The organism is Microbacterium kunmingense (genome assembly GCF_023155745.1).
Taxonomy (GTDB): domain Bacteria; phylum Actinomycetota; class Actinomycetes; order Actinomycetales; family Microbacteriaceae; genus Microbacterium; species Microbacterium kunmingense.
The window spans coordinates 172631-227410 of sequence record NZ_JAKNUS010000005.1; the positions used below are offsets into that span (position 1 = coordinate 172631).

60 protein-coding genes (2 of these 60 only partly in view) are annotated in these 54780 nt (G+C 71.3%); 32 read left to right on the forward strand and 28 right to left on the reverse strand.

What is annotated here, in order from left to right; genetic code table 11:
* Positions 1 to 31 carry the final stretch of an LON peptidase substrate-binding domain-containing protein gene (locus tag MA875_RS09235; protein WP_248241973.1) on the forward strand. 602 nt of this gene lie to the left of the window's left edge, so the window shows 31 of its 633 coding nt (coding positions 603-633); its start codon lies beyond the left edge, outside the window; its stop codon occupies positions 29 to 31.
* 26 nt (positions 32 to 57) lie between these two features.
* A complete protein-coding gene (locus MA875_RS09240; protein WP_248242124.1) occupies positions 58 to 1101 on the forward strand; it encodes an LLM class flavin-dependent oxidoreductase in 1044 nt (347 codons plus the stop codon).
* A gap of 16 nt (positions 1102 to 1117) precedes the next feature.
* On the opposite strand, the gene MA875_RS09245 is transcribed toward MA875_RS09240, so the two are convergent.
* Positions 1118 to 2197, reverse strand: coding sequence for a DNA glycosylase AlkZ-like family protein (locus MA875_RS09245; protein ID WP_248241974.1), 1080 nt, complete (start codon positions 2195 to 2197; stop codon positions 1118 to 1120).
* A 157-nt stretch (positions 2198 to 2354) separates the two neighbouring features.
* Between MA875_RS09245 and MA875_RS09250 the strand changes: the two genes are divergently transcribed.
* The 3 genes from MA875_RS09250 to MA875_RS09260 all read left to right on the forward strand — a co-directional run bounded on the left by MA875_RS09250 (position 2355) and on the right by MA875_RS09260 (position 6178).
* The gene (locus MA875_RS09250; RefSeq protein WP_248241976.1) at positions 2355 to 2555 is read left to right on the forward strand and encodes a hypothetical protein; all 201 of its coding nucleotides are present in this window, start codon (positions 2355 to 2357) and stop codon (positions 2553 to 2555) included.
* Between the two features lie 88 nt (positions 2556 to 2643).
* Entirely contained in the window at positions 2644 to 5598 is a 2955-nt protein-coding gene (locus tag MA875_RS09255; RefSeq protein ID WP_248241977.1) for a helix-turn-helix transcriptional regulator, read from the forward strand.
* Positions 5599 to 5677: 79 nt separating this feature from the next.
* A complete protein-coding gene (locus MA875_RS09260) occupies positions 5678 to 6178 on the forward strand; it encodes a hypothetical protein (protein WP_248241978.1) in 501 nt (166 codons plus the stop codon).
* Here the strand turns inward: MA875_RS09260 and MA875_RS09265 are convergent.
* Positions 6150 to 6902, reverse strand: a complete 753-nt coding sequence (locus tag MA875_RS09265) for an NUDIX hydrolase (RefSeq protein ID WP_372492558.1) — start codon at positions 6900 to 6902, stop codon at positions 6150 to 6152. The genes MA875_RS09260 and MA875_RS09265 overlap by 29 nt on opposite strands.
* A 199-nt stretch (positions 6903 to 7101) precedes the next feature.
* On the opposite strand from MA875_RS09265, the gene MA875_RS09270 reads away from it, so the two are divergent.
* Positions 7102 to 8103 (forward strand): aggregation-promoting factor C-terminal-like domain-containing protein, encoded by a 1002-nt coding sequence (locus MA875_RS09270; RefSeq protein WP_248241986.1) that lies wholly within the window; start codon positions 7102 to 7104, stop codon positions 8101 to 8103.
* A 19-nt stretch (positions 8104 to 8122) separates the two neighbouring features.
* On the opposite strand, the gene MA875_RS09275 is transcribed toward MA875_RS09270, so the two are convergent.
* Entirely contained in the window at positions 8123 to 8431 is a 309-nt protein-coding gene (locus MA875_RS09275) for a hypothetical protein (protein WP_248241988.1), read from the reverse strand.
* A gap of 53 nt (positions 8432 to 8484) precedes the next feature.
* A complete protein-coding gene (locus tag MA875_RS09280) occupies positions 8485 to 9300 on the reverse strand; it encodes a cation-transporting ATPase (protein ID WP_248241990.1) in 816 nt (271 codons plus the stop codon).
* Positions 9301 to 9524: 224 nt separating this feature from the next.
* On the opposite strand from MA875_RS09280, the gene MA875_RS09285 reads away from it, so the two are divergent.
* From MA875_RS09285 to MA875_RS09295, 3 genes are read left to right on the forward strand one after another with little or no spacing between them, the layout of a single operon-like run.
* Complete coding sequence (locus MA875_RS09285) at positions 9525 to 11315, forward strand: TIGR03767 family metallophosphoesterase (RefSeq protein ID WP_248241992.1); 1791 nt, start codon at positions 9525 to 9527, stop codon at positions 11313 to 11315.
* Complete coding sequence (locus MA875_RS09290; RefSeq protein WP_248241993.1) at positions 11312 to 11665, forward strand: hypothetical protein; 354 nt, start codon at positions 11312 to 11314, stop codon at positions 11663 to 11665. The genes MA875_RS09285 and MA875_RS09290 overlap by 4 nt, the downstream gene beginning before the upstream one ends.
* Complete coding sequence (locus MA875_RS09295; RefSeq protein ID WP_248241994.1) at positions 11662 to 12228, forward strand: hypothetical protein; 567 nt, start codon at positions 11662 to 11664, stop codon at positions 12226 to 12228. The genes MA875_RS09290 and MA875_RS09295 overlap by 4 nt, the downstream gene beginning before the upstream one ends.
* 3 nt (positions 12229 to 12231) lie before the next feature.
* Here the strand turns inward: MA875_RS09295 and MA875_RS09300 are convergent, their stop codons facing one another.
* The 4 genes from MA875_RS09300 to MA875_RS09315 form a co-directional block, all read right to left on the reverse strand.
* Complete coding sequence (locus MA875_RS09300; RefSeq protein WP_248241995.1) at positions 12232 to 13938, reverse strand: ABC1 kinase family protein; 1707 nt, start codon at positions 13936 to 13938, stop codon at positions 12232 to 12234.
* 37 nt (positions 13939 to 13975) lie between these two features.
* Entirely contained in the window at positions 13976 to 14563 is a 588-nt protein-coding gene (locus tag MA875_RS09305; RefSeq protein WP_248241998.1) for a PadR family transcriptional regulator, read from the reverse strand.
* Positions 14564 to 14687: 124 nt separating this feature from the next.
* A complete protein-coding gene (locus MA875_RS09310; RefSeq protein ID WP_248242000.1) occupies positions 14688 to 15803 on the reverse strand; it encodes an NADH:flavin oxidoreductase/NADH oxidase in 1116 nt (371 codons plus the stop codon).
* Between the two features lie 135 nt (positions 15804 to 15938).
* On the reverse strand, positions 15939 to 16454 hold the full coding sequence (locus MA875_RS09315; protein ID WP_248242001.1) for a glycine cleavage system transcriptional repressor: 516 nt from the start codon (positions 16452 to 16454) through the stop codon (positions 15939 to 15941).
* Between the two features lie 55 nt (positions 16455 to 16509).
* Between MA875_RS09315 and MA875_RS09320 the strand changes: the two genes are divergently transcribed.
* Both MA875_RS09320 and MA875_RS09325 read left to right on the forward strand, forming a co-directional pair.
* Positions 16510 to 16884: a hypothetical protein gene (locus MA875_RS09320; protein WP_248242003.1), complete on the forward strand. Its 375-nt coding sequence runs from the start codon at positions 16510 to 16512 to the stop codon at positions 16882 to 16884.
* A gap of 22 nt (positions 16885 to 16906) precedes the next feature.
* The gene (locus MA875_RS09325) at positions 16907 to 17308 is read left to right on the forward strand and encodes a glucose-6-phosphate dehydrogenase (RefSeq protein ID WP_248242005.1); all 402 of its coding nucleotides are present in this window, start codon (positions 16907 to 16909) and stop codon (positions 17306 to 17308) included.
* On the opposite strand, the gene MA875_RS09330 is transcribed toward MA875_RS09325, so the two are convergent.
* Positions 17309 to 17623: a cyclase family protein gene (locus tag MA875_RS09330; protein WP_308221514.1), complete on the reverse strand. Its 315-nt coding sequence runs from the start codon at positions 17621 to 17623 to the stop codon at positions 17309 to 17311. It lies immediately after the preceding gene.
* A gap of 143 nt (positions 17624 to 17766) precedes the next feature.
* On the opposite strand from MA875_RS09330, the gene MA875_RS09335 reads away from it, so the two are divergent.
* Positions 17767 to 18024 carry a cupin domain-containing protein gene (locus MA875_RS09335; protein ID WP_248242007.1) on the forward strand — a complete coding sequence of 86 codons (258 nt, stop codon included), beginning with the start codon at positions 17767 to 17769 and terminating at the stop codon, positions 18022 to 18024.
* A gap of 15 nt (positions 18025 to 18039) precedes the next feature.
* On the opposite strand, the gene MA875_RS09340 is transcribed toward MA875_RS09335, so the two are convergent.
* Both MA875_RS09340 and MA875_RS09345 read right to left on the reverse strand, forming a co-directional pair.
* On the reverse strand, positions 18040 to 19233 hold the full coding sequence (locus MA875_RS09340; RefSeq protein WP_248242127.1) for an NAD(P)/FAD-dependent oxidoreductase: 1194 nt from the start codon (positions 19231 to 19233) through the stop codon (positions 18040 to 18042).
* Positions 19234 to 19244: 11 nt separating this feature from the next.
* Positions 19245 to 19739 carry a pyridoxamine 5'-phosphate oxidase family protein gene (locus tag MA875_RS09345; protein ID WP_248242008.1) on the reverse strand — a complete coding sequence of 165 codons (495 nt, stop codon included), beginning with the start codon at positions 19737 to 19739 and terminating at the stop codon, positions 19245 to 19247.
* Between the two features lie 189 nt (positions 19740 to 19928).
* Between MA875_RS09345 and msrB the strand changes: the two genes are divergently transcribed.
* From msrB to MA875_RS09370, 5 genes are all read left to right on the forward strand, one after another.
* Complete coding sequence (gene msrB / locus MA875_RS09350; RefSeq protein WP_248242010.1) at positions 19929 to 20396, forward strand: peptide-methionine (R)-S-oxide reductase MsrB; 468 nt, start codon at positions 19929 to 19931, stop codon at positions 20394 to 20396.
* Entirely contained in the window at positions 20393 to 20953 is a 561-nt protein-coding gene (msrA, locus tag MA875_RS09355; RefSeq protein ID WP_248242011.1) for a peptide-methionine (S)-S-oxide reductase MsrA, read from the forward strand. Before msrB ends, msrA begins: the two co-directional genes overlap by 4 nt.
* Before the next feature lie 91 nt (positions 20954 to 21044).
* On the forward strand, positions 21045 to 21257 hold the full coding sequence (locus MA875_RS09360; RefSeq protein ID WP_248242013.1) for a hypervirulence associated TUDOR domain-containing protein: 213 nt from the start codon (positions 21045 to 21047) through the stop codon (positions 21255 to 21257).
* A gap of 139 nt (positions 21258 to 21396) precedes the next feature.
* Positions 21397 to 21600, forward strand: coding sequence for a cold-shock protein (locus MA875_RS09365; protein WP_248242014.1), 204 nt, complete (start codon positions 21397 to 21399; stop codon positions 21598 to 21600).
* Between the two features lie 179 nt (positions 21601 to 21779).
* Positions 21780 to 22886: a fatty acid desaturase family protein gene (locus MA875_RS09370; protein ID WP_308221515.1), complete on the forward strand. Its 1107-nt coding sequence runs from the start codon at positions 21780 to 21782 to the stop codon at positions 22884 to 22886.
* A 46-nt stretch (positions 22887 to 22932) separates the two neighbouring features.
* Here the strand turns inward: MA875_RS09370 and MA875_RS09375 are convergent, their stop codons facing one another.
* Complete coding sequence (locus MA875_RS09375) at positions 22933 to 23448, reverse strand: GNAT family N-acetyltransferase (protein ID WP_248242019.1); 516 nt, start codon at positions 23446 to 23448, stop codon at positions 22933 to 22935.
* Between the two features lie 86 nt (positions 23449 to 23534).
* Positions 23535 to 24107: a P-loop NTPase family protein gene (locus MA875_RS09380; protein ID WP_248242021.1), complete on the reverse strand. Its 573-nt coding sequence runs from the start codon at positions 24105 to 24107 to the stop codon at positions 23535 to 23537.
* Positions 24108 to 24138: 31 nt separating this feature from the next.
* Between MA875_RS09380 and MA875_RS09385 the strand changes: the two genes are divergently transcribed.
* The gene (locus tag MA875_RS09385; RefSeq protein ID WP_248242023.1) at positions 24139 to 24504 is read left to right on the forward strand and encodes a DUF2834 domain-containing protein; all 366 of its coding nucleotides are present in this window, start codon (positions 24139 to 24141) and stop codon (positions 24502 to 24504) included.
* A gap of 39 nt (positions 24505 to 24543) precedes the next feature.
* On the opposite strand, the gene MA875_RS09390 is transcribed toward MA875_RS09385, so the two are convergent.
* Positions 24544 to 25983: a cryptochrome/photolyase family protein gene (locus MA875_RS09390; protein ID WP_248242025.1), complete on the reverse strand. Its 1440-nt coding sequence runs from the start codon at positions 25981 to 25983 to the stop codon at positions 24544 to 24546.
* Between the two features lie 72 nt (positions 25984 to 26055).
* Here MA875_RS09390 and MA875_RS09395 point away from each other — a divergent pair, with 72 nt between their 5' ends.
* Positions 26056 to 27315 carry an NAD(P)/FAD-dependent oxidoreductase gene (locus MA875_RS09395; protein WP_248242027.1) on the forward strand — a complete coding sequence of 420 codons (1260 nt, stop codon included), beginning with the start codon at positions 26056 to 26058 and terminating at the stop codon, positions 27313 to 27315.
* A gap of 9 nt (positions 27316 to 27324) precedes the next feature.
* On the opposite strand, the gene MA875_RS09400 is transcribed toward MA875_RS09395, so the two are convergent.
* Genes MA875_RS09400 through gnd form a run of 3 tightly spaced genes read right to left on the reverse strand, consistent with a single transcriptional unit; the run spans position 27325 to position 29840 of the window.
* The gene (locus MA875_RS09400) at positions 27325 to 28002 is read right to left on the reverse strand and encodes a DUF1345 domain-containing protein (RefSeq protein WP_248242028.1); all 678 of its coding nucleotides are present in this window, start codon (positions 28000 to 28002) and stop codon (positions 27325 to 27327) included.
* Between the two features lies 1 nt (position 28003).
* Positions 28004 to 28774: a hypothetical protein gene (locus MA875_RS09405; RefSeq protein WP_248242029.1), complete on the reverse strand. Its 771-nt coding sequence runs from the start codon at positions 28772 to 28774 to the stop codon at positions 28004 to 28006.
* 13 nt (positions 28775 to 28787) lie between these two features.
* On the reverse strand, positions 28788 to 29840 hold the full coding sequence (gnd, locus tag MA875_RS09410; RefSeq protein ID WP_248242030.1) for a phosphogluconate dehydrogenase (NAD(+)-dependent, decarboxylating): 1053 nt from the start codon (positions 29838 to 29840) through the stop codon (positions 28788 to 28790).
* A gap of 280 nt (positions 29841 to 30120) precedes the next feature.
* On the opposite strand from gnd, the gene MA875_RS09415 reads away from it, so the two are divergent.
* Together MA875_RS09415 and MA875_RS09420 are read left to right on the forward strand one after the other, a co-directional pair.
* Complete coding sequence (locus MA875_RS09415; RefSeq protein WP_282448899.1) at positions 30121 to 30558, forward strand: Dps family protein; 438 nt, start codon at positions 30121 to 30123, stop codon at positions 30556 to 30558.
* 143 nt (positions 30559 to 30701) lie between these two features.
* The gene (locus MA875_RS09420) at positions 30702 to 31883 is read left to right on the forward strand and encodes a DUF4190 domain-containing protein (RefSeq protein ID WP_248242032.1); all 1182 of its coding nucleotides are present in this window, start codon (positions 30702 to 30704) and stop codon (positions 31881 to 31883) included.
* A 15-nt stretch (positions 31884 to 31898) separates the two neighbouring features.
* Here the strand turns inward: MA875_RS09420 and MA875_RS09425 are convergent, their stop codons facing one another.
* Together MA875_RS09425 and MA875_RS09430 are read right to left on the reverse strand one after the other, a co-directional pair.
* Positions 31899 to 32468: a hypothetical protein gene (locus MA875_RS09425; protein ID WP_248242033.1), complete on the reverse strand. Its 570-nt coding sequence runs from the start codon at positions 32466 to 32468 to the stop codon at positions 31899 to 31901.
* A gap of 29 nt (positions 32469 to 32497) precedes the next feature.
* A complete protein-coding gene (locus MA875_RS09430; protein WP_248242034.1) occupies positions 32498 to 33637 on the reverse strand; it encodes a zinc-dependent alcohol dehydrogenase in 1140 nt (379 codons plus the stop codon).
* 193 nt (positions 33638 to 33830) lie between these two features.
* Here MA875_RS09430 and MA875_RS09435 point away from each other — a divergent pair, with 193 nt between their 5' ends.
* The gene (locus tag MA875_RS09435; RefSeq protein WP_248242035.1) at positions 33831 to 34712 is read left to right on the forward strand and encodes a manganese catalase; all 882 of its coding nucleotides are present in this window, start codon (positions 33831 to 33833) and stop codon (positions 34710 to 34712) included.
* 10 nt (positions 34713 to 34722) lie between these two features.
* Here MA875_RS09435 and fdhD read toward each other — a convergent pair whose 3' ends face one another.
* Together fdhD and moaA are read right to left on the reverse strand one after the other, a co-directional pair.
* Positions 34723 to 35586, reverse strand: a complete 864-nt coding sequence (fdhD, locus tag MA875_RS09440; protein ID WP_248242036.1) for a formate dehydrogenase accessory sulfurtransferase FdhD — start codon at positions 35584 to 35586, stop codon at positions 34723 to 34725.
* Between the two features lies 1 nt (position 35587).
* Positions 35588 to 36658 (reverse strand): GTP 3',8-cyclase MoaA, encoded by a 1071-nt coding sequence (moaA, locus tag MA875_RS09445; RefSeq protein ID WP_248242037.1) that lies wholly within the window; start codon positions 36656 to 36658, stop codon positions 35588 to 35590.
* A gap of 151 nt (positions 36659 to 36809) precedes the next feature.
* Here moaA and MA875_RS09450 point away from each other — a divergent pair, with 151 nt between their 5' ends.
* On the forward strand, positions 36810 to 37787 hold the full coding sequence (locus MA875_RS09450; RefSeq protein ID WP_248242038.1) for a putative endonuclease domain-containing protein: 978 nt from the start codon (positions 36810 to 36812) through the stop codon (positions 37785 to 37787).
* A gap of 471 nt (positions 37788 to 38258) precedes the next feature.
* Here the strand turns inward: MA875_RS09450 and MA875_RS09455 are convergent, their stop codons facing one another.
* Positions 38259 to 39758, reverse strand: a complete 1500-nt coding sequence (locus MA875_RS09455; protein ID WP_248242039.1) for an L-serine ammonia-lyase, iron-sulfur-dependent, subunit alpha — start codon at positions 39756 to 39758, stop codon at positions 38259 to 38261.
* A 135-nt stretch (positions 39759 to 39893) separates the two neighbouring features.
* Here MA875_RS09455 and MA875_RS09460 point away from each other — a divergent pair, with 135 nt between their 5' ends.
* From MA875_RS09460 to cydC, 4 genes are read left to right on the forward strand one after another with little or no spacing between them, the layout of a single operon-like run.
* Positions 39894 to 41312, forward strand: a complete 1419-nt coding sequence (locus MA875_RS09460; RefSeq protein ID WP_248242040.1) for a cytochrome ubiquinol oxidase subunit I — start codon at positions 39894 to 39896, stop codon at positions 41310 to 41312.
* A 14-nt stretch (positions 41313 to 41326) separates the two neighbouring features.
* Positions 41327 to 42361, forward strand: a complete 1035-nt coding sequence (gene cydB / locus MA875_RS09465) for a cytochrome d ubiquinol oxidase subunit II (protein WP_248242041.1) — start codon at positions 41327 to 41329, stop codon at positions 42359 to 42361.
* A gap of 9 nt (positions 42362 to 42370) precedes the next feature.
* Positions 42371 to 44089 carry a thiol reductant ABC exporter subunit CydD gene (gene cydD, locus MA875_RS09470; protein WP_248242042.1) on the forward strand — a complete coding sequence of 573 codons (1719 nt, stop codon included), beginning with the start codon at positions 42371 to 42373 and terminating at the stop codon, positions 44087 to 44089.
* Positions 44076 to 45773 (forward strand): thiol reductant ABC exporter subunit CydC, encoded by a 1698-nt coding sequence (cydC, locus tag MA875_RS09475; protein WP_248242043.1) that lies wholly within the window; start codon positions 44076 to 44078, stop codon positions 45771 to 45773. Before cydD ends, cydC begins: the two co-directional genes overlap by 14 nt.
* Here cydC and MA875_RS09480 read toward each other — a convergent pair.
* From MA875_RS09480 to MA875_RS09505, 6 genes are read right to left on the reverse strand one after another with little or no spacing between them, the layout of a single operon-like run.
* The gene (locus MA875_RS09480) at positions 45762 to 47327 is read right to left on the reverse strand and encodes an SDR family oxidoreductase (RefSeq protein ID WP_248242044.1); all 1566 of its coding nucleotides are present in this window, start codon (positions 47325 to 47327) and stop codon (positions 45762 to 45764) included. The two genes, cydC and MA875_RS09480, sit on opposite strands and share 12 nt — an antisense overlap.
* A 35-nt stretch (positions 47328 to 47362) precedes the next feature.
* Entirely contained in the window at positions 47363 to 47962 is a 600-nt protein-coding gene (locus tag MA875_RS09485) for a GNAT family N-acetyltransferase (protein ID WP_248242045.1), read from the reverse strand.
* 45 nt (positions 47963 to 48007) lie between these two features.
* Positions 48008 to 49093: an ABC transporter ATP-binding protein gene (locus MA875_RS09490; RefSeq protein WP_248242046.1), complete on the reverse strand. Its 1086-nt coding sequence runs from the start codon at positions 49091 to 49093 to the stop codon at positions 48008 to 48010.
* Entirely contained in the window at positions 49090 to 49890 is an 801-nt protein-coding gene (locus tag MA875_RS09495; protein ID WP_248242128.1) for an ABC transporter permease, read from the reverse strand. Before MA875_RS09495 ends, MA875_RS09490 begins: the two co-directional genes overlap by 4 nt.
* A 23-nt stretch (positions 49891 to 49913) precedes the next feature.
* Positions 49914 to 50741 (reverse strand): molybdate ABC transporter substrate-binding protein, encoded by an 828-nt coding sequence (gene modA, locus MA875_RS09500; protein ID WP_248242047.1) that lies wholly within the window; start codon positions 50739 to 50741, stop codon positions 49914 to 49916.
* A 17-nt stretch (positions 50742 to 50758) separates the two neighbouring features.
* Positions 50759 to 51148 carry a TOBE domain-containing protein gene (locus MA875_RS09505; RefSeq protein WP_248242048.1) on the reverse strand — a complete coding sequence of 130 codons (390 nt, stop codon included), beginning with the start codon at positions 51146 to 51148 and terminating at the stop codon, positions 50759 to 50761.
* 68 nt (positions 51149 to 51216) lie between these two features.
* Here MA875_RS09505 and MA875_RS09510 point away from each other — a divergent pair, with 68 nt between their 5' ends.
* The 5 genes in view from MA875_RS09510 to MA875_RS09530 are tightly spaced (each overlapping or abutting the next) and all read left to right on the forward strand, a layout consistent with a single transcriptional unit that may run on beyond the window.
* The gene (locus MA875_RS09510) at positions 51217 to 52326 is read left to right on the forward strand and encodes a HesA/MoeB/ThiF family protein (RefSeq protein ID WP_248242049.1); all 1110 of its coding nucleotides are present in this window, start codon (positions 51217 to 51219) and stop codon (positions 52324 to 52326) included.
* Positions 52323 to 53573 carry a molybdopterin molybdotransferase MoeA gene (locus MA875_RS09515; protein WP_248242050.1) on the forward strand — a complete coding sequence of 417 codons (1251 nt, stop codon included), beginning with the start codon at positions 52323 to 52325 and terminating at the stop codon, positions 53571 to 53573. Before MA875_RS09510 ends, MA875_RS09515 begins: the two co-directional genes overlap by 4 nt.
* Positions 53570 to 54043, forward strand: a complete 474-nt coding sequence (moaC, locus tag MA875_RS09520; RefSeq protein WP_248242051.1) for a cyclic pyranopterin monophosphate synthase MoaC — start codon at positions 53570 to 53572, stop codon at positions 54041 to 54043. Before MA875_RS09515 ends, moaC begins: the two co-directional genes overlap by 4 nt.
* Entirely contained in the window at positions 54022 to 54693 is a 672-nt protein-coding gene (gene mobA / locus MA875_RS09525) for a molybdenum cofactor guanylyltransferase (protein ID WP_248242052.1), read from the forward strand. Before moaC ends, mobA begins: the two co-directional genes overlap by 22 nt.
* A protein-coding gene (locus MA875_RS09530; protein WP_248242053.1) for a DUF6457 domain-containing protein crosses the window boundary here: on the forward strand, positions 54686 to 54780 show its start. The gene runs 193 nt beyond the window's last position; the window shows 95 of its 288 coding nt (coding positions 1-95); its start codon is at positions 54686 to 54688; the stop codon falls past the right edge of the window. Before mobA ends, MA875_RS09530 begins: the two co-directional genes overlap by 8 nt.

A 54780-nucleotide genomic window follows, 5' to 3' on the forward strand; every position in this document is an offset into this window, starting at 1 on the left:
CGCGGCATCCGATCCATTCTCGGGAATGTGAATCGGCCCGAGCGGGTTGTGCTCGGCATGAAGAGTTTCGGCACGCTGTCCTTCGGTCACTACGGCCCGCTCGGCGGAGGCCGTCAGCTCACCGCCGGGGACTCGATGCTCCAGGCGATCGACCTCGCCCAGGGCATGGACGACCTCGGGGTGAACGGCATCGCCTTCCGCGTCCACCACTTCGCCCGCCAGCAGTCCTCGCCCATGCCGCTGCTCGCCGCGATCGCGGCACGGACCCGCCACATCCAGATGGGCACCGGGGTCATCGACATGCGCTACGAGAACCCCCTGTACCTCGCCGAGGAGGCCGCGTCGGTCGACCTCATCTCCGGCGGGCGCCTGGCGCTCGGCGTGAGCCGGGGTTCACCCGAGACCGTCGTGCGCGGCTACGAGGCGTTCGGGTACACCGGCGCGAAGGACCCGCGGGGTGCCGATCTCGCGCGCGAGCACTTCGCGACCTTCCTGCACGCGATCGATGGCCACGGCATCGCCGAGCGCGACCCCTCGAGCCCCTTCGGCGGCGGAACCGGACTGCAGCGGATCGAGCCCCACTCCCCCGGCCTGCGCTCGCGGATCTGGTGGGGTGCGGGCAACCGCGAAACCGCCGAGTGGGCCGGCCGCACGGGCGTGAACCTCATGTCGTCGACCCTCCTCACCGAGGACCGCGGTCTGCCCTTCGACGTGCTCCAGGCCGAGCAGATCGACGCGTTCCGCGCCGCCTGGCGAGAGGCCGGTCACCCCGGGGAACCGCGGGTGTCGGTGAGCCGCTCGATCTTCCCGATCACCACCGCCGAGGACGAGATGTTCTTCGGCGGTCGGCAGGACGGCGACGGCGTCGGCTACATCGACGGCTTCCGCTCGACCTTCGGCAAGACCTACGCCGCCGCCCCCGACGTGCTCGTGGAACAGCTGAAGGAGGACGCCGCGGTGATGAGTGCCGACACGCTGATGCTGACGATCCCGAGCCAGCTCGGCGTCGCATTCAACCTGCGACTCGTGGAGTCCTTCGCCCGGCACGTGGCACCCCACCTCGGATGGGTGCCGTCCACGCAGAGTCTCGTGGCGAGCTGATCGCCGGCGTCGACTCCTACGCCAGCCCCGAGACGCGCACCCCGAGCCACCCGGCGAGGTCTGTGATCTCAGCGCGCACCATGTCGGTCTCCTCGGCGTCGAACGCCACGAACTCGTGGACCGCGTTCACACGCAGCACCTCGTTGTCGCGATCGACCTCGGCGTCCACCATCCCGACGAAGCGGTCTCCCATCAGCACCGGGTGGGCGAAGAAGCCGTAGCGGCGCTCCGCTTTGGGTTTGAACTGCTCGAGGACGTAGTCGAAGTCGAACGCCTCCGCCAGGCGTGGGCGGTCGAACAGGATGCTGTCGTACGGATTGAGCAGGGCCACCCGGCCGTCGACCTCTCGGTCGGCGGCCTCGAGGGCTTCCGGGTCGACCCGCCATCTCCAGGTCGATCCTTCGACCTCCGCCGCCACACCGGCCTTCCCCACGCGCGACCACCCCGACCCCTCCCGCGCGATTCCCGCGGCCCTGAGCCGACGGGTCTGCAGCTCGTGCGCGGCGGTCTCGTCGTCGACCTCGGGCAGATCGGCCGGGTACACCCGCTCGGCGAGATCCCACACCCGGGTGCGGCCTTCGCGCCGGGTCACCGCCACCTCGCCGCGCCGCGCCAGAAGGTCGAGCATCAGCGGCACCTGGTTCGATCCCGACCATCCATCCGGGCGCTGGGCCACGGCAGCGGTATCGGGGATGTCGCGAGAGGTCAGCGGTCCCTCCGCGCGAAGACGTGAGAGGACATCGGCGCGAAACGCGGCATTCGCCGCGAGCCAGTGTCGACTGCTCTCCCGCTCCGGATGGCGACGCATCGCGGGACGGAAGAGGGGCAGCATGCTCATCGGGTGGAACGCGCCCTGGAACTCGAACAGCAGCCGGTCGACCTCCACCGCCTTCTTCAGCTGTCCGCTCTCATACGACCAACCGATCCGCGACCACAGCACGGTGTGCTCGCACGGCGCGATCACCGAGGTGGGGTCGATCTTGATGTACCCGAGCTGCTCGGCCACCTCCACGACGTCCCCGGGTCGATCGGCGTCCAGCAGCTGCGCGCGCACGATGATGCGCCGGGCCTGGTCTCGGGTGAGTCGGTGCGCCACGCGTCGAGTATCCCCTGGTGCCCCGGCCCGTTGTCGAGGAGTGCGGCGTCTTAGCCGGCCGGATCGGACCGCGTGCAGGAATAGGGCGATCGCCCGATACACCGTCCCCGCCTCAGAGAGCAGAGTCGACGCGGAGTCGATGACAGGAGGATGTTCGATGGATGCGATGACATACGCCGCGAGCCGGATGGCCGCGCAGCGGGCGGAAAACCTGGCGTCCGACCTGCGTCTGCGACAGGCGCAGGCCCGGCAGCTCGAGGCGAGGAAGGCGGATGCCGCGGCGCGCGGCGTCCGCGAAGCGAATCGGAGGCCCGCGGCCACCGCCGACTGCTTCGTACTGGCAGGACCCGCGACATGAGGGCGTTCTGCCTCGGCTGCGGAACGCGGACGGCGCGGACGCCCCGCAGCCCCTCGAATCTGCCGAAGGCCAGTGTCACCATATGACCATGCCCGCGCCCGCTTCGAGCCCTCGCATGGTCGGTCGTGCCGCGGAATGGGAGATTCTCGGGGAAGCACTCGAGGCCTCTCGCAACGGCACACCGCGTTCCGTCGTCGTGCGCGGCGAGGCGGGCATCGGGAAGACCCGCCTAGTGCAGGAGCTCCTGAACGAGGCTCTGGCAGCGACAGACGCGCAGCTGCCGACGGTGGTCGCCGTCGGTCAATGCGTCGACCTCGGCCCGATCGGGGCACCGTTCGGACCGGTGCGCCGCGTGCTGCGTGATCTGCACGCCGCGATCGGCACCGAGCCGCTGCGCGAGGCGGCCGGATCACCCGCGGCCGCGGCCACCCTCGCGGCGTTCGTGCCGGGCATCGAGACCGAGATGTCGGCACCGCCTGTGCCGACGAGCCACTTCGCCGAGGCGATAGAAGCGGTTCTCGAGAACCTCTCGATGTCGCGGCACCTCGTGATCGTGATCGAGGACCTCCAGTGGGCGGACGCGGCGACGCTCACCCTCCTGAAGACACTCGCCGGTACCCTGCGGGGCCGCCACCTCACGATCGTGGCGACCTACAGATCGGACGACATCGACCGATTCCACCCCCTGCGTCCCGTCCTCGCCGAACTGGACCGCACGCGCGCGATCGTCCGCATCGAGTTGCGGCCCCTGACCGCGGACGAGGTGGCCGAGCAGGTGGCGTCGCTCGCCGCGGACCTGGACGACACGGCACTGACCGCTCTGGTCGAACGCAGCGGCGGGATCCCGTTCCTGGTCGAGGAACTCGTCGACCTCGGCGGCGCGGAGCTGCCCGACACGCTCCGCGAGCTCGTCCTCGCGCGCTACACGCGGCTCAGTGACACCGCGCAGGAGATCGCGCGGGTCATGTCCGCCGGCGGCATGCACACCGAGCACGCCGTCCTCGCCGCGGTGGCGGGCCGAGACGACAGCGTCGTCGACCAGGCCATCCGGGAGGCGATCGCGTCCCACCTCATCCTCGCCGAGGGCGACGGATACACCTTCCGGCACGCGCTGACCCAGGAGGCGGTCCACGACGAGATGCTCCCCAGCGAGCGCGTGCGGATCCACCGGCGGTACGCCGAACACCTCGCGACCCACCGCGCGGAGGCTCCCGAGGCGCTGTCGGCGATCGCCGAACACTGGCTGATCGCCCGTGAACTGACACCCGCATTCGACGCCACCGTTCGCGCACTGCAGCACTCTCGCGCCACCTTCGCCCCGGCGACCTCGGTCAAGCTCGCGGAAAGGCTCACGGAGCTGTGGTCCCAGGTCCCGGATGCGGCAACGCGATCGGGGACGACCCTGGCTGAGCTTCATCTCGATGCCGCTCAGGCGTGGCACGACCTCGGCGATCCGGAGCGCGCGCTCCGGGCCGCCCAGGAGGGTCTCGCGGCCGATCCGCAGGATCCGCTCGTGCACGCCGCGCTCATTCGCCAGAAGATCGTGCAGGAGTTCAACACCGATCGGAATCCCGATCACGAGGAGCTCCTCGGCGCCATCGCCCTGCTCGAGGGGATCGACACCGACGCATCCCGCGTCCTGCAGTCCCGCATTCTGTCCAACCTCGCTCTGAGCTACCCGGACGGGCGAGCGGAGGCGTACCTGCGCAGGGCCGTGACCCTGGCGGAGGGAGCCGGCGACGAGGTGGCACTGGCCATCGCCCTGGTCAACGAGTCCTGGCGACAGTCCGACGCCATGGGTGACGAGGTCGCCGCTCTCGCCCCGCTCGAGCGGGCTCTCGGGCTGCAGGTCAATCCCGCCGTGCGGGTATACGTCGGTGCTGCGTACGTCGACCTGCTCGCTCGCCTGGGACGATACGACGAGGCGACGGCGGTGGGAGAAGCCCACTTCGCCGACGCGGTGCGCGGCGGGATCGAACGGGGATCGGGCGGATCGGTGGCCGTGCAGATCGCGCACGCTCACTTCTGCGCGGGCAGGCCCGAGGAAGCGAAGCGGTACGCCCAGCGCGCCCGTCGGCTGCTGGACCGTCCGTCCCGCGCGGCGGTGATCCGTCTGCTGGCCACCCATCACGCCTGGAACGATCAGCCCGCCGAACGCGACGCTCTGCTGCTCGAGAAACGCGCCACCATGGACGCCTCCCGGCACGCCCACCCCGAGAAGCACGATTGGTGGGAGCAGGAGACGGTCGACGCGGTGCTGATGTCCTCCGCCGGGCTGCGGGTGACCGTGGGCGCGGAGAGCGGCGCGGCGTGGGAGCAGCGGATCGCACGACTCCGGGCCGTCGTGGGAGAGGGCAAGGCGGCTGCCGCCCGACGGTTCACAGCCATCACGGCGGCGATGATGATCCGCGCCCTGTCGGGTAGCGACGTCGGCGAGCGCGCCGCCGAGGATCTCTCCCTTCTTCGCGACGGCCTCGCGGGGGCGGCGCAGCAATGGCCGAGAACGGGTCTCACTCCGAAGATCCTCGACTTCATCGACGCCCTGTCAGCCGACACCGACGGTCGGAGCGCCGTGGATCGCGCCCGCCGCTGGCGCGGCATCGTGGATGCCGAGGGAGAGGGCGTTCTGCCCGTACGTCACCAGCTCGTCGCCCGGTTGAGCCTCGCCGCCGCTCTCATCGACGCCGGGGAGCGGACAGCGGCCGCGGCCGAGCTCGATCGGATCATCTCGCAGGGACCACCGGCGGGTCTTGCCCGCGTGGCGTTCTGGGCTCACGATCTGGTCGAACGCGCGGGAATCCATCCGGCCGCCGGCGCCACCCCCCTCGCTCCCGTGTCCCTGGGCCTGACCCCCCGCGAACGTCAGGTCCTGGCCCTTGTCGCACAGGGCCTCACCAACGCACAGATCGGGGCCCGGCTCTATATCAGCCCGAAGACCGCATCGGTGCACGTCTCGGCCATCCTGGCGAAGGTCGGCGCCTCCAACCGTGCCGAGGCGGCCGCGCTCTTCAGCTCGGGTGCGGGCGCCGTCGGGGCACCGTGAGAGTCACCCCGTCGACCCGTTCCTCTCGCCCAGCCGATGGGCGTCGTAGGCTGGCCGCGGGACGAAGGGGGATGCCGCGATGGGAGCGCTTCACGAACGGACGCCGGCACGCGTCATCCGGGTGGCGGGCGCCGTGGGAGCCGCACTCGCGGTCAGCGTCGCGCTGTCGGGCTGCGGGATCGTCGAGCGGATCGTCGCGGACGGTGAGACACCCACCCCCACGCCGACGGCGCCCGTGGCACCCACCCCGACCGGCCCCGACCCGGTCCTGGCGTGGGAGTGCGGTCAGATCAGCGCCCTCAGCGGCGTGGCGATCCGCACGAACTTCGAATACCAGACCGGGCGGCTCGACGAGGTCGAGTACGTCTCACGCCTGGCCGCGCTTCAGGACGCGTGGGTCTACATGCCCACCTACGACACCGCCATCACCCCGTTCATCTACGACGTGCAGGTGCAGGCGGCCGCCGATCCGTCCGGCGCCAATCAGGGCTACATCGACGCCATCAACGCGGCGACGGCGGCCTGCCAGGAGGCCGGCTCGCTGGCGGTGATCACCCCGCTGCCGGAGATGGGCGGCTAGCCCCCTCGGGCAGCACGAGAGGGAGCTCCCGCGACGCGTCCCAGGGGCGGGTCCATCCGACACTGTCGAACAACCCGTCCAGCAGCATCCCGGTGAAGCCCCAGACCAGGTGCTCGCGCGCGCCGTCGCGCACGAGGAAGCCGGGACCACGCCATTCGCGACCGTCTCGACGGATCACCGTGACGCCGCGATTGGCGGGATCGAGCAGGTCGGCGACCGGGGCGCGGAACACGTCGGCGGACTCCGCCTCATCGACCACGCGCACCGGAGACGGCCGACGCCACCAGCCGATGACCGGGGTCACGAGATGACGGGAGTACTCCAGCGGGATCGGCCCGAGGGTGCCGAGCACCTCCACCCCGTCGGGATCGAGTCCAGTCTCCTCCTGCGCCTCCCGCAGCGCCGCCGCCACGGGTCCCTCATCGTCGTCGTCCACGCGTCCGCCGGGGAAGGCGACCTGCCCCGGATGCGAGCGCAGCGTCAGCGCCCGGGCAAGCAGGAGGACGTCGAGGTCGCGGGAGACCGCACCCGTCGCGGTGCCCTCGGCACTGGGCTCAGCGTCGAGCACGCCGAAGAGGATGAGCACCGCGGCATCCCTGGCGTCGGAGACGTCGGCGAGGTTCGCCACCCGGTCGCCGAGACCCCCGCGAGGGTCATCCGCCGCGGCGCGCACGAGCTCGCGGAGCGCCTGTCGCGCGGCATCCGCCGCCGGAGCTGGAGTCACCCTGACAGCGTACGCGGCGCCCCGCCATCCGCTCCGCTGCCCGCCATCAGGACTTTTCCGCTCGCACGGATGCAACATCACGTTCAGGTAACGCACGGGTAGCGTCCAGACTCAGGCACCAGACTCGGGGACTTGTGCCCCGCCCGGGCGCGTGCCGCGTCACCCGAAGACGCTTCCCCCGACACGAAACCGGTACTTCATGCGCTCCACCACGACGACCACATCCGCCCGCCGCACCCGTCGCGCCGCCGACCGGCGCTCACGCCGGAGGCCCGCTCTCGTCGTCGCCGGCCTGAGCTTGTCGGTCCTCGCCGCCGTCGGCATCACCGCGACCGCACCGACTGCGGCGGCATCGTCGACAACGGCCTTCGGACCGGTGACGCTCGCGTCCTACACGACAGCCTCGGTCTCCCCCCTGGCCGCCGACGCGGCAGCGGAGTCGGCGAGTCAGACCGACCCGGTCGACGCCATCGCGACCGACGCGGCCGGCCAGGCCCTCGCCGCGGCGGACACGATCGAAGCCGACATCCAGGCCGCCGCCCTCGACATCGGAGAAGCCGACCCCACGGTCGACACCGCGGAGCTCGAGGCGGCGCTGGCGCGCCTGGAGTCCGCCGACGTCCTTCCCGCCGCTTTCCTCCCCGACCTCGCCGAGGATGTCACCGACGCCGTGGCGACGGTCGATCAGCGGGTGAGTCAGCTGCGCGGCAGCCTCGACGGAGCCCTCGCGAAGAAGGCCGAGGAGGAGGCCGCCGAGAAGGCGCGCCTGGAGGCGGAGGCCGCGGCCGCAGCCGCCGCCGAGGCCGCCGCTGCGGCCCGGAACACCTCCACCAGCACCGCTGGCGGCGGGGGCGGCGGCTTCATCCCCACCGGCGGCAGCACCGGTGGCGACAACAGCCCCGCGGGCGCTCAGGCGACCGCCCGCGCCATGCTCGGAAACTACGGGTGGGGCGACGATCAGTTCTCGTGCCTGGTGTCGCTGTGGAACAAGGAATCGGGCTGGAACTACCAGGCCTACAACCGCTCGAGCGGTGCTTTCGGCATCCCCCAGGCCCTCCCCGGCAACAAGATGGCCTCGGCCGGTGCGGACTGGCAGACCAACGCCGCGACGCAGATCTCGTGGGGCCTCGGCTACATCTCGGGTCGCTACGGCACCCCGTGCGGCGCGTGGAACCACTCGCAGTCGGTCGGCTGGTACTGACCCACACGCGCGGCGGAACTCATCCGGCTGGCGGATCACCGAAAGGTTCGATCCGCCAGCCGACGCGTTCCAGCGCGGCGGCCAGCAGCCGGGCGTCCTCCCTCGCGGCGCCCGCGTCGTTCGAGCACACATCCACGGCGAACGGCGGCGGCTCGGCGAAGCGCGGCAGATCGACCATCGCCCACGACCGAGGGCTCACCCACACCCGCGGGTCAGCCGACCCGGCGTCGAGCACTTCGCCATCGGACACGAGCGCGATGACGGCGAGCGCGTCGGGTTTCGCGATCGGGAGATTCACCACGAGCGAGACCACGTGCACGACCTCCATGGTCGCAGACCCGGATGGCGGGAAGGCCGAAACCGCGGTCCCGATCGCGTGATTCAGCGTCCGAACAGGTCGCCCAGCGCGCCGAAGGAGTCGCCCAGATTCGAGACCTGGTCGCCGAGACCCGACACCGCGTCGCCCGCGCCGCCGACGAGCCCCTCGGCGCCTTCGGCGAATCCGGAGACGTCGACGCCCTCGGCGACGCCGCTCAGATCGACGCCGTCCGCAAGGGCGTCGAAGTCGACACCGAAGCCCGCCGCCTGCTCGAGAAGCGGTGCGGCCACCGAGCTGACCACCGCGGCGGCGGCCACCGAGCCGAGGACTCCGACGGCGAGGCCTCCTGCCCCGACCATGGCCGCCCCGCCGCCGAGGCGGCCGAGGAGCCCGCGCATCCGGCCGGGACGCAGCGCCTCCGCGCGCCCCGCCGCTCGGGCGAGGTCGTCGGGAGCCGCCGATCGCGGACGCTCCGCCGGCGGGAACTCGGTCCGCATGCGCGACTCGATCTGCTGACGCTGCTGCGGGGTGAGACGTGAGAACGCCTCGCGGTGGATCTGCTCGACCTGGTGGGGGTCGGCGGTCTGCATCAGGTAGTCGTACCGGGCGATCGCCGCCCGATCGGCCTCACTCGGGCGCGCGCCCGTCGCCCCCGCCGGCGGCGGCGTCGTGGACGGGCGCCGGTTCATCGGCGCCGCGCCGGCGGCAGGCGGCACACCGGGCGTCCCCGCCGAGGCGGAGCGAGCGTCACCGGTCAGCGCGTCGGCGGCACTGCGCACCAGGCCCTGCCAGTTCGGTGACGACGAGCTCCCTGCAGCGCCGCCCTGATTGTCCAGCGCTTTGGCTGCCATCCCGATGAGTTTGGAGAGTCTGCTCATGACGATCCCTTCTGAACGTCAAGGTCTCCTCCACCCTCGCGGGGCCGGTGGGCCGGAACGCCGCGTGGCGTTCGTACTGACGGGTCCACCGCAATCGGGAGTACTCCCCTTGCCTGGCCCACGCTAGCGACGCAGACCTATGGATTCGCTTGAAGCAGGTCCGCGCACGGCCGCCGTTCCTGGCATGATGGCGTCACCCGATCCCCCCTGACCGAAGGGGCACGATGCGCTCGCTCACGCGTCGACAGTTCCTCGCGCGCACCACCGCGCTGGCCGCTGCGCTGTCGCTCGACCCGGATGATCTCGGCCGCCTCCTCGCCAGGAGCTCGACGGCAGCGCCGATCACCGCCGACATCCCCTCCACACTGCTGCAGACGATCCTCTACGGGCCCACCGTGCAGGGACGCTATCGACGGCTCATCGCCGGGCCCGGCGAGCCGTACCTTCCCCGGGTCGACGTGCTGGGGCGCGATCCCGACCCGTCCCGGACCTCCCGGCGACGATCTCTGCTGTACCTCGGCCACCTCTCCGACCTCCACGTCATCGACGCGCAGTCCCCGGGCAGGATCGAGCCGATGATCGTCCAGGACCACGCCGCGTGGGGGTCGGCGTTCCATCCGCACGACCCGCTGAGCCCGCACACCGTGGCGGCGATGGTGGGCGCGTTCCACGACGCGCGGTTCAGCCCGCTCAGCGGTGCGCCCATGGGGGCCGCCTTCGTCACCGGGGACAGCGCCGACATGCACTCGCACCTGGAGCTGCGCTGGTACATCGATCTGATGGACGGGGTCGGCATCGACCCCGCCACCGCCGGCGCGACCTACCAGGGCGTGCAGGCCTGGCCCGAAGCCACCTGGGCCTACCGCCCCGCCGACCCCACGGGCGGGTCGTTCGGCGACTACGGATTCCCCGCTTTGCCCGACATGCTCGACGAGGCGATCGCCGCAGAGATCCGCTCCACCGGCCTGCCCGCACCCTGGTACGCCGTGTACGGCAACCACGACACCCTCCTGCTCGGAACCTTCGAGCTGAGCCCGTCGCTGCACGCCCTCGCCGTCGGCGGGCGGAAGTCGTACACCCTGGAGGCGACGGCGGAGGCCTTCCTCCGTGGCTGGGCCTCGAGCGGAAGCGCGATGCAACAGGGCCTGGACGCCCTCAACCTCGCCTGGGGACGACCCGGGTTCCGCGCGGTCACGGCCAACCCCGACCGCCGGATCTACGAGACCCGCGAGTTCATGACGGAGCACTTCCAGACGCAGCCCGATCCGGGGCCGATCGGGCACGGCTTCACACGCCGGAACCTCGACACGGGAGAGACGTGGTGGCGCGCAGACCTCAGCCCGCACGTGCGGGCGCTGGGGTTGGACACCTGCAATGCCGTCGCAGGGCCCGACGGCGCGCTTCCCGACGTGCAGTTCCGGTGGCTGCGCGCCGAACTGGAGCAGGCTCAGCGTGAGCAGCGACTCGTCCTCATCCTGAGTCACCACAACAGCCTGACGATGGAGAACACCGCTCAACGCCCCGGCGATGACCAGGTCCTCCGTCACGGCGCGGAGGTGGTCGACCTCCTCCTCCAGTTCCCCGTCGCCGTCGCGTGGCTGAACGGGCACACGCACCTCAACCAGATCCTCGCCCACAGTTCGGGCGACCGGGGCTTCTGGGAGATCACGACGGCCTCGTGCATCGACTTCCCGCAGCAGCAGCAGGTCGTCGAGATCGTCGACAACCGCGACGGCACCCTGTCGCTGTTCACCACCGTGCTCGATCACGCCTCGCCGGTCTCGCCCGGAGCCCCCGGCCGCACGGGGGATCTCGCCTCTCGTGCCCGCGAACTCGCGGCGAACGACTGGGCGGAGACCCCGATCATGCGCCGTGGGTCTGCGCTCGACCGCAACACCGAGCTGCTCCTGCCCGCCCCCTTCGACCTCGAGACGATCACCGATGCCTCGCTGGAGGCCCAGCGGATGACGGAGCGCGCTCGGATCGCAGCCCATGAGCGGCGGACCGCCTCATGACCCGTCGCGTCGTCCCGGTGACACTCGTCGCCCTGATCCTCACCCTCGCCGTCGCGGGCTGCTCCCAGATCGCCGCCATCGCACCGGTCGGCGGCGACAGACTCGCAGAGGTCCGGTACGCCGTCAACGACATCCTCATCGAGCAGGAGATCGGCATTCTCATCGCACCGGTCTGCACCGTCGGCTCCGACGAGGCGACGGTCACCTGCGAGGGCACGACCCGGGATCAGCAGGCGGTCGACGCGGTCTCGACCGCCGCATCACCCGACGACCTCGTCGTCCGGGTCGGCGACGAGGTCGTGTACGACGGCTCCCTCATCGAGGTGCTCGAGAGGGGATCGAGCGGATGACACCACACCGCACCCTTCCGCTGCTGGTCCTGGCCGCCGCGATCATGCTCGGCGCGGTGCTGCAGGCGGCGACCGCCGTCCCGGGCCTCGGACGCGCGGCGCCGACGACCTTTCTCCTCGCCGCAACCGCGTCGGTCGTGACGCTGTGGGTGCAGGTCACCGCCCTGGTGTGGGCGACCTCCGCCCTCGGCCGGCCCGCGGCATCCGTTCGCCTCGCCCCTCTCGCGATGTGGTCGGCGATCGTCGTCCTTCTCGCCGGGGTGCTCCTCGTCCTCGCACCGCTCGCGGCCGTCGTGGTGGGCCTGGCGGCGCTGTTCGTCCTCCCCGCCGCCGTCGCGGGCCGGCGAACCGTCTCGGAGGCGGCGCGCACCATCCGGCGCCACCCCTGGCGCGCCGTCGTCCTGGCACTCGGGGCGCTCATCGCCGTCGCCCTGCTGGCCGTCGGGGCGGCCGCGGCCGGTCTGTTCCTGACTGGATTCGTCGGGGGCGCGGTGATGTGGGTCGCCTTCGGCACGGCCGGCGCCGTGCTGCTCGGTGCCGCCTCGCGTCTGCAGCGGGTCTGAGGCTCAGACGGGACCGCGGGAGCCCAGCACGCCCGCCAGGAGCGCGTGCAGCAGCGGCGGCACCGCGGCGATGAGGAGGACGGTGCCGAGCACCGGGTCGTCGGGACGCAGCAGGATTCCACCGATGAGGAGGGCACCGAACAGCACCGCCGAGAGGATGCGACGACCCAGGCGCTCCAGCCGCGCGAGCCGTCGATCCACCCGCGGCACATCCACGGCGAGGCGGCCCTCCTCCATGCGCGTGGCGAGCTTGTCGATGCGGCGCGGGAGGCGCGCGAGGAGCCCGACGGTGTCGACCGCCTGACGGGTGACGGCCTGCACGACGTTGCCGCGCTCCTCGCGCAGCAGGGTGGCGGCGTAGGGCTCGACGGCCTCCCAGATGTTGAAGGCGGGGTTCAGCGCGCTCGAGACACCCGACGTCAACGACATCGCCCGGATCACCAGGAGGAAGTTCTCCGGGAGCTGGAAGGGCAGCGCCCGGACGAGATCGCCGAATTCGATGGCGAAGTCGCGGAACTCACGGGGGTCGACCTCGGCGAGCTCGGCGAATCCCATTCCGCCGAACCGCGCGAACAGCTGCGTCATCGCGCGCTCGAGCTCGGCGGTGTCGGCGGAGGGGAGCAGCACGCCCACCTCGCGGATGCTGTCGACAAGCCCCACGCCGTCCCGGGCGGCGACGGCGATGACGAGGCGGCGCAGCCCCGCCCGGAGCGAATCGGGAACCTGGCCCATCATCCCGAAGTCGATGAAGGTGAGTGTCCAAGGAGGCGTGGCCTCGGCCGTCTCGTCCCGTTCGCCGGCTGAGGGGGTGACGAAGATGTTCCCCGGGTGCGGATCGGCGTGGAAGTAGCCGTTGCCGAACAGCTGCTGGAACATCACCGAGGCGAACGCCAGGGCCACCTCGTCCGGATCGATCCCCGCGGCCACGAGGGCGTCCCGATCGTTGATTTTGATCGCGGTGACGTCCTGGAGGGTCAGCACCCGCCGCGTGGACCGCTCCCAGACCACCGACGGCGTGCTCACGCGGGGATCGTCGGCGAAATCGCGGGCGAACCGCTCGCCGTTCGCGCCCTCCTGGAGATAGTCGATCTCCTGCAGCGAGGTCTCGGCGAACTCCTCCACGAGGGCGGGCATGTCCACGCGCCGCGAGACCAGCGAGACTCTGCTGAGCCAGACGCCGACCTTCCGCAGCGCGCGCAGGTCGACGTCGACGATCTGATCGATACCCGGACGCTGCACCTTGACGACGACGTCGGTGAACCCGGCGAGAGCGGCATCGGCGGTCGACAGACGAGCGCGGTGCGCCTGGCCGAGGGAGGCCGCGGCGACCGGCTCGGGGTCGATGAAGGAGAACGCCCGCTCCAGCGGCACCCCCAGCTCGGTCTCGGCGAGCGTGCGGATCCGGGCGAACGCGACCGGGGGCACTTCGTCCTGGAGGCCCTCGAGCTCCTTCGTGATCTCGGGCGGGAGGATGTCGAGCCGGGACGACAGGAACTGGCCCACCTTGATCATCAGCCCCCCGAGGTCGACGGCGAGCACGTGGAACCGCTGGGCGATGCGTCGCATCCGACGGGCGCGCCCGCGCGCCACAAGAGCGCTCAGACCGAACCGCGGCAGGAACAGCTCCCACCACCACGTCTGCAGCATGACGCGCAGCGCGAAGCGGGTGATGCGGCGGTAGCGGGCGCGCATCCGTCGGGCGTCGGTCATCGATTCTCCTGGACGCCGACGCACGAGTGGCGTCGAATCAGCTCTGGGCGAGGATGGAGTAGAGCCTACGGCGCGCGTCCTCGAGGACGGCCACAGCCTCTTCCACCTGCGCCGACGAGCCGGTGCGCGCGACCTGCGCGGCAGCCTGTGCGAGGTCGAGGCCCGCCTTGGGGAGGGCTGTCATCCGCGGCGACTCGCGGTGCGAGGATCCGCTCGACTCCCACGGCGCGCCGCGCTCGGCCGCGGCCTCGGCTTCGGCGATCCCGCCCTCGGTCAGGCTGTAGGTCTTGCGCCCGTCCGCTTCAGTCGCCTCGATCAGGCCCTCGTCGGCGAGGAGCTGGAGCGTGGGGTAGACCGAGCCGGCGCTGGGCTTCCAGCTGCCCCCGCTGCGCTCCTCGATGAGCTGGATGATCTGGTACCCGTGCATGGGGCGCTCGAGCAGAAGTGTGAGGACGGCGGTGCGCACGTCTCCTCGATTCATGCGGGGCGCGGAGCCGCCGCTCCCAACGCCCTTCTCGAACGCCGAGCGCAACTGTTCCATCGCCTCCGCGATGTTGGACATCGGCCAGCCCGAGGCCGAACCGCCGCGACCCGAGAATGCGTCTGTGAAGAATGAGTTGCTCATCATGACCTCCCCGCCCCGTCGCGGACGCGACGCCGAGCGATAGTCAACGATATGTCGTTATGCATCGTTCGGGGTCGGTATAGAGCGAATTCGCAGGCGTGCGGTGTCCCGCGGGCCGTGAGGCTCACACTCTGGAGCGCTCGTCTCGCCGGGCGAGGATCTCGGCCCGCTCGTACTGCGGGGCGAGCGACCATTCCTCCCCGAGCCGACGCGCCGCCGTGACCGGCCACAGCGGATCGAGGAGGAACTCCCGCGCGAGCGCGATCAGGTCGGCATCGCCGGCATCCAGGATCTCTTCGGCCTGTCGAGGTTCGCGGATGAGACCGACGGCAGCGGTGAGCACCTCGGCCTCCTGCCGCACGCGGCGGGCGAACGGCACCTGGTACCCCGGCCCGACCGGGATGCGGGCGTCGGCGACGTTACCTCCCGTCGAGACGTGGACGACGTCCACCCCTCGGTCGCGGAGCCGTGCGGCCAGACGCACACTGTCATCGGCGGTCCAGCCCGCCGGCTCGACCCAGTCGGTCGCCGAGATCCTCACGAAAACGGGTGTCTGGTCTCCGACCGTGCGGCGGACGGCATCGGTTACCTCTTCAAGCAGCCGTGCCCGGTTCTCGAACGAGCCCCCGTATTCGTCGGTGCGGGTGTTCGAGACGGGTGAGAGGAATTCGTGCAGCAGGTAGCCGTGGGCGGCGTGGATCTCGATCACCTCGTACCCGGCCTCGCGCGCCCGGCGCGCAGCGGCGGCGAACTGTGCGACGACCTCGCCGATCCCGTCGCGGTCCAGCGCCTCGGGCACCTGCTTGTCCGGCGCGAACGCGAGGGCGCTAGGCGCGAGCGGCTGCCAGTCGGCGGGCGGCGTATCGCTGCCGAACGGACCCTCGAACGGTCGGGGCGAGCTCGCCTTCCTCCCGGCGTGGGCCAGTTGGATGCCGGCGGCCACGCCGTTCTCGCGGAAGAACCGGGTCAGGCGTCGATGCGCGGCCACCTGGGTGTCGTTCCAGATACCGAGGTCGTAGGCCGAGATGCGTCCCTCGGCGCTGACGCCGGTGGCCTCGACGATGATGAGACCGGGGCGTCCGAGGGCGCGGGAGCCGTAGTGCTGCACATGCCAGTCGTTGGGTGCGCCCACGTCGGGGCCGTCCGGTGCGGCCGAGTACTGGCACATCGGCGCCATCACGATCCGGTTGGCCAGCGTGATGCCGCGCACGGTGAGCGGGGTGAACAGGGGGGATGTCACGGGCGTACCTCCAGTGATCGCAACGCCGCGGCAGCGGCACGGCATTCCCGACGCCCGACGATGCGCTCCGCGTTGGGCGGTGACCGGCTTGGTCGCGCGCGGTGACGGGCTCCGTCGCGCCCAGCGACGATGGGTTCAGTCGCGCGCGGTGACGTCGACCTGCAGCTCGGCGGCGATCCGTTCGAGATCGGCGATGACGGCAGCGACCTCGACGGTCGGCGGTACGACGGCCGACACCGTCGCTTCGAACAGGCGGCCAACGGCCATCGCTGCATCCCGGGTCTCGGTCCGCATCCGATCGATGCTCACCCCGTGGGCGCCGAGCGCGGCGGAGATCTCGTGGACGATCCCCGGGTGGTCGTTGCCCAGCACGGTCAACGACAGCCGGCGCGCCGGGGTGTCAGCGGCCGTCCCGCTCCCCTCCCCGGGAAGACTGACGGTGACGAGTCCGGGAACGTCGTCGAGGGCGGCCCGCAGAGCGTCCAGACGCTCGTCGGGCGCCGACACCTGTACCACGCCGGCGAAAGCGCCGGCGAGCTCTGCCAGCTCGCTGTGCTCCCAGTTGCCGCCGTGAGCGTCGATCACCTCGGCCACGGCGGCCACGAGGCCGGCACGGTCGGTTCCGACGAGGGTGAGCACCAGGGTCGCCATGGATTCAGGGTACGACGGCGGGCCATCTCCGCGCCCGGGCTGGTTGACTGGACCCATGTCCCCCTCGCCCAACGCGTCGACCCCTGACGCGGCCGTCGCGACCCTCGTGGCCGCCGACGCCGTGGATAAGCCCGCTGCCCTGGCGATCATCGCGCGCGCCACCGGCAGCACGGTGCTCGGCAGCGGCACCGCGCGGCCTCGGATCCCCCTGCGGGAGGGCGTGTGGATCGAGATCGAGATCCCGAAGTTCGGAGAGCCGCCGCCGCTGGCGATCGACGTCCACGCCGTGGGCGGAGCGGCTGCGGCCCGGAAGGAGGCTCTCGCGTTGCGAGACGTCCTCCGACCCGTCACCGGATGGTCACTGACGCCGGCTTTCCCCGAGGGCGGGGACGACGGGCCGACGCCTACGATGGATCCGGACAGCCGGTGACACCTCGGAAAGGCCCGCCGAAATGAGAGTCGCATCCTCTGCGGACTGGCGCGACGCCCTGCCCTTCGAGACCCCGGTCCCCGCCGCCGATGTCGCCCCCGGTGATCCGGCCCGCTGTTCGGGGTGCCCGGCCGACGTCGCTGCGTGGGAGCGCGACGCGCTCTTCGCCGTCAAGCACCGTCATCCGAATCATCACTCCGGATTCGTGCGCTTCTACTGCGCCGCGCACGTCCCCGCCGCGGCACCGCCCGCACCTGCCGCACCGGCGCCAGCACGCAGGGCACGCACCGAGCGCTCTCCGCGCGAGCGCGCCGCGCCGCAGCGCCGCGTCGTCGAGGACAAGCCGCGCCCGGTGTGTCCCGACTGCTTCATCGAGGTCTCGGCGACGGGCGTCTGCGGGATGTGCGGCGAACGGATCGCCTGATCAGGTGAAGGCGACGGCGCGCACCGGGGCGCCGTCACCCGAGATCTTCAGGGGAAAGAACCCCACGCGCACCCGGTCGGGCAGCGACCCCACCCCGCAGAGGTTCTCGACGATGAGGTGGTCGGAACCGAGGACCACCTCGTGCACGGGGAAGTCCCCGCCCCCGGTGGGGTCGGGGCTCATCGTGTCGACGGCGAGGACATGGACGCCCCGGTCGATGAGCACGCGTGCGGCAGCGGGATCGAGCACGGGATGCCGCGTGCGCCGGCTCTCATCGGTGAAGAAGGCGTCCCAGCCGGTGCTGATGAGAGCGATGGGCGGAAGGGCGACGGGCGGCGCTCCCCGCGGATCGAGGTCGCGCCATCCGTAGGTCTCGCCCTTGGGACGAGGCCCCCCGCATCAACCTCGGCGGCGTCCACGTCGACGACCGACTCCTCTCGCCCCGCTCCGAGCAGCGCGTGCAGCTGCTGCGTTCGGAGCTCGCCGCCGACGCCCACGGCGGTCGCGAGCTCTACACCATCAACGGCGATGTGGAGGTCTTGCACCTCGTCTCAGGCCGGGTGGCGGTGCGCTTCGCCGACCGAACGGTGTCGCTCTCCCCCGGTGACGCCCTGACCTTCCCCGGTCGCGAGCCCCACACCTGGGAGGTCGAGGGCGGCTCCCCCGCGGTCGTGCTCTGGGTGATCGTTCCCGCCCCCTGGAGCGGGTCGGCGTGAGGTGATCGCCGTGGCTCAGAGCCGGCCCGGCAGGATGGCGTGCCAGTACAGCCACGGGAGGATGCGGCGATCGAAGATCCACGACAGCCGGTTCTCGCGATACATCGATCGCCAGAACGGGATCGTCGGCTTCAGTGCCCCGCGATCATCGAACTCGGCGAAGACGACCGTGGACCGCGAGACCGTGAACGGGCACACCGAGTATCCGTCGTACCGGGCCGCGGGCCTGCGCCCCGCGAGCACCGCGGCGAGGTTCTTCGCCAGGACGTAGCTCTGCTTGCGCAGTGCTCCGCCCGACTTCGAATTCGTCGTGTCCGCGGCATCCCCCAGACTCCAGATGTTCGGCCACCGCGGGTGGCGGAGGGTCTCGGCGTCGACGGCGACGAACCCGCCCGGATCCGAGTCCGCCGACAGCGGCGTGGCCTTGAGCCAATCGGGAGCGGACTGCGAGGGCTCGACGCAGAGGACGTCGTACTCGACGCTCTCGCGCGCGCCGTGCGACTGAAGGGTCACCTGATGGGCGTCTGCGTCGACGATCGCCAGCTCGGTCGAGGTGCGCACCTCGATGCCGTAGCGCGCGACCACCCGCTCCAGCTCCGCGTCGATCTCGGGGATGCCGAACATCGTGGGGGTGGGAAGGACGAGGATGACGCGGATGCTGTCGAGCACGCCGGTGCGGAGCCAGTAGTCGCACGCCTGGTACATCGGCTTCTGGCCCGCGCCCGCGCAGGAGGCGGGACCGGGCGGCTGGACGAACACGGCGGTGCCGCGCCGAAGATCGCGCAGGGCGAGGCTCGCTTTGTGCGCCAGCTCGGGTTCGTAGTTCGACACCACACCCGGTGTGGTCAGGGCAGCGTACAGACCCGGCACGTCGGTCCAGTCGTGCTGGACTCCGGCGCTGACGATGAGGTGGTCGTATCCGACGACGTCACCGCCCGCGAGGGTGACCGTCGAGTGCTCGGGGTCGATGTCGTCCGCGGCATCCTGGATCCAGACGACGCCGCGCGGGGTCACCGCCCCCTGCGGACGGACGGTCTCCCGCAGGCGCGCCGTCCCCCCGGCGACATGCGAGAGGAGAGGTTTGTAGACGTGCTCGGTCCGCGGCTCGATCACGGCGATGTCGCCGACCCCGCGCCGGGCGAGGCGGCCGGCGACGGAGAGACCCCCGTTCCCACCCCCGATCACCACCACCCGGTGGCGCCGGGTCACGGTGCCGCGCGTCACAGGTCCAACTTCTCGTTCTCACCTTCGAGGCGTTCACCGGTCACCTTGTGCGTGACGAAGGCCAGCAGGGTGGCAACCCGTCCGCCGGGGCTGTCCCAGTACTCCCCGCCCTCGGCGTCGAAGCGCAGGAGGACGATCTCGGGGTCGCCGGGGCCCTGCGGGAACCAGGCCTCGATCGCAGGATTCCAGAGCTGTTCGAGCTTGGCGGCGTCGGTGACCACCTCGGCACGGCCGGTCAGCGACAGCCAGGCGTCATTCGAGCTGAAGGACACTCCGACGCGCGGATCGGCCTGGATGTGCCGGACCGCCGACGCGTGACGCGCGATGACGAACCAGAGGTCGCCGTCGAATTCCGCCTCCTGCACGGTGAGAGGGTGGGCCTGGAGGGAGCCGTCCTGCGCGCGCGTGGTCACCATGGCGAAGCGGAACTTCTTCAGCAGCTCGCGAAGCTTCTCCTGCGCATCGTGGTCGTCGGTGGCGGTCTCGTTCATCGCGTCCCTTTCCTCGAGGTCTGCGCCCATTCCATCCCGAGTGCGAGGCGTTCGCGCCCCGGTTGACAACAGCCCGGCACCCTGTCAGCGCGATCGGATTCGCAGGTGGCTCCCAGCTCCGCGGGACCAAATCCGGCCGGCCGGCGGTTCTTCTCAATGACGCGGCAGCCAGCCGCGTGAGGAGGAATCGTGTCCCACGAGTACCGCAAGACCCCCGAGGCCCTCAGCGCCCTCACCGACCTGCAGTATCAGGTCACCCAGCAGGACGGCACCGAGCCGCCGTTCCGCAACGCCCACTGGAACAACCACGACCCGGGCATCTACGTCGACGTCGTGTCGGGAGAGCCGCTGTTCTCCTCCACCGACAAGTTCGACAGCGGCACAGGGTGGCCGAGCTTCACCCGCCCCATCGCGCCGGATGCGGTGGCGACCAAGACCGACTGGAAGATGATCCTGCCGCGCACCGAGGTGCGCTCGGCCATCGCCGACAGTCACCTCGGTCACGTCTTCCGAGACGGACCGCGGGATGCCGGGGGCTTGCGCTACTGCATGAACTCCGCCGCGCTGCGCTTCGTGCCGGTCGCCGAGCTCGAGGCCCAGGGGTTCGGCGCATACCGCAGACTGTTCGAGAACACCCAGAAGGAGAACGCCTCATGACCAGTGGACCCACCGACACCGGAGCGATCACCCGCCTGCCCGACACCGAGACCGCCGTCCTCGCCGGCGGCTGTTTCTGGGGCATGGAAGACCTCATCCGCCGGCAGCCGGGCGTCCTGCAGACCCGCGTCGGCTACACGGGCGGGAGCAACGACCACGCCACCTACCGCAACCACCCGGGCCACGCCGAGGCGGTGGAGATCGTCTTCGACCCGGCGCAGACGTCGTACCGCGACATCCTGGCGTTCTTCTTCCAGATCCACGATCCGTCGACCCTGAACCGGCAGGGGAACGACATCGGAACGAGCTACCGTTCGGCGATCTTCCCGCTCTCCCCCGAGCAGGAGCGCATCGCACGCGACACGATCGCCGATGTCGACGCGTCGGGGCTGTGGCCGGGCAAGGCGGTCACGACGATCGAGCCGGCCGGCCCGTTCTGGGAGGCCGAGCCCGAGCACCAGGACTACCTGCTGCGCATCCCGAACGGCTACACCTGCCACTTCCCCCGCCGGGGATGGGTGCTGCCGCGTCGGACGGAGGAGCAGGCGAGCGTCTGATCCCCCGCCATCTCAGGTTTCGCCCCCGCGGTCAAGGGCTTCGCGTCCGACCGCGGGGGCGCGACCATTCTCACGAGAGAAGGAGGACGTCGTGTCGAAGGATCTCAAGAAGGGCGATCGCGTCAGCTGGAACACGTCGCAGGGGCGTACCCAGGGAAAGGTCGTCGAACGCCGAACCAGCGACTTCCAGTTCGCCGGGCAGCAGTTCACGGCCAGCGATGACGAGCCCTCGTACATCGTCGAATCGGAGAAGAGCGGCGACAAGGCCGCGCACAAGGGCTCGGCGCTGCGGAAACTCTCCTGATCCCCCGCGGGTCCCCGTGCTACGGTTAGGGGGATTTCGCGGGTCTGCACCGGGGCCGCGCCGTATCCGTCCGTTCCGCACAAGTGGGAGCGGCACACCCGGTCGCCTTCGCGGCCCGAAAAGAAAAAGGAAAGACACGATGGCCACTGGCACCGTGAAATGGTTCAACTCCGAGAAGGGCTACGGGTTCATCGCACCCGACGACGGCTCGGCTGATCTCTTCGCGCACTTCAGCGCGATCGCCGGCGAAGGCTTCAAGGAGCTTCACGAGGCGCAGAAGGTGGAGTTCGACGCTGAGCGTGGCCCCAAGGGCATGCAGGCTGCGAACATCCGCGCGATCTGAATCTTCTCCCGTCAGCCGGCGGTGGTGACTGAAAGGTCCCGCCGCCGGCTGACGGCTTTCTGGGAACCCGGCCGTATACCGCTTCGTGGATACGAGGTTACGTACGCTGAGACCAGCGATCGGCATCCGCCTTTGGCTTTCCCGGCCGAAGCGGTCACGATCGAAACCGAGGTAGCCTCATCTCTTCAACCGTCCTCGAGCCCCGGCTCGGACCCGTTCGACAGACCTACGCCGGCACCGCGGAATTCCCCCCGATGGCCCGCGCCTACACCGATGTGGCGCAGATCGTCCGCGAGACCGGACTGCTCTCCCGAGCACGGTGGTTCTACGCGCTCGTCGGTGCGGCCATCGCCCTGGGCTTCGCCGCCTGCATCACCGGCTTCATCCTTCTGGGCGACAGCTGGTTCCAGCTCCTCATCGCCGCAGCACTCGGCATCCTCTTCACCCAGGTCGCCTTCCTCGCCCATGAGGCGGCCCATCGCCAGATCCTCAGCTCCGGCCCCGCGAACGACCGTCTCGCGCTCATCCTCGGCAACGGAGTCGTGGGCATGAGCTTCTCGTGGTGGGCCGGCAAGCACACCCGCCACCACGCCAACCCGAACCGCGTCGGGAAAGATCCCGACATCGAGATCGACACGATCTCGTTCATCGACGAGGATGCCGCCACCGCGCGAGGCCTTCGCCGGATGATCACCCGACGTCAGGGGTATCTGTTCTTCCCGCTCCTGACCCTCGAGGGGCTGAACCTGCACGCGCTGGCGTTCCGCCACCTCTTCAGCCGTCAGCCCGTGAAGGGCCGGTTCGCCGAGCTCGGGCTGCTCTTCCTCCGCTTCGGCGTGGTGCTCGTGCCGGTCTTCCTCTTCCTGCCGCTCGGAATGGCCTTCGCCTTCCTCGGCGTGCAGCTGGCGGTCTTCGGCGTCTACATGGGCGCGTCGTTCGCCCCCAACCACAAGGGCATGCCGGTCATCGCCGAGGACGCCAAGCTCGACTTCTTCTCCAAGCAGGTGCGCACCTCGCGCAACGTCGGCGGCGGATGGTGGGCGACGGTGCTCATGGGGGGTCTGAACTACCAGGTGGAGCACCACCTGTTCCCCAACATGCCCCGTCCGCACCTGGCGAAGGCTCGTGAGATCGTCCGCGATCACTGCAGGACGCTGGGCGTGCCGTACACCGAGACCAGCCTGTGGCGCTCGTACGGCATCGTGATCGCGTACCTGAACCGCGTCGGGCTCGCCGCGCGCGACCCGTTCGACTGCCCGATGGCCGGCACGTACCGCCGGGTGTGAGGCAGGCGGCGCGCCGGGCGCGGCGTGTCGGCGGTGATCCCCGCGGCTACGCCCGCCTGGGCGGGGTCGCGGCGAGCGCGCGAAGGGCCTCCCCGCTCAGACGCTGCGTGGTCCACTCGTCCATGGGCACGGCGCCGATCGCCCGGTAGAACCGGATCGAGGGCTCGTTCCAGTCGAGGACCGTCCACTCGAATCGGGCATACCCGCGCTCGACGCATTCCGCCGCCAGCGCCTGCATGAGCGCCCGACCGTAGCCGCGTCCGCGTGCGACGTCGTGCACGTAGAGGTCCTCGAGCCAGATGCCGTGAGTCCCCGTCCACGTCGAGTAGGTGAGGAACCAGATGGCGATGCCGAAGATCGCTCCCTCTCTCTCCACGACGTGGGCGAACACCCGCGGCTCCGGTCCGAACAGGGAGGCGGTGAGAGCCTCGACGGTGTTCTCCACCGCGTCGGGCTCGCGTTCGTAGACCGCGAGGGCGGTGATGGCATCGAGGATGCCCGGCTCATCTCCGGGCTGGGCTCGGCGCAGGATCGCGCCGTCGGGAAGCGTGTGCGAGGTCACCGGATGAGCGTACTGTTCCTCGACGCCTCGGGGGTCATCACCGACGTCGAGCCACGCGGGAGACGGTCGACGCCGGGGGCCGGAGTTCAGGCGGGGAACACGCTCGCGCGAAGCGGCCCGACGATCCAGGGCTCGACCTCCGCCGGCGTGCGGAGGTGGACGATATCCGGCGCCGCGGCGTCGTCCGCCATCGCGGGGATCCGCTCGTCGTACTTGTATCTCGTGCGGATCGACCAGCGCACGATGTGCTCCGGATCGGTGAGGAAGGTGTGGAACGGCGGCTCGATGTTGCCGTTCCACAGTTCCTCGCGACGGATCCGCCGTCGCAGGGTGCGACGCACGACACGGGGGAAGACGCAGGTCCAGAAGGGCAGGTCGAGCCACACCAGCAGGTCGGCTCGGGACGTCAGGAGTGGGCGAGCCGGCGCGTACTGCCACTCGGTGACCCACGACTCCGTCGCCACGAGCCGCGTGACGTCGTCGAGGAACTCGGGTCGCTCGGTCCATCCCGGGCCGTGGAAGAGCGCGTCGATCTCGGTGTGCGGCGAGCCGGTGATCTCCGCGATCCGGGCGGCGAGCGTGGTCTTCCCCACGCCGGACACCCCCGCGACCGCGATCCGGTGGGGGCGCCGGGGCAACAGGTCGTCGAAGCCGAGCACCGCACGATGATACGGGGTTACCCTTCGACCCATGACCCGCCCCCGCGATCCCTGGCCACCTCTCGCGATCACGTTCCTCGTCCTCGCCGTCGCCGGACTCCTCAGCACCTTCGTCTTCAACGTATGGGCTGTCGTGCAGATGCGCGATTTCCTCGGTGATCTCGTCACCAGCGGGCCCGCGGTGTCGTCCATCACCGTCGACCTCCTCGTCGTCGCCGTCGCGGCGTGCGTCGTCATCGTGGTCGAGGGACGACGCCTCGGGATGAAGCGCTGGTGGCTCTACATCGTGCTGTCGGGCATCACGGCGATCGCGTTCACGTTCCCGCTGTTCCTCGCGATGCGCGAACGGAGACTGGCCGCGCGGCGCGCGGCGAACGGGGCCGCACCGACGGGCTGACCGGCGTCGCAGACACGGAATCTGCGGGAGATGCCGAGCTCACCCGCCGCGTCGCCGGCGCATCTGAGCGAGCGGCATCGTCAAGCGCGGATTGCCGGCGAGCCTGGCCTCGTGCCGCTCCAGGAACGCCCAGTACGCGCTCGTGAAGACCGAGTCCCGGGCCTCGCGATCACTCCGCCACCACGATCCCATCTTCTGCAGGTACGCCCCGCCCGAGACGTAGGGCTTCGTCGCGACGCCCCCGCCGTCGGCGTACTGGCTCATTCCCTGGACGTTGGGGACCATGACCCACTCGTACGCGTCGACGAAGAGCGCCGAGTACCAGTCGAACACCGCCCGCGGGTGATAGCCCTGCAGCAGGAACCAGTTGCCGAGAACCATCAGCCGCTCGATGTGATGGGCGTAGCCGAAACGGTGGACGCGCTCGAGCACCACCCGCACGGGTCGTGGCAGATCGTCGGGGATCTGCCGACCGGTGTACCACCAGTCCTCCAGCGGCCGGGTGAGTTCGAAATGGTTGGCGTCGATGAGCGCCGGGTGGGCGCGGTACCGCCCGCGCATGTACTCCCGCCACCCGATCACCTGACGCACGAAGCCTTCGAGCGAGGCGATGGGCACCTCGTCGCGTCTGGCGACCGCGGCCTGGAGAACCTCCTCGACGCGCAGCAGCCCGACATTGAGGAACGGGCTGATGACGGCGTGGAAGAGGAACGGCTCGTCCGCGTCCATCGCATCCTCGTACCGGCCGAAGAGCTCCAGTCGATCGGCGACGAACGAGGCGAGCCACTCTCTGGCACCGGGAGCGGTGACCGGCAGCCAGAACTCGTCGGGGTCGCCCGGATGATCGGCGAACCGCTCGGCGACGAGGCCGATCACCTCCCGGGTGATGTCGTCCCGTTCGGGCTCGGGAAGGGCCGGGATCGGTATCCCACCCTTGGGGAGGGGATGCCGGTTGTCGGCGTCGTAGTTCCAGGCACCCCCCGCAGGCTTCTCGCCGTCCATGAGAACGCCGGTGCGGGTGCGCTGCCACCGGTAGAAGTCCTCCATCTTCGCCCGGGGGTGCGCGTCGAACCATCCGTCGAGGTCTTCGGCGGGGGTGAGGAAGAGGGCGTCGGGATAGACGCGGGTCGCGATGCCCTCGTCGTCGCAGATGCGGCGCAGGCGTTCGTCCACCCCTCGATCGGTCGCGCTCATCCATGCCAGCCCCTCGACGCCGTGTTCGCGGATCAGCCGTCGGAGGCCCGCCGCGAAGCTCCACTCCTCCCCCACGGGGAGGTGGGCGACCCGGTGACCGGCCTCGGCCGCTCGAGCGGCGGCATGGCGGAGCCCGGAGAGGATAAACACGAGCTTGTGCGCGTGGAACGGTCGACGTGTGAGGGCGGATTCGGCTTCGACGAAGAATAGGATGTCGATGTCGGGGTCCTCCAGAGCCGGGTGATCCTCGAAGAGCTGGGTGGCGAGGATGAGGGCGGCCTTCATGTGGTCATCCTTCCACCGCCCCGCGCCGCCGGGGCCGCCCGGGGGCGCGGGGCGTGGTCGTAGGCTCGGCACATGTCCCCCACCGGCGCTGCCCTCCACGACGTGGTCGTGATCGGAGCGGGCCTCGCGGGCCTCCGGGCAGCGGGCGTCCTCTCGAACGCCGGCCGCGACGTCGTGGTCCTCGAGGCGGGCGACGATGTCGGCGGCCGTGAGCGCACCGACGCCGTCGACGGCTTCCTCCTCGATCGCGGCTTCCACGTCCTGAACCCCGCGTACCCCGCGCTCTCGCGCAGTGTCGATCTCGAAGCCCTCGGAATCCGCGCCTTCCCCGTGGGCGTGCGGGTGCGCCGCGAGAGCGGATCGGTCCGCCTGGCGCATCCCCTGCGGCATCCGCGTCTCCTCCCCGCCACGCTCCGAAGCGGACTCCTCGGCCCTGCCGATCTGTGGGCGCTCGCCCGATGGACGCTGCCGGTGCTGCTCGACCCGACGCGCGTGATCCGCGGTCCCGACCGCAGCCTCGCGGCGGCATGGGATCGGGTGGGGCTCCGCGGGCCCCTGCGCGCGGAGGTCCTCGAGCCGTTCCTCGCGGGGGTGATCGCCGAGGACGGCGGTGACACCTCGGACGCATTCGTGCGGCTGCTGGTGCGCATGTTCGCCCTCGGCCGGCCGGGGCTCCCCGCGGCGGGGATCGCCGCCCTCCCCCGACAGCTCGCCGCCCGCGCCCGCGCGGCGGGCGCCGACATCCGCCTCTCCCACCGCGTCACCGGGGTCTCGCGCTCGGGGGCGCACGTCGAGGTCGCGGTCGCCGGAGCCGACACCGTCCGGGCGCGGCACGCGATCGTCGCCGTCGGACCGGAGGGGGTCGGGGCCCTGACCGACCTGCCGGCGCCGCAGACGAAGGGCCTGCAGACCTGGTGGTTCGAGGCCACCCCGGAGCCGGCGTTCGATGCCCTGCTCGCCGTCGACGGGCGGCGCCGCGGTCCGATCGTGAACACGGCGGTCCTCTCGCGCACCGCACCGTCATACGCCCCGCCCGGGCGCCACCTCGTGCAGGCGACCTGTCTTCTTCCGCCCGCGGGGTCCGGGCCGTCGGAGGACGAGGTGCGCCGTCAGCTCGCCGAACTGTGGGGGAAGGACGCCGCTCGGTGGCGACTTCTCCGCCGCGACGACGTGCGCCACGCCCTCCCCGCCCAGCCGGCGCCCCTGCGCGTGAGGAGCGCGCCGTGGATCTCGGAGCGGGTGCTCATCGCCGGCGACCACCGCGACACCGCGTCGATCCAAGGAGCGCTCGTCTCGGGTGCACGGGTCGCGCGCACGCTGCTCTCCGCCTGAATCCCGCCCTCAGCGGCCTCCGGCCTCGGCGATGGCGCTCAGGGCCGTGACGATGATCAGGCCGTTGACGAAGTAACCGATGACGGAGTGGGTCATCACCCGCCACCGCATGCGCCGGTCGTGCACCTCCACGTCGGAGGCGGCGAAGCTCACCGCGACGGTGTAGGAGAAATAGGCGAATTCGAGGATGCCGGGGGTCGAGGTCCCCGGGAAGCGCAGCGGGCGATCGTCCTCGCGGTAGTACAGCTGGAGGTAGAGCTGCGCGTATCCCCAGTGCAGCAGGATCCAGGCCAGGAGCATCGCCCAGATTCCGATGACATCGAGCACCGGAGTGAAGGCGTCGTCGGGCTGGAGGAAGATGTGCTGCACCGTGGCGACGACGCCGACGGCACTGGTGAAGATGGTCGCCGTGAGCGAGATCGTGCGCGGCACGATGCCGAGCTCCATCAGAAGCGGGGGTCCGTCGCTCTCCGCCCGCCGCCCGGCGATCCACAGCACCACCCAGATGCCGATCGCGTAGCCGGTGCCGACGCCGCACCAGGCGAACAGGAGGGCGGCGGAGGCGGCGTTTCCCGGCGCGAAGATGAAGCCGATCCCGAGCAGCACGAGGGTCAGCTGGAGCGCGGAGCTGACGACGAGGCCCCACACCGCGGTCCGTCGCCGCGTCCCCGACGCCCGGCCGCTCATCTCAGAACATCCACGGTTCGATCCCCTCCATACCGGGTCCGCTCTCGCGCGGCGGATCGGCGATGACCGGCGGCGGCGTTCGCCTGCGGCGCACCCGCCGCACGGCGAGGTGACGCCAGAGCCCCGCCGCGCCCGGCATCCCCACCCGCAGGCGGGTGAGGTCCGCGGCGCGGGGTCCGGTGGGGATGTCCCCGGGGAGGGAGCCCGTCGCCACGATCCAGTCCGGGAGCGTCAGCAGACGCAGGATCGAGCGGAGTCGCTCGGACTCCGAGACGCTGTCGCGCTCCAGCTCTTCGGCGAGGATCTCGGTCAGACGCTCGGCGGCCTGCGGCGTCCGCGCGAGGGCGGCGAGCTCCGGCGCGAAGGCGACGCCGACCGGCTCGGAGGCGACATCGTCATCGGCGCCGGGCTCGGCCGAGGGGTCGCTGTCGTAGCGTCCGATCTCCTCCGCGCCCCGCCAGCCCACGAGGGCGAGCTGACGGTCGCGGCGGACCTGAACGGCCAGGACGTCGCACTCCAGCCGCTCGGCCACGAGCCCGCCGACGTCGATGATGCCGCGCCGCTCCGCGGCGACGACGCCCGCCCCGGGGTCGCCGATGACGACCTGCGTCCCCGACGCGACAGGCGCGATCCAGCCGGTGAAGCGGATGACGCCGAGCAACCTCTGCAGCACGGCCGGGTCCGCGGCATCCGTCAACAGCACCAGCGCCGAGTACGAATACCCGTCCGGTCCCCCGACCTCGCCGGGGGTGGAGATGGGGAGGTAGGCCATCACGAGGTCCGCATCACGTGTCGGCCTTCTTGCCCCCCGCTTCGAGGACGTCGCCGGCGGGGAGCTCCTGGTGTCCGCCGAACTGCAGACGCATGGCCGAGAGCACCTGGTTGGCGAAATGGTCCTCGCCGCGCGAGGCGAAGCGCTCGAACAGCGAGGCGGCGAGCACCGGGGCGGGAACACCGGTGTCGACGGCCGCCTTGACCGTCCACCGGCCCTCGCCGGAATCGGAGACCCGGCCGGCCAGTCCGTCGAGCGTGGGGTTCTCCTGCAGGGCCGCGGCGGTCAGGTCGAGCAGCCACGAGGAGATGACCGATCCGCGGCGCCACAGCTCGGCGACCTTGGGGGTGTCGATGGTGAACTGGTAGAACTCCGGCTCCTCCAGGGGCGCCACTTCGGCGGAGTGCTCGGCCTGATGTATGCCCGCGTCGGCATGCTCGAGGATGTTCAGACCCTCGGCGAGCGCGGCCATGATGCCGTACTCGATGCCGTTGTGCACCATCTTCACGAAGTGGCCGGCCCCGGACGGACCGCAGTGCAGGTAGCCGAGCTCCTCGGGCGCGAAGTCGCCTTCGCGGCCGGGCGTGCGCTCGATCTCGCCGCGGCCGGGGGCGATGGTCTTCAGGACGGGCTCGATCCGCGCGAAGGCCTCGTCGGGTCCCCCGACCATGAGGCAGTACCCGCGGTCCAGGCCGAAGACGCCACCGCTGGTTCCGACGTCGACGTAGTGGATCCCCTTCGGCTTCAGTGCGGCGGCGCGGCGGACGTCGTCGCGGTAGTTCGAGTTGCCGCCGTCGATGATGATGTCCCCCGCCTCGAGCACCTCGGCGAGCTGATCGACGACGCCGCCGGTGAGGCCGGCGGGGATCATCAGCCACACCACGCGCGGGCTCTCCAGGGCACCGGCGAGATCGGCCAGACTCGCCGCGCCCGTTGCGCCTTCGGTGACGAGGGTGGCCACGGCATCCTGATTGACGTCGTAGACGACGCAGTCGTGGCCATCGCGCATCAGCCGTCGCACGATGTTCGCGCCCATCCGTCCCAGTCCCACCATCGCCAGTTGCATCGGTCCTCGCTCCGCTTCGCGCACCGGACGGTCCGGCTCACGTTCGCAGTCTAGGGACGCCGCGCGACAGGCGGCTATCACTGCGACAGGCCGGGTGCAAGCTCTCCCCGCGGATTCGTCGCTCCCCTATCGTCGAAGCGACCCCGACCGATAGGAGCGATCCGTGGCCACCTCGAACGACAAAGCCTCTTCCGCCACCCGCAACAAGCGGCGGCCGTCGCGCGGCGCCGAGCTCACCGACGAGCAGAACGCCGAGAAGGGCTTCCAGGCGTCGGAGACGCTGAGCAACAGCCTGCAGCGCGTTCTGGTCGACCTGATCGAACTCTCCCTCCAGGGCAAGCAGGCCCACTGGAATGTCGTCGGAACGAACTTCCGCGACACCCACCTGCAGCTGGACGAGATCATCGACGCCGCCCGGGAGTTCGCCGACGACATCGCCGAGCGGATGCGCGCGCTCCACGCCTTGCCGGACGGCCGCAGCGACACGGTCGCCGAGACGACCACGCTTCCCGAGTTCCCGCAGGGCGAGATCGCCACCACCGAGGTCATCGACCTCATGACCGAACGTCTCGACGCCGTCGCCGGCACCGTCCGCGAGGTGCACGACCCCGTCGATGAGGAAGACCCCACGAGCGCCGACATCCTCCACGGAGTCCTCGAGCGCGTGGAACAGCTGTCGTGGATGGTGAGCGCGGAGAACCGCAAGCCCCGGCGCTGAAAGCGAAGGACGAGAGCGGATGCCGTGGGGGCGGCATCCGCTCTCGTCATGTCTGCGGGGCCCACAGCGGGGTTTGGGCTCTGTCGGCCGACCTCGCTACTGTGAAGCGGCGGCGAGCGCAGCCGTGGCGAGGAGAGCAAGCGATGTCCGACCAGAACCCGGCTGCCCCCGAGGGCCCGCAGCCCGCAGACCCTGCGGCCGCAGGCTCATACGCTCCACCGGCCGGCCATCAGATGCCACCGGCGGGTCCGTACGCTCCACCCGCCGGGCAGTACGCTCCGCCCGCGGGGCAGTACGCCCCTCCCGCCGCGCAGTACGCTCCGCCCGCCGGGCAGTATCCGGCCCCGCCGTCCTACCCCGGCGCGCCGGTGCCGCCGTACGCGCAGCCGGGCATGGCGTACCCCGGACCCTCGACCGCCCCCGTCGGCCCGGACACCCGGCCCAAGATCCTCGCGATCATCGCGCTGGTCGCCTCGATCGTCGGTCTCGTCGTCGCCTTCATCCCGTTCTTCGGCTGGCTTTCCGCGCCGATCCTCTTCGCTGCACTGGTCATGGCCATCATCGCGCTCGCCGTCAAGAGCCAGGGCGGCAAGGGGCTCAGCATCACCGCGATCGTCATTTCGGTGGTGGGCGGGATCACCGCGATCGTCGTCTCGATCGTCGCCGTCCTGTTCACGACGATCTCCACCATCGAGACCATCGACGACAGCGTGACGGATCCCTTCACCCCGGGGGGCGGCGAACCCGTCGCCTCGGCCGAGCCGATCCAGGTCGTCGAGACCGCTTTCGGTCAGGACACGCTCGACCCCGATCTGTGGTGGTACGTCGTGATCGTCGACAATCCGAACCCCGATGCGGTCTTCGAGTTCGGTGAGATCACCACCGAGGCGATCGACGCCTCGGGCACGATCCTCGACAGTTCGACCGACTACATCACGATGCTTCCGGGACAGGTCGCCGTCTCCGGATCCTTCTACGAGATCGGCGGGAACCAGATCACCGCCCTCGAGGTCATCGGTCCCGACCCTGCCGAGGCCGTGTCCGAACCCTCGACCGGTGCGGGCACCTTCTCGGTCGGCGAGCTGACGGCGACCAGTGACGATTACGTCACCGAGGTCTCCGGAACCGTGACCGGGGAGTTCTCCGTGGAGCAGGAGTTCGTCGGGGTCACCGTCGTCGCCCGCGACCCGGGGGGCACGATCATCGGCGGCACCTCGACCTACGTCGAGCGTCTTCCCGCCGACGGCGGGAGCGCACGCTTCGAGGCGATCTTCTTCACGCCGCTCCCGGGCGACACGGTGTACGAGGCGTATCCCTTCCTCTGACCCCGAGAGCGGGCGTCACCGCGCGCGGCGCACGACACCCCGAGCCGCGTGGAACGCCAGCACACCGGCCAGCACCCACGGCCCGATCACCAGGAGAGGGTCGAGCCAGGTGTGCTTCGCGTCCGATCGACCCGGTCGCAGACGGGATGCCACGGGGTGGCGTCCGCGCTCGCCGAGGACTCCCGACAGGGTGAGGGGATTGTCGGGACGCAGGGTGACGAAGGAGCGGAGATGCTCCGTGGTCGCATCGATCCTGTCTCCCAGGACGAGCAGCAGCCAGTGCGCGGTCTGCCCTTCGCTGTAGCGCTCGTAGGCGGCGCGCCTCACGGCACCCGCCAAGCCGTGCAGCGGTTGCGCCGTGCCGAAGACGGGTGTGAGTCTTTCGTGCTCGACCGATCGTTCGCGGTGCCCGTCATCGAGCTGCTGATCGGGAAGCTCCCAGCGCGCTCCGGTCTGGATGCCGGGCACTTCGCGAGGGAAGGCCGGTCGATCGGCCGGGTCGAGGTCGGCACCCCACCCGGGGATCTTCTCGCGGAGCTCCTCGGGTGCCGACTGGATGCCGGGTTTCGCGGCGGTGTAGGGCATGGTGCCTCCTGGTGGGCGTGGTCGATCTGTCAGACGTGCACGACGGTCTTGATGCAGCCGTCGAGCTTCGCGGAGAACACGTGGTAGGCCTCGGCGATGTGCTCGAGCGGGAACCGGTGGGTGATGAGTGCGCGCGGTGCGATGACGCCTGAGCGGATGTGCTCGATCAGCCGCGGCCACTGGCGGGCGACCGGGGCCTGGTTCATACGGAGGGTGAGCCCCTTGTTCATCGCATCGCCGAATTTCACGGCGCTGAACAGCGGACCGTAGGCGCCCATCACCGATACCGTCCCGCCCTTGCGAACGCTGTCGATCGCCCAGTTCAGCGCCACCGGGGAACCCCCTTGCATCTTCAGCTTCGCCGAGGTGATGTGCTGGAGGACGTGGCCGTCCGCTTCCGCGCCGACCGCGTCGACGGCGACGTCGGATCCCAGACCGGCCGTCATCTTCTTCAGGGTCAGGACGATGTCATCCACCTGTCCGAAATTCACCGTCTCGGCCCGTGCGTAGGTGCGGGCCTTCTCCAGGCGGTAGTCGAGGTGATCCACCACGATCACCCGCCCCGCTCCCATGAGCCAGGCCGAGTGGGCGGCGGCGAGCCCCACCGGCCCCGCCCCGAACACCACCGCGGTATCGCCCTCCTCGATGTCCGCCAGCTGGGCGCCGAAGTACCCGGTCGAGTAGGCATCGGTGAGGAGAAGGGCGTCCTCGTCGTGGAGATCGGTCGGGATGACCCACGGACCGACGTCGGCGAAGGGCACCCGGACGAACTCCGCCTGGCCACCGTCGTACCCGCCGGCGGTGTGGGAATAGCCGTAGATCGCCCCCACGGCGGTGGCGTTGGCGTTGACGTTGTGGCAGTTGGAGAACAGCCCGCGGGCGCAGAAGAAGCACGATCCGCAGTAGATGTTGAAGGGCACCATGACGCGATCGCCGACCCGGAGCGTCTGGACCCCTCCTCCGACCTCGTGCACGGTGCCGATGAACTCGTGGCCGAAGGTGTGGCCGATGCGGGTGTCGGGCATCATGCCGTGGTACAGATGCAAGTCCGAACCGCAGATGGCGGCCAGCTCCACCTTCACGATCGCGTCCTGCGGATGCTCGATCCGGGGCTCCGGCTTCTCCTCGACCCGCATCTTGTACGGGCCGCGATAGGTCATGGCTCTCATGGCGTCTCCTCGCAGGTCGATCTCCCACCCTGCCTACGCGCTGCCCGCGGCACACGGGGGTTGCCATCGGCGCCGAACCGACTACTATCCCGGGCGCGTATATCCCAGCGCCGGTATGGCGTGTCAACCCCGACGACGACGTGTGCGCGGGCCTCCTAGCGTCGCCCGGACACGACAGAAAGGGGCAGGACAGATGTTCTTCCATCGTCAGGAACTGCAGTTCGAATCCACACCCGACAAGCCCGACGCGGTGTACGCCCGTCGGCTGCAAGAGGTCCTCGGCGGGCAGTACGGCGAGATCACCGTCGCGATGCAGTACGGCTTCCAGGCATGGAACACGCACATCCCCGGGAAGTACCGCGACCTGCTCTACGGGATCGGTGCGGAGGAGTTCGGGCACGTCGAGATGCTCGCCATCATGATCGCCCAGCTGCTGGAGAAGGCGCCGGTCGAACAGTCCGAAGCCGCCGCAGCGTCCGACCCGGTGCTCGGTGCGGTGATGGGCGGCATGGACGTGCAGCACGCGATCGTCGCGGGTGCCGGCGCGCGACCCGTCGACAGCAACGGCAACCCCTGGCAGGGCTCGTACATCACCGCCAGCGGCAATCTGCTCGCCGACTTCACCGCCAACGCCAACGCCGAGATGCAGGGCCGTGTGCAGGTCGCGCGGCTCTACCACATGACCGACGACCACGGGGTGCGCAAGATGCTCTCCTTCCTCCTCGCGCGCGACACGATGCATCAGAACCAGTGGCTGCGTGCCGCCGCCGAGCTCCGGGAGGAGGGAACCGAAGATCTCCCGGTCCCCATGAACTTCCCGCTGTCGCAGGAGCACCGGGACGTCAGCTACCAGTACCTCAACTTCTCCGACGGCGCCGCGGCAGCCGAGGGTTCCTGGGCCGCTGGCCCGACACCCGACGGCAAGGGCGAGTTCAGCTACCACGACGGTCCGACCACGTCGGCGCCCATGCCACCGCCGACCCAGCCCGATCCGCGGTTGTTCGGCACCGACCCGAAGCCGAATGTCGTCGACAAGGCCGCGGGAGTGGTGAAGGACAAGCTCAGCAAGAAGTGAGGCCGACGGGTCAGCCGGCGAGGAGGATCCTGTCGGGGTGCGTGTAGATGTTCATCGACGCCCCCCGCAGGAACCCCACGAGTGTCAGGCCCGAATCCTCGGCGAGCTCGACGGCGAGCGAGGACGGCGCCGAGACCGCCGCGAGGATCGGGATGCCGGCCATGACGGCCTTCTGCACGAGCTCGAAGCTCGCCCGTCCCGACACCTGCAGGACGGTACCGCTGAGCGGAAGCCGGTCGTTCAGCACCGCCCACCCGACCACCTTGTCCACCGCGTTGTGGCGTCCGACGTCCTCGCGCACGACGAGCGGCTCACCGGTCGCGGCGTCGAAGAGGGCAGCGGCGTGGAGCCCGCCGGTCTTGTCGAAGACGTCCTGTTGACGCCGCAGCTCGTCGGGGAAGCCGGCGAGCACCGCCGCCGGCACCACGGCCTCATCGAGCGCGATGTCGTAGCTCGACACCGTGCGGACGGCATCGATCGACGCCTTCCCGCACAGCCCGCAGCTGCTGGTCGTGTAGAAGTTCCTGGCGAGGTCGGGATCCAGCGGCGGCACGTCGGGCGCCAGGGAGACGTCGAGCACGTTGTAGGTGTTGCCGTCGGAGCCTGGCCCGGTTCCGGGGCCACCGCAGTGGATCGCCGATCGGAACTGGTCGCCGCGGGAGATCACTCCCTCCGACACCAGGAACCCCGCGGCGAGCTCGACGTCGTGCCCGGGCGTGCGCATGGTGACCGCGAGCGACGTGCCGCGCACGCGGATCTCGAGGGGCTCCTCCACGGCGAGCGCGTCGGGACGCCGCCTTGCGGCATCCGTTCCACTCTCTCCGCCGCCAATGGTGACGCGCGTGACGGGCCGGCGCGCGGTGATGCGTCCCACCTCAGCCCCCGATCGCGTTCATGCCGCGCGCGGGCTGGAGGAAGGACGGGTCGTTGATGGCGTGACCGGGGAGCTTGCCGTGGACGCACGAGCGCAGCATCCGGTCGATGGCGTCGTCGCCGGGAGCGGGACCGCGCAGGACCGGCAGCAGGTCGTACTCAGTGGTGGAGAAGAGACAGTTGCGCAACTGGCCGTCGGCGGTGAGGCGAAGCCGGTCGCAGGCGCCGCAGAACGGAGCGGTCACCGAGGCGATGACGCCGACCGAGGCGGGGCCGCCGTCCAGCAGGAAGCGCTCCGCCGGCGCGCCCCCGCGACCGGGCACCGGGGTCAGGTGCCAGCGCTGGGCGAGAGCAGCGAGGATCTCGTCGCGTGTGACCATCCGCTGCCGGTCCCACGTGTGGCCGGCGTCGAGGGGCATCTGCTCGATGAATCGCAGCTGGGCGTCGTGGGCGAGAGCGAACGCCACCAGATCGACCATCTCATCGTCGTTGACCCCGCGCATGGCCACGGCGTTGATCTTGAGGGGGCGGAGCCCCGATGCCGCCGCGGCATCGATTCCGTCGAGGACGTCGTCGAGCCGGTCACGGCGGGTCAGGTCGTGGAACCGCTCACGACGGAGAGTGTCGAGCGAGATGTTCAGGCGCGAGAGCCCCGCCTCGATGAGCGCCGGGAGCGCCGCGCGCAGGCCGATGCCGTTCGTGGTCATCGCGATTTGCACGGGACCGTCCGGGCCGCGGAGGGCGGCGAGCCGTTCGACGACCTCGGGCAGGTCGCGGCGGAGCAGCGGCTCGCCGCCGGTCAGCCGGAAGGTCGAGACCCCGTCGGCGGCGGCGATGCGGGCGACGCGCTCGATCTCGTCGAGGGTGAGGATGCTGGTGCGCGCGAGCCACTCGTTGCCCTGCTCGGGCATGCAGTACGTGCAGCGCAGGGAGCACCGGTCGGTCAGCGAGATGCGGAGGTCGCGGTGGACGCGGCCGTGGGTGTCGATGAGCGGATCGCCGATCCCGCCGTCGGGCGCGGGGTGTGCGGGGCGCGACGGCGCGGGTGAGATCGTCACCGGGATGGCCACCATCTCAGCTGCCCCCTCGCCGCGCAGTCATCCTTCGAGCGTAGTCCCGCCCGGTCGGGGTGTCGCTTCCTCCCCCGCCTGGTGGGACGACGGGTTGTCCACCGATCGGCTGGAGCGGGCATCAGCGACCGCCACGCTCGGCCACGGTGGAGGGATGGACGACGTACGACTCCCCGACGAACTGGGCGAGGCCTTCACGTGCGCAAAAGCCCTCGCGGCGGGTGTGACGCGCCGTCGACTCCGCACGAGGCAGCTCGAACCGGTCTTCCACGGGGTTCGGATGGTGCCGGGCGTCATCGGCGACGAGGGGGCCGACCGTGGGCGAGAGGATCACCACCGGGTGGTCCGGCGTGCGCGCGGGTTCGCTCCGCTGCTGGGAGATCACCGCTTCTTCGCGGGACGCACCGCCGCGGTGCTCTTCGACGCTCCCCTCGCTCACGGCCAGGACATCACCGTCGGCGTCCACGCGCCCGGCCGTGCGCCACGGCGCCGCGGCGTCCGCGGCGTGAAAGTCGCCCACCACCTGGTGTCGGTCATCGAGCACGAAGGTCTGCCCGTGGCATCCCCCGCATCGACCTGGGCGATGCTCGGCAACGAGCTGACGGTGCGGGAACTCGTCGTGCTCGGCGATTGGTTCGTGAGGATGCCTCGCACTCGCCACGGAGCACCGGCGCCGGAGCTACGACGGGCGACGCCGGCGCAGCTGCGACGTGTCATCGCCGCCGGCCAGCGACCCGGGATCGAGCGTCTGCGCGAAGCCGTAGAGCTCGTCCGTGTCGGGAGCTCCTCGCCATTGGAGACGGAGTATCGACTCGACGCCACCGCTGCGGGGCTGCCTGACCCGGATCTCGACGTCGAGATCCGCGACCCTCGGGGACGCCTCATCGGCATCACCGAGGTCGCGTATCGCGACTATCGCACACTTGTGGAGATCGAGGGCGACCACCACCGCACAGACAGGCGTCAGTGGGACCGTGACATCGAGAAGTACAACGCGTACGCGGCACTCGGGTGGCAGGTCGTGCGGCTCACCTCCACCCATGTGCGCGGCGCGAAACGCGGAGTCTCGCTCGTGCGCGATGCCCTGGTGCGCAACGGCTGGCGACCGGGCCGCGGTATCGATCTGGGGTGAAGCGCCGCCGCGGCGCGGGCGGCCCCGAACGAAGTGGCACAGATGGTCGCGTTCCCGCGCCACCCCCGACCAATCCCGCCACCTCGATAAGGCGGCCCCGATCGAAGTGGCACAGATGGTCACGTTCCCGCGCCACCCCCGACCATTCCCGCCACCTCGATAAAGCGGCCCCGAACGAAGTGGCACAGATGGTCGCGTTCCCGCGCCACCCCCGACCAATCCCGCCACCTCGATAAAGCGGCCCCGAACGAAGTGGCACAGTTGGTCGCGTTCCCGCGCCACCCCCGACCAATCCCGCCACCTCGATGAAGCGGCCCCGAACGAAGTGGCACAGATGGTCACGGCTCGCCGCGAAGAGCGACCATCTGTGCCACCCGGGTTTCGCGCCGTCGCCGCCGCGGTCGCGGTCGCCGCGGCGGTCCAAGGCGCCGGTCGAACCCATCTGCGCCACATCCGCGCGCGGTACGCGGGTCAGCACTCGATGACGTTGACCGCGAGGCCGCCCTCGCTCGTCTCCTTGTACTTGTGCGACATGTCGATGCCCGTCTGGCGCATCGTCTCGACGACGGCGTCGAGCGAGACGAAGTGCGACCCGTCGCCGCGCAGCGCCAGGCGCGCCGCCGTCACCGCGGTCGACGCCGCGATCGCATTCCGCTCGATGCACGGAATCTGCACGAGCCCGCCCACCGGGTCGCAGGTCAGTCCCAGGTGGTGCTCCATCGCGATCTCGGCGGCGTTCTCGATCTGACGCGTGGTGCCGCCCATCACCGCGGTGAGCCCGCCCGCGGCCATCGCGCACGCCGAGCCGACCTCGGCCTGACACCCGCCCTCGGCCCCCGAGATCGACGCATTGGCCTTGAACAGCGACCCGAGGGCGGTCGCCGTGAGCAGGAACCGCCGGATGCCGCGGCGCCGATTCGCCTCCGCGACGAAGGCCGGGTCGTCCACCTCCGCCGGTCCGCTCGCAGAGCGATCGCCGCCGAAGCCGAGCAGCGCGCTTCCCACGAGCTCTCCCCACGGGGTGACGGCGTTTCCCACCCCGAGCCCCGAGTCCGACAGGAACCGCCACCAGTACATCGCCACGGCGGGGAGGATTCCCGCCGCACCGTTGGTGGGCGCGGTGACGACGCGCCCTCCGGCGGCGTTCTCCTCGTTCACCGCCAGGGCGAAAGCGCCCAGCCACTCCCCGGGGAGCTCGCGGTGCCCGGAAGACTCTGCCTCCTCCAGCTGCGCCCGGATCGCCGCCGCGCGACGCTTGACCCCCAGCATCCCGGGGAGCACACCGTCCGCGCGGAGCCCCGCCGCGACGCACCCCGACATGGCGTCCCAGATGGCGTCCAGGCCCGCCGCGATCTCGTCGGGTGAGCGCAGTGCCTCCTCGTTGCGTCGCGCCAGCTCGGCGATCGTGATCCCGTGCTCGTCGCAGAGCGCGATGAGCTCTGCGGCGCTGTCGTACGCGAACGGGAAGGTCACCGCCGTCACCTCCTCGGCCGCGCCCTCGCGCCGGATGAACCCGCCCCCGATCGAGAGGTAGGTCTCCGACAGCAGCGGACCCTCGCCATCCGGACCCCACGCCTCCAGGGTCAGGGCGTTGGGGTGACCCGGCAGACGCGTCCGCGGAGCGAAGGCGATGTCGTCCTTCGAGAACGCGATCGGGTGCGTCCCGGCCACCGCGAGCCGGGCATCGGCCGGCCACTGCGCCCACGCCGCCCGCACGGCATCCGGGTCCACCGTCTCGGGCTCGAGACCCCGCAGCCCCGCGACGACCGCGTCGGGCGTCCCGTGACCGAGCCCCGTGGCACCGAGGGATCCGAACAGCGTGCAGGAGATGCGGATGACGCGATCGAGCGCTCCGCCATCGCGCAGCCGTCGAGCGAAGTCACCGGCGGCCCGCATGGGGCCGACCGTGTGGGAGCTCGAGGGTCCTACACCGATGGAGAACAGCTCGAACGCCGATATGTAGGCGCTCACTCGTCTACCGTACGCCGACCGTCTCGCTCGACATCGAGACACATCCGCTCGACATCGAGACAGTGCCATGCGCTGTGGTCAGACCACAGCGTACGCTCGGTCCCGAAGGCACCTTTCGAAGATCGGAGAGCTGACGTGGACCTCCTCGACCCGCTGCTGCTGGCGCGGTGGCAATTCGGGCTCACCACCCTGTACCACTACCTCTTCGTCCCCCTCACCCTCGGGCTCGTGCTCGTCGTGGCGATCTTCCAGACCGTCTGGCACCGCACCGGCGATGTGAAATGGCTTCACCTGACCCGCCTGTTCGGCAAGATCTTCCTCATCAACTTCGCCATGGGCGTGGTGACGGGGATCGTGCAGGAGTTCCAGTTCGGCATGAACTGGTCGGCATACTCCCGCTTCGTCGGCGACGTCTTCGGTGCCCCGCTGGCCTTCGAGGGGCTCATGGCCTTCTTCTTCGAGGCGACCTTCATCGGGCTGTGGATCTTCGGGTGGGATCGTCTCCCCCGCCTGCTGCACCTCGCCTCGATCTGGATGGTGGTGCTCGGCTCGACCCTCTCGGCGTACTTCATCCTCGCCGCGAACGCGTTCATGCAGAATCCGGTCGGCTACCAGCTCGCCGCCGACGGCGGCCGTGCCGAGCTGATCGACATCGGCGCGGTGCTGACCAACCCTGTCGTTCTCGCCGCCTTCCCCCACACGATCTTCGCCGCCTGGATGTTCGCCGGCACGGTGGTCGTCGCCGTCTCGGCCTGGCACCTGTCTCGCGGTCGGCACCTCGACACGATGCGGTCGTCGCTGCGGTTCGGCCTGTGGTTCGTCATCGCCTCGTTCATCGGCGTAGCCGTCAGCGGTGACCAGCTCAGCCTGGTGATGGTGGCGACCCAGCCCATGAAGATGGCCGCCGCCGAGGCGATGTGGGACTCCGCCTGCGGCGCGGACGCCTCGTTCTCCCTCTTCTCGATCGGCACCCCCGACGGTACGGAGGAGATCTGGTCGCTGCGGGTACCCTACCTCCTGTCGCTGCTGTCCACCCACACCCTCGACGGATGCGTCGAGGGGCTCAACGATCTGCAGGCGCTGTACACCGAGCAGTTCGGCGCGGGCGTGGACTACCGCCCGATCGTCTGGGTCACCTACTGGTCGTTCCGGTGGATGATCGCCCTCGGCGGCCTGGCTGCCCTCGTCGCCGTGGCGGGCCTGTGGGTGACCCGCAAGAAGGCCACCCGCCCGGTGGCGACCTGGATGTGGAAGGTCGCGATCTGGTCGGCTCCCCTCCCCCTTCTCGGCAGCCTCGTCGGCTGGGTCTTCACCGAGATGGGCAGGCAGCCGTGGATCGTCTTCGGGCTGATGCTCACCGAGGACGGGGTCTCGCCGAATGTCCCGGGGTGGACGGTGCTCATCTCGCTCATCGCCTTCACCCTCATCTACGCCACGCTCGCCGTGGTGGAGTTCGGACTCATCCTCCGGGCCGCCCAGAAGGGACCCGACACCACCCTTCCCGCCGGCGACGACGAGCACGCCGAGCTCGCGACCCGGACCACGGTCTACTAGGCGAAAGGCGCATCATGGATCTCCCCTCCCTGTGGTTCTGGATCGTCGGCTTCCTCTTCCTCGGCTACTTCGTCCTGGACGGCTTCGACTTCGGTGTCGGGATGTCGCTGCCGTTCCTCGGCCGCGATGAGACCTCCCGCCGCCAGATCATCAACACCATCGGGCCGGTGTGGGACCTCAACGAGACCTGGGTGATCGTCGCCGGAGCGTGCCTGTTCGCCGCCTTCCCCGAGTGGTACGCGACGCTCTTCAGCGGCTTCTACCTGCCGCTTTTGCTGATCCTCCTGGCCCTCATCGTCCGCGGGGTGTCGTTCGAGTACCGCCACCAGCGCGACGACCTCCGCTGGAAGCGCCGCTTCGACCTGATGATCGTGATCGGTTCGGCCGTCCCAGCGTTCCTCTGGGGTGTCGCTGTGGCCAACATCGTCCGCGGCGTGCCGATCGATCAGGACTTCGAGTTCACCGGCACGCTGCTCGACCTGCTGAACCCGTACGCGCTCCTGGGCGGCGCGACGACCCTGCTGCTGTTCTTCACCCACGGCGTGACCTTCGTGGCGTTGAAGACCGACGGGCCGGTGCACGCGGGGGCCCGCCGACTCGCCGTCCGGGCCGGCCTCGTCACGCTGGCGGTCGCCGCGGTGTTCCTCGCCTGGACGCTCGCCGACGCCTGGACCGGCGGCGCCCCCGCCTTCCCCGCCGCCCTCATCGCCGCCGGCGTCGCCGCGGTGGGCGTCGCCGGCGGCGTGATCGCGAGCGCCCGCGACCGCGAAGGCCGCGCCTTCGCCTTCGGGGTGGCCGCCGTCGCGGGCGCCGTGCTCACACTGTGGTTCTCGCTCTTCCCGAACGTGATGCCCTCCGCGACCGATCCGGCCTTCTCGCTGACGATCCAGAACGCCTCGAGCACCGACTACACCCTCACGATCATGTCGTGGGCGGCCCTGATCTTCCTTCCGCTCGTGCTGGCCTATCAGGGCTGGACCTACTGGGTGTTCCGCAAGCGCGTCACCCGTCGGCACATCGAGACCGCGGCCGCCGCGGCTGCCCACTGAGAACCCCTCATGGCTCGTCCCGTCGACCCTCGGCTTCTCCGCTACGCCGCGGCATCCCGTCCGTTCTTCGCGCTCCTCGTGCTGATCGGGTTCGCTCAGGCGGTGGTGGTCGTCGCCTTCGCCTGGCTGCTCACGCGGGCGATCGTCGGCGCGATCGACGGGATGCCGCCGGCCGAGCTCGCGCGGATCCTCGCCGCCCTCGCGGCCGTCGTCGCCCTGCGCGCCGGCCTCGCCTGGGCGCGAGAGGCCGCGGCGACGCGCGCGGCCGCGCGTGCGCAGTCGCAGCTGCGGGAGGCCGTCCTCTCGGCCATCGATCGCCTGGGCCCCGGCTGGCTGGCCGGGCGCAATTCCACGCGCCTGGCGGTGACGGCCGGCCGCGGGCTCGAGGCGCTGGAGGCTTACTTCGGGCGCTATCTGCCGCAGCTGGTGCTCACCGTCGTCGCGATCCCGCTGATCATCGCGGTGATGTGGTGGCAGGACTGGATCTCGGCGGTGACGGTCGCCCTGGCCCTCCCCCTCATCCCCCTCTTCATGGTGCTCATCGGTCTCGCGACCCGCGCGGTGCAGAAGCGTCAGTGGGACACGCTCGGCCGGCTCGCGGCCCGTTTCGCCGACGTCGTGCGGGGGCTGGGCACCCTGCGGCTCTTCCAGCGCCAGGAGCGCGCCGTCGACTCCATCGCCGAGACCACCGCGCGGTATCGCCGCGAGACGATGACGGTGCTGCGGGTGTCGTTCCTGTCGGGGTTCGCCCTGGAGTTCCTCGCCAGCATCGCCGTGGCGATCGTCGCGGTCTCGATCGGCTTCCGGCTCCTCGACGGAGCGCTGCCCCTCGCCGTGGGCCTGTTCGTCCTCCTCCTCGCCCCCGAGGCGTACCTGCCGCTGCGTCAGGTGGGGGTGCAGTTCCATGCGGCGGCGGAGGGCGTCGCCGCGACCGAGGAGATCTTCGATGTGCTCGACACCGCCGAGGACCGGTTCCGGGAAGAGGGTACGTACCGATCGGATGCTGCGGGGCCCGGCGGGGAGGAGAGCCGGGGTCTGGTCGTGAGAAGCCTGCGGGTGTGGCGCGGCGAGACGCTTCTCGAGGCCGTCGACCTCGAGGCGTCCCCTGGCACCGTCACTGTTCTCACGGGCCCGAGCGGGGCGGGGAAGAGCAGCGTGTTCGCGGCTCTTCGGGGAGCCGCCGACGCCCAGGGCACGGCGAGCTGGCAGGGACGGGCAGTCGGCGAACTCGCGCCTGCCGCGTGGTTGGCGTGGGCCGGGCAGGACGCGGGTCTTCTGCAGGGCAGCGTCACCGAGAACGTCGCCCTCGGCGACCCCGCCCCCGATGAGACGCTGGTGCGGCGGGCGCTCGGCCTCGCCTGCGCCGACGGGGTCTCACCGTCGACGACCCTCGGCGTGCGAGGAGCGGGCCTGTCCGGCGGCCAGGCGCAGCGCGTCGCCGTGGCGAGGGCCATCTACCGTCTCCTGCGCGATCCGCGCGGTCGCGCAGCGCGTCTCCTCGCCCTCGATGAGCCCAGCGCCGCCCTCGACCCCGAGACGGAGGAGCGCCTGTGGCGCTCGATCCGGTCGCTGGCCGACGAAGGTAGCGCGGTGCTGCTCATTTCCCACCGTCTCAGCGCCCGCCGGATCGCCGACCGGGTCGTCACCATAGGGGCGGGATCGCAGAACGCTGCGCCACGGAAGACCCCGCCGATGACCATCGAGGGGGCCCCTCATGTCTCGGCCTGACGCTCCGACGACCGCGGTGAGGCTCCTCCGCGGCGCACTGCCGCCGGCCCGGCGGCTGGTGCCGACGATCCTGACCGGGCTCGCCGCCGAGGCGTCCGCCGTGGCCTTGCTCGCCGTCAGCGCCTGGCTCATCGTGCGCGCGTCGGAGCAGCCGCCGGTGCTCTACCTGTCGCTGGCGGTCGTGGGGGTGCGCTTCTTCGCCCTCTCCCGGGCAAGCGCGCGCTATCTGGAGCGGCTGTTCGGGCACGACGCGGCGCTCGGCCAGCTCGTGCGCACCCGCACCGACCTCGTCAGACGGCTCGTCCCGCTCGCACCGGACGGGCTCAGCCGAACCAGGAGCGGCTCGATCCTGGGTGCCCTCGTCGACGACATCGACGAGCTCCAGGACCTTCCCCTCCGGGTTGTCCAGCCCCTGGCATCCTCCGCCCTGGTCGCCGCGCTGTCGGTCGTCCTCGTCGGTCTGGTGTGGTGGCCCGCCGCCCTGACCCTCCTCGGCTGCCTGGTCGTCGCGGCCGTCACCGCCGCAGCCTGGGGCTGGGTGGCGGGCTCTCGCGCCGAACGGGCCGTGGCGCCCCTGCGGGCGCGGGTGACCGAGGCGCTAGTGGATCACCTCGGTGCCCTCGACGTCCTGCAGACCTTCGGCGCCGCCGAGACCAGCCGGGCGCGCATCTACACCGCCGACCAGGCCCTGCGACGCGCCGTCGTCCGCCGCGCCGGCGCTCAGGCGGCCACGACCGCCGTCGTATCGGCGGCGGCGGGCGCCGCCTCGATCGCCGCGGTCCTCGTCAGCGCACCCGCGGTCGCCGCGGGCGCACTGTCGGGCCCCGGACTCGCCGTCGTCGTCCTCGTGCCGATGGCGGTCTTCGAGGTCTTCACCGTCGTGCCGCTGGCGGCGGCGGCGTGGCGGCGCGTGCACGCTGCGGCGGCCCGCGTCGCCGAGGCGGTCCCCGACGCCCTCCCCGTCGAACTCGTGTCCGACCGCGGCGTCCCCGCCACCGGGACGGGACCGTCCCTCGGCGAGCGTCTGTCCCTCCGCGGTGTGTCGGTGACGTGGCCGGGAGCAGACGCTCCGGCGCTGCGCGACGTCGATCTCGACGTCGCGCCCGGTGACCGCATTCTGGTGTCAGGATCCAGCGGCGCCGGCAAGACGACCCTCGCCCACGCGCTCGTGCGCTTCCTCGAGGTCGACGGCGATTACGACATCGGCGGTGTGCCCGTCCGCGCGCTGTCCCCCGACGACGTCCGTCGCACGATCGGTCTCGTCGAGCAGCATCCGATGCTCTTCGACGACGACATCCGCCAGAACCTGCTGTTCGCGCGGCCCACGGCCACCGACGCCCAGCTGGAGCGCGCGCTCGCGCGTGTGGGGCTGGCGGACTGGGTGAGGCGGCGCGGCGGTCTCGACGCCCGTGTGGGCGAGCGCGGCGCCTGGATCTCGGGCGGTCAGGCGCAGCGGCTGGCGCTCGCGCGAGCGCTCCTCCGCGGCTTCCCCGTCCTCATCCTCGACGAGCCCACCGCCGGCGTCGACCCGGCCGCCGCCGACGATCTCCTCCGGGATCTGCTCTCGGCCACGGGGTCGGAGCAGGCGGTCATCCTCATCTCGCACGCCGAGGTGCCCCAAGGTCTCGTGGACCGCGTGGTACGGCTCGAGCCCACCGGCGTCGTGAGCGGCTCAGGACGATGAGGTGACGGTCGGTCGCGCACCGCTTCCGACAACCGTCTCGGCAGCCGCGGCGATGCGATTGGCCATGCCCGCGAAGATGAAGCCGTGGAACGGAAGCACGGCGAACCAGTACAGGCGCCCCGAGAGGCCGTGGGGGAAGAACACGGCGCGCTGCTCGTACCGTGAGCCGCCCGCCTCGGGTCGCGCCCGAAGCTCCAGCCACGCCAGCCCCGGCACCTTCATCTCCGCGCGGAGACGGAGGAAGCTCCCCGGCTCGATCGCCTCGACCCGCCAGAAGTCCAGGGCGTCGCCGACGACCAGGCGCGCGCGACTGCGGCGACCGCGTGCCAGGCCGATCCCGCCGACGACGCGGTCCATCCAGCCGCGGATCGCCCAGAGCAGCGGGGAGGAATACCAGCCGTTCTCGCCGCCGATCCCCTCGATGACCTGCCACAGCGCCTCCGGAGGGGCGGTGGTGCGGGCCGTGCGCTCGTCGACGAAGACCGCCTTCCCCGCCCAGTTCGGGTCGCTCGGCAGCGGATCACTCGGAACCCCAAGCACCTCGGCGTCCTGCCAGCTCGTTTCGATGGCGTCCTCCGCCACGCGCCCGAGCGCCCGCGCCACCGCCTCGCGGTAGGGCATCAGTCCACCCTCGGGACGCGGGATGAGGGCGTCGACATCCTGGTTCTTCATGACGCACTCGTTCTGCAGCGACTCCACGAGCGGGCGGGCGATGGAGCGGGGGATCGGGGTGACGAGGTTGACCCAGTGCGACGCCAGTCGCGGCGTCAGCACCGGCAGAGCGGCGATCGCACGCTGCGGGAGGCCGGCCTCGATCGCGTAGCCGTTCATCATCTGGCCGTAGCGCAGCACATCGGGACCCCCGATGTCGACAGCCCGGTTGATGTCCGGGGCGACGCGGGCGGCACCGAGGAGATAGTGCAGCACGTCGCGCACCGCGATCGGCTGGATGCGGTTGCGCACCCAGCGCGGTGCCGGCATGTAGGGCAGCACGTCGGTGAGGTGGCGGACCATCTCGAACGACGCCGAGCCGGATCCGATCACCACGCCCGCCTGGAGCACGAGCGTGGGCACCCCGCTGTCGAGGAACACCTGCCCGACCTCGACACGCGACCGAAGATGCGCGGAGAGCGGCACCCCGTCGGGGTGGAGGCCGCCGAGGTAGACCAGGCGCGTGACCCCGGCGCGCGCGGCAGCGCGCGCGACGGTCTCGGCGGCCTCCCGGTCGGCGCTCTCGAAGCCGCGGCCGGCCGACATGGAGTGCACGAGGTAGTACAGCACGTCCACGTCGGCGGCTGCCTCGGCCATGACGGTCGCGTCCGCGGCATCCCCCGCGACGATCTCGACCCGCTCCCCCCAGGCGAAGGCCGCGACGCGGCGGGGATCACGGGCGAGAACACGCACGCGATAGCCGGCGTTCAGCAGACGCGGAACGAGCCGCCCACCGATGTAGCCGGTCGCGCCGAGGACGAGCGCCCGCGGGGCGGTGCCGTCCTCGCGCGGCACGGCGACGAGGGCGGCTTCGCGACCGGTCGGAGCGGAGAGGTCGTCCATGCGTCGAAGGCTACCCCTGCGGGAAGGGGGTAGGGTCAGTCAAGCCGCATCCCGAAGGCTCTCTCGCCCGGCTCGGACGGCAGAGGGGTGAAACCCACCCGCGGATAGAAGGCCGAAGCGCCGGTGTTCCCGGCGGAGGCGACCAGGTGCACGCCCGGCACCCCCCGGTCCCGGAGTGCGGCGAGGAAGCGCTCGACGAGTCGGCGCCCCCACCCCTGGCCCTGCAGCTCGGGGAGGAGGTCGATGTGCAGGTGCGCCGGGTACTCGGCGGCGTACCGGGGCGGGGTCGTCCCGCGGGCGGCGGCGTACCGGATCAGATCGGCGTGCCGGCCCTCGGGCGCCCCCGGCGCCGGCCGTTCCGGTGCGACCCTCGGCCACCACTCCCGACCGAACCACTCCTCGAACGTCGCGGTGTCGGGGGTGCCGACGAGGTAGCCGCTCACTCGGGCATCGTCGGTCTCGACGACCCACGCCAGATCGGGGTGCCGCGAGACGTAGGGGAGGACGAACAGCGCCGCCCACAGACCGTCGTCCGAAAGCAGGCCGGTGGCGTCGGCGCCGTCGTCGGCGGTGCGGAGGCAGATCTCCGCGAGCGCCGGTTCATCACCGGGGTGGAAGGGGCGAAGGCGCGGCACGCGGGGAGTCTATCCACCGGCCGGCACCCGCCGCCCGCCCTCCGGTCACCTCGTCAGGCGGACCGCCGATGGGTCGAGCGTCACGGCGACCGGGGCGCCGACGGGGAAGCGCGCGGCGTCGGAGAGGTCGGCGTCGACGTGCAGGGGAGGCTCATCGATATGGAGACGCACGCCCGACGGCGTCGCCTCGTGTCGGACGATGTGCGCCGGCCAGGCGCCGGCGCCCGCGGCGTCGCGCATCGACACCGTCGCATCGCGCATCGCCACCGTCACGGCCGAGGGTCGGAACACCGCCCACACCGGGCGGCCCGCCGCCGCGGCGAGCACGGCTCGCCCGGCTTCGTCGCTGGGGACGATCCGCCGGCCGTCGCGCTCCCACGCCCCGTCGCGTGCGACCCCCTCGATGCGGTTCAGACCCGCGATGCGGGCGACGAAGGGCGTCCCGGGTGCGGTCAGCACCTCGCGGGTGGGCCCCCGCTGGCTGACCGTGCCCCGTTCGAGGACGATCAGCGTGTCGGCGAGGACGGCGGCGTCCAGGGCGTCGTGGGTGACGACGACCGCGGTGACGCCCGTCGCGGTGAGCTGCTGGCGCAGCACCGCCCGCAGATCGTCGGCGGTGACGGGGTCGAGCGAGGTGAACGGTTCGTCCAGCAGCAGCACGGCCGGCTCGGTCACGAGCGCCCGCGCCAGGGCGACCCGCTGCTGCTGACCGCCCGAGAGCTCGCCCGGCCGCCGGTCGCCGAGCCCGGCGAGCCCGACCCGTTCGAGCCAGGATGCCGCCTCGGCGCGCGCCTTCCCCCGCGCGACGCCCCGCGCACGCGGGCCGAAGGCGATGTTCTCGACGGCGGAGAGATGCGGGAACAGGCGCGGATCCTGGCCGAGGAGGACCACCTCGCGGGAGGCCGGGGGAACGCGGCGGCGGGGGGCGGACAGCACGTGGCCGTCCCGGATGACGCGTCCGGATTCCAGGGGGACCGTCCCGGCGATGAGCCCGAGGAGGGTGGATTTGCCTGCGCCGCTCGGACCCATGATGCCGACCACCTCGCCGGGCTCGGCGACGAACGAGACCGACAGGCGGATGTCGCCTCGCGGCTGATCGTCGACCTCGACCTCGAGGCGCCCCGCCGTCATCGAGGGCTCCCGGGCCGCCAGGCGCGGACGAGCAGGAGCACCATCAGCGCCGTGGCGAGGAGGAGGAGCGACAGCGCCACCCCGGTCCCCTGCGACACGCCCGCACCGTTGAAGGCGCTGTAGATGGCCAGCGGCATGGTCTGTGTGATCCCCGGCGCGTTGCCGGCGAACAGGGCCGTGGCGCCGAACTCCCCCACCGCCCGGGCGAAGCAGAGGATGACACCGGCGACGAGTCCCGGGGCCGCCAGCGGCAGGGTGATCCGGGCGAGGATCGTCCAGCGACCGGCCCCGAGCGAGGCCGCCGCCTCCTCGAACCGGCTCCCGATCGCACGCAGCGACCCCTCCAGCGCCAGCACGAGGAAGGGCAGTGCGACGAAGGCCTGGGCGAGCACCACCGCCGCGGTGGTGAACGGCAGTCTGATGCCCGCGGCATCCAGCACCGGGCCCAGCCAACCGCTGCGCCCGAAGAGGAACAGCAGCGCCACCCCGCCCACCATCGGGGGCAGCACGAGGGGCACCGTGACGATCGCCCGCAGGACCGCGGCGGTCCGCGCCGATGCGCGCGCGATCACCAGGGCGAGAGGGATACCGAGGACGGCGCACAGCACGGTGGCCGCGGTCCCCGTCTGCAGCGACAGCAGCAGGGCCGACAGCGCAGCGGGCGACGTGACGTCGGCCCAGAGCGTCGACCACTCCGCCCGCGACACCAGTGCGGCCAGAGGCACGACGAGGAGGGCGAGACCGAGAACGGCGGGGACGGCGAGGATCGGCGGAACGGCGGGGGCCGGTGCCGACATCCGCGGCGGGCGGGGAAGGGCTGTCACGGTGTCGAAGACGGGGTTCGAGACGACGGCGCCGGCGCGAAACCCGCGTCGGCGAGCACCCGCTGACCGGCAGGGCCGGTGACGAGGTCGAGGAATGCGCGGGCGACCTCGCCCGACGCGGCCCGCGTCGTCACGGCGATCGGATAGCGATTGACCACGTCGGCAGCCCCGTCGGGCACGATCACCTCGACGTCGTCCCGCCCCCGCACGTCGGTGGCGTAGACGAGACCGGCGTCGGCCTCCCCGGCGGCGACCTTGGTCAGGACCGCGGTGACGTTCTGCTCGGCGCTCGCGGGGTCGACCTCCACTCCCGCAGCATCGAGCAGGGTTATTGAGGCCGCACCGCAGGGCACGTCCGGTTCGCACAGCACCACGGTGGCTCCGGCGAGGTCGGCGAGATCGTCGATGCCCGCGGGGTTGGCCGCTGGAGTGATGAGCACGAGGGTGTTCTCGGCGAACACCACCGGGTCGGCGGCGGCGCCCGCGTCGACCGCCTCCCGCATGGTGCGCTCGTCGGCGCTGGCGAACACGTCCGCGGGCGCACCCTCGATGATCTGGGTGGCCAGCGCCGACGACCCGTCGGTGACGAGCGGCTGCACCGCGACATCCGGATTCTCCTCGGCGAACAGCACCAGCAGTTCATCGAAGGCCGTCTGGAGGGATGCCGCGGCGTAGACGGTGAGACTGCCGGTGAGCCCGTCGCCGGCGCCGGCCGGGTCGGCGGAGTCGACGGACGCACCGGCGCACCCGGACACGACGGCGGCACCGGCGGCGAGGACGACGACGGTCAGGAGTCGGATGCGACGGCGCGCAGCCGACCGCACGCCGGAGGTCGGGATCGTCAGCGCGGCACCTCCACGGTGACCGTCGTCGCCTTCACCGATGCCACGGCGAGCGATCCGACCTCGAGTCCCAGATCGTCCACGGCCTCGGACGACATCAGTGACACCACCCGGTGCGGCCCGGACTGGATGTCGACCTGGGCCATCACCCCGTCACGCTGGACCCGCGTCACCAGCCCCACGAATCGGTTCCGTGCGCTGGAGAGCACGCCGGTCGGATCGCCCGCCTGCTTCGCCAGGGCGAGAGCCTGAGCGGCGAGGGCCGTTCCCGAGATCTCGGCGGGCGCGGCACCGGTGGTCTCGAGCGTTCCCTGATCGATCCACCGCCGCACCGTGTCGTCGCTCACCCCGAGCAGGGCGGCGGCGTCGGATATCCGAAAGTTCGGCATATCTCCGACTATATCTCCGCACCCGCGGACACCGAGCGCGTCTTTCTGCGCGGGGATAGCCTGAGGACATGCCACTGCCACCCCTTGTCGACCCGGCACCGCCGCTCCCGGCCGCGGAGCAGGAGCGCACGCTCCGGCACGCCGTTCTCCCCGGGCTCGGCGAGATGGGCCAGCGGCGCCTCGCCGCCGCGCACGTCGCGGTCATCGGGGCCGGAGGCCTCGGCTCTCCGGTCATCCTGGCCCTCGCCGCCGCAGGAGTGGGGACGCTGACGGTCATCGACGACGACGTGGTGGAGCTGTCGAACCTCCAGCGACAGGTCCTGCACCGCGCGGACGACCTCGGCAGACCCAAGACCGCCAGCGCCGAACGCGTGGCACGCGGCCTCTCACCGACCACCCGGGTCCGCTCCCGACGGGAGCGACTCACCGACGGCAACGCCGCCGACCTGCTCCGCGGCGCCGACCTCGTGGTGGACGGCAGCGACAGCTTCCTCACACGCGAGGCGGTGGCCGCGGCGACCGAGTCGCTCGGGATCCCGTTGGTGTGGGGCGCTCTCCAGGGGGCCGCGGCCCAGGTGACGGTGTTCTGGTCGAATCCCCCACGAGGCGCCTCACGCGTCGTGCTGAACGATCTCTACCCGACCGGGTCGGCGCACGATGCGCCGTCGTGCGCCGAGGCGGGGGTGCTCGGGCCGCTGTGCCTCCAGGTCGGTGGACTCCTCGCCACCGAGGCGGTCAAGCTGATCGTGGGTGCCGGCGAACCGCTGCTCGGCCGCATCCTCGTCATCGACGCCTGGGGCGCGGTGATGAGCGAGGTGCCCCTCGCCGCCTCTCGGGCCGCCGTTGCCCCCGTGTCCCCTCCCGCCGTCGACGTCCCCGAGATCGCGGCGGCGGGGCTCCGCTCGGCGCGGGAGGGCGGTGCGGCACTGCTGGACGTCCGCGAACCCTGGGAGACCGCACGCGGTGTCATCCCGGGGTCGATCCTCCGCCCGCTCGCCGAGGTCCTCGCCGCACCCGCCGCGTTCACCGGCCCCGTCGTCGTCGTCTGCCAGGCGGGCGGACGCGCCCGACGAGCTGCTGAGGCGCTGCGCGCCGCCGGCGTCGAGGCCACGGTGCTCTCCGGCGGCTACACGGCGTGGGTGGCAGCCACCAGCACACCCGCCGAGGCGCACGCGTGAGCGCCGGTGTACCCCTGCGCTCGGTGGAGGAGCACCGCGACACCGTCCTCGCCGCGGTGCGCCCGAGCGAGGTCATCTCGGTGGCCGTCGATGCCGCGCGCGGTCTGACCCTCGCCGAACCGGTGCACGCGCGCGTGCCGATCCCGGTCTTCGACAACTCGGCGATGGACGGCTTCGCCGTGCGTTTCGATGACGTCGCCGACGCGTCGACGACACCTGCGATCCTGCGCGTCGTCGCAGACCTCCCCGCGGGGAGCCCCCTCGATCCCCCGCTCGGCCCCGGCGAGGCTGCCCGGATAATGACCGGTTCGGCCATGCCGTCCGCCGCCGACACCGTCGTGCCGTTCGAAGACACCGCCGGGGGCCTCGACGATTCGCTCGGCGAGATCCGCGTACTGCGCACCCCGCGAGCCCGCGGCGCCCACCGTCGCCGCCGCGGCGACGACCTTGCGCCCGGCGACGAGGTGGTCGAGGCGGGAACGCTGCTCGGGGCCTTCCAGCTCGGCGCCGCCGCCGCGGCCGGCGTCGAGGTCGTACGGGTGCGGCGACGGCCGCGGGTCGCGGTGATCTCGACCGGGTCCGAGCTCGTCTCCCCCGGCGCCGAGCTCGCGCGCGGCCAGATCCCCGAGTCCAACAGCCTCCTCCTCGCCGGTCTCGTCGCCGACGCCGGAGCCGAGGTGGTGCTGCGCACGACCGTCGCCGATGACGATGGGGGCCTCCGCCCCGCCCTGGCCGCAGCACGCGACGCCGCCGCGGACGCCGTGGTGTTCTCGGGCGGTGTGAGCGCGGGCGCCTACGAGGTGGTGAAGTCCACGCTCGGTCCCACCGGCGAGATGGATTTCACCGCCGTGGCCATGCAGCCCGGCAAGCCGCAGGGGTTCGGGCACCTCGCGGACGGGACGCTGCTGTTCGGCCTTCCGGGCAACCCGGTCAGCGCCGCGGTGTCGTTCGAGGTGTTCGTGCGCCCCGCCCTTCTGCTCATGGCCGGCCGGACCGAACTGCACCGACCGGTACTGCGCGTGGCCGCGGGGACGGGATGGTCCACACCCCCCGGTCGGCGCCAGTATCTGCCGGCCGTGCTGGATCGCCGCGATCCAGCGCGCTGGCTCGTGCGGCCGGCGACGGCCGGCGGCTCGGGCTCGCACCTGGCCGGTGGACTCGCGCAGGCCGAGGTCTTCGCCGTCGTCCCCGCCGAGGTCGAACGGGTCGAACCGGGTGCGATGGTCGATGTCATGCTGAGGGGATGAGCTTCACGCATCTCGACCCCGACGGACGGGCCCGCATGGTCGACGTCACCGAGAAGACCCCGTCCGTCCGCGCCGCCACCGCGCGCGGCTTCGTCCGCTGCGCACCTGCCGTGGTCGCCGCCCTGCGAGAGGGCACGGTTCCCAAGGGCGACGTCCTCGCCGTGGCGCGCATCGCCGGGATCCAGGCGGCCAAGCTCACGCCCACGCTGCTGCCGCTCGCGCACGTCATCGGCGTTCACGGAGCCAGCGTCGACCTCGCCGTCCACGACGAGGGTGTGGCCGTCGAGGCGACCGTCCGCACCGCCGACCGCACGGGCGTGGAGATGGAGGCCCTCACCGCGGTGACGGTGGCCGCCCTGGCGATCGTCGACATGGTGAAGGGGATGGACAAGTCCACGTCGATCGAGGCCGTGCGGATCGTGGCGAAGGAGGGCGGGCGCTCGGGCACATGGGTCCGCCCCGGGGAATGATCGACCTCTCGGCGATCCTCCTCGCCGGCGGACGCGCGCGGCGGCTGGACGGAGCGGTCAAGCCCCTGCAGACCGTCGGGGGCCGGACGCTCCTCGACATCGCCGTCTCCGCCGCGACCGGTGCGGGCGCCGATCCGATCATCGGCGTCGGTCCGGTGATGCCCGCCGCCGGCGCCGTGCGATGGACCCGCGAGGATCCACCGTTCGGCGGTCCGGTGGCGGGCGTCGTCGCCGGATTCCACGCGATGACGAGCGCGGTCGCGGCGGTTCCGGCGTGGACGCTCGTGCTCGCCTGCGATCTGCCCCGAGCCGACGCGGCGGTGCCCCTCCTCACCGCCGCGGCGCCGCTCGTAGGAGCCGACGTCGACGCGGTCTGCCTCGGCGACGCCACCGGCAGGCCGCAGTTCCTGGTGGGTCTCTTCCGATCCCGCGCGCTCGGGGCGCAGATCGAGCGGATGCCGCGGAGCGGCCGTGACGCCGCCGTCCGCGAGCTCGTGGCCGACCTCGCCGTCACGGTCGTCGGCGACCCGCACTCAGGGGGCGCCGCGGCCCTCTCCTCCGATCGCGCCGCGGCCCTCTCCTTCGATGTCGACACGTGGGAGGATCTTGAGGCGGCGCGCCGCGCCGGGGAGGACGGGAATCGTGAGTGAGACACCCACACCGCGGACGCTGCCGCCGGAAGCACTGGACCGTTGGGCGGAGCTGATGCGTTCGCATTTCGACCTCGACGCCTCTCA

Bases quoted from the DNA above. Each gene is read 5' to 3' on its own strand.
- MA875_RS09275 (WP_248241988.1), bottom strand. From the start codon at position 8,431: ATGGAGGTCGTGCACGTGGTCTCGCTCGTGGTGAATCTCCCGATCGCG.
- MA875_RS09435 (WP_248242035.1), top strand. From the start codon at position 33,831: ATGTTCTTCCATCGTCAGGAACTGCAGTTCGAATCCACACCCGACAAG.
- MA875_RS09305 (WP_248241998.1), bottom strand. From the start codon at position 14,563: ATGAGCAACTCATTCTTCACAGACGCATTCTCGGGTCGCGGCGGTTCG.
- MA875_RS09255 (WP_248241977.1), top strand. From the start codon at position 2,644: ATGCCCGCGCCCGCTTCGAGCCCTCGCATGGTCGGTCGTGCCGCGGAA.
- MA875_RS09260 (WP_248241978.1), top strand. From the start codon at position 5,678: ATGGGAGCGCTTCACGAACGGACGCCGGCACGCGTCATCCGGGTGGCG.
- MA875_RS09295 (WP_248241994.1), top strand. From the start codon at position 11,662: ATGACACCACACCGCACCCTTCCGCTGCTGGTCCTGGCCGCCGCGATC.
- MA875_RS09505 (WP_248242048.1), bottom strand. From the start codon at position 51,148: ATGCCGAACTTTCGGATATCCGACGCCGCCGCCCTGCTCGGGGTGAGC.
- MA875_RS09285 (WP_248241992.1), top strand. From the start codon at position 9,525: ATGCGCTCGCTCACGCGTCGACAGTTCCTCGCGCGCACCACCGCGCTG.
- MA875_RS09400 (WP_248242028.1), bottom strand. From the start codon at position 28,002: ATGAGCGGCCGGGCGTCGGGGACGCGGCGACGGACCGCGGTGTGGGGC.
- MA875_RS09280 (WP_248241990.1), bottom strand. From the start codon at position 9,300: ATGAGCAGACTCTCCAAACTCATCGGGATGGCAGCCAAAGCGCTGGAC.
- moaC (WP_248242051.1), top strand. From the start codon at position 53,570: ATGAGCTTCACGCATCTCGACCCCGACGGACGGGCCCGCATGGTCGAC.
- MA875_RS09495 (WP_248242128.1), bottom strand. From the start codon at position 49,890: ATGTCGGCACCGGCCCCCGCCGTTCCGCCGATCCTCGCCGTCCCCGCC.
- MA875_RS09390 (WP_248242025.1), bottom strand. From the start codon at position 25,983: ATGAAGGCCGCCCTCATCCTCGCCACCCAGCTCTTCGAGGATCACCCG.
- MA875_RS09250 (WP_248241976.1), top strand. From the start codon at position 2,355: ATGGATGCGATGACATACGCCGCGAGCCGGATGGCCGCGCAGCGGGCG.
- MA875_RS09480 (WP_248242044.1), bottom strand. From the start codon at position 47,327: ATGGACGACCTCTCCGCTCCGACCGGTCGCGAAGCCGCCCTCGTCGCC.
- MA875_RS09240 (WP_248242124.1), top strand. From the start codon at position 58: ATGAAGAGTTTCGGCACGCTGTCCTTCGGTCACTACGGCCCGCTCGGC.
- MA875_RS09420 (WP_248242032.1), top strand. From the start codon at position 30,702: ATGTCCGACCAGAACCCGGCTGCCCCCGAGGGCCCGCAGCCCGCAGAC.
- MA875_RS09395 (WP_248242027.1), top strand. From the start codon at position 26,056: ATGTCCCCCACCGGCGCTGCCCTCCACGACGTGGTCGTGATCGGAGCG.
- cydC (WP_248242043.1), top strand. From the start codon at position 44,076: ATGTCTCGGCCTGACGCTCCGACGACCGCGGTGAGGCTCCTCCGCGGC.
- MA875_RS09345 (WP_248242008.1), bottom strand. From the start codon at position 19,739: ATGAACGAGACCGCCACCGACGACCACGATGCGCAGGAGAAGCTTCGC.
- MA875_RS09385 (WP_248242023.1), top strand. From the start codon at position 24,139: ATGACCCGCCCCCGCGATCCCTGGCCACCTCTCGCGATCACGTTCCTC.
- cydB (WP_248242041.1), top strand. From the start codon at position 41,327: ATGGATCTCCCCTCCCTGTGGTTCTGGATCGTCGGCTTCCTCTTCCTC.
- MA875_RS09325 (WP_248242005.1), top strand. From the start codon at position 16,907: ATGAGAGTCGCATCCTCTGCGGACTGGCGCGACGCCCTGCCCTTCGAG.
- mobA (WP_248242052.1), top strand. From the start codon at position 54,022: ATGGGTCCGCCCCGGGGAATGATCGACCTCTCGGCGATCCTCCTCGCC.
- MA875_RS09315 (WP_248242001.1), bottom strand. From the start codon at position 16,454: ATGGCGACCCTGGTGCTCACCCTCGTCGGAACCGACCGTGCCGGCCTC.
- MA875_RS09490 (WP_248242046.1), bottom strand. From the start codon at position 49,093: ATGACGGCGGGGCGCCTCGAGGTCGAGGTCGACGATCAGCCGCGAGGC.
- MA875_RS09510 (WP_248242049.1), top strand. From the start codon at position 51,217: ATGCCACTGCCACCCCTTGTCGACCCGGCACCGCCGCTCCCGGCCGCG.
- MA875_RS09405 (WP_248242029.1), bottom strand. From the start codon at position 28,774: ATGGCCTACCTCCCCATCTCCACCCCCGGCGAGGTCGGGGGACCGGAC.
- MA875_RS09365 (WP_248242014.1), top strand. From the start codon at position 21,397: ATGGCCACTGGCACCGTGAAATGGTTCAACTCCGAGAAGGGCTACGGG.
- MA875_RS09425 (WP_248242033.1), bottom strand. From the start codon at position 32,468: ATGCCCTACACCGCCGCGAAACCCGGCATCCAGTCGGCACCCGAGGAG.
- gnd (WP_248242030.1), bottom strand. From the start codon at position 29,840: ATGCAACTGGCGATGGTGGGACTGGGACGGATGGGCGCGAACATCGTG.
- moaA (WP_248242037.1), bottom strand. From the start codon at position 36,658: ATGGTGGCCATCCCGGTGACGATCTCACCCGCGCCGTCGCGCCCCGCA.
- MA875_RS09450 (WP_248242038.1), top strand. From the start codon at position 36,810: ATGGACGACGTACGACTCCCCGACGAACTGGGCGAGGCCTTCACGTGC.
- MA875_RS09270 (WP_248241986.1), top strand. From the start codon at position 7,102: ATGCGCTCCACCACGACGACCACATCCGCCCGCCGCACCCGTCGCGCC.
- MA875_RS09300 (WP_248241995.1), bottom strand. From the start codon at position 13,938: ATGACCGACGCCCGACGGATGCGCGCCCGCTACCGCCGCATCACCCGC.
- MA875_RS09290 (WP_248241993.1), top strand. From the start codon at position 11,312: ATGACCCGTCGCGTCGTCCCGGTGACACTCGTCGCCCTGATCCTCACC.
- MA875_RS09320 (WP_248242003.1), top strand. From the start codon at position 16,510: ATGTCCCCCTCGCCCAACGCGTCGACCCCTGACGCGGCCGTCGCGACC.
- msrA (WP_248242011.1), top strand. From the start codon at position 20,393: ATGACCAGTGGACCCACCGACACCGGAGCGATCACCCGCCTGCCCGAC.
- MA875_RS09430 (WP_248242034.1), bottom strand. From the start codon at position 33,637: ATGAGAGCCATGACCTATCGCGGCCCGTACAAGATGCGGGTCGAGGAG.
- cydD (WP_248242042.1), top strand. From the start codon at position 42,371: ATGGCTCGTCCCGTCGACCCTCGGCTTCTCCGCTACGCCGCGGCATCC.